This is a genomic window from Caballeronia sp. 11_S32, assembly GCF_056930355.1.
In genome coordinates this window covers 115344-173014 of the sequence record NZ_JBXOWH010000005.1, presented here as the reverse complement: position 1 = coordinate 173014, position 57671 = coordinate 115344, and the positions used below count along the sequence as shown (strand labels likewise).

52 protein-coding genes and 3 pseudogenes (2 of these 55 cut by a window edge) are annotated in these 57671 nt (G+C 62.5%); 34 read left to right on the top strand and 21 right to left on the bottom strand.

Translation table 11 applies throughout. The features are described 5' to 3' along the window. From AC1Z32_RS35450 to AC1Z32_RS35435, 4 genes are all read right to left on the bottom strand, one after another. Positions 1–1165, bottom strand: a protein-coding gene (locus AC1Z32_RS35450) for an IS3 family transposase (RefSeq protein ID WP_483482470.1) whose coding sequence is annotated in 2 segments (ribosomal slippage) — positions 1–694 and positions 694–1165 — 1365 coding nt in all (it extends 199 nt beyond the left edge of the window). Because the reading frame shifts where the segments join, the coding sequence is not laid out codon by codon here. Between the two features lie 354 nt (positions 1166–1519). After that, positions 1520–3541, bottom strand: a complete 2022-nt coding sequence (asnB, locus tag AC1Z32_RS35445) for an asparagine synthase (glutamine-hydrolyzing) (RefSeq protein WP_483483529.1) — start codon at positions 3539–3541, stop codon at positions 1520–1522. A 47-nt stretch (positions 3542–3588) separates the two neighbouring features. Further along, a complete protein-coding gene (locus tag AC1Z32_RS35440) occupies positions 3589–4722 on the bottom strand; it encodes a glycosyltransferase family 4 protein (protein WP_483483528.1) in 1134 nt (377 codons plus the stop codon). Between the two features lie 271 nt (positions 4723–4993). After that, positions 4994–6355 (bottom strand): glucosamine inositolphosphorylceramide transferase family protein, encoded by a 1362-nt coding sequence (locus AC1Z32_RS35435; RefSeq protein ID WP_483483527.1) that lies wholly within the window; start codon positions 6353–6355, stop codon positions 4994–4996. Between the two features lie 259 nt (positions 6356–6614). Here AC1Z32_RS35435 and AC1Z32_RS35430 point away from each other — a divergent pair, with 259 nt between their 5' ends. Continuing rightward, entirely contained in the window at positions 6615–6923 is a 309-nt protein-coding gene (locus tag AC1Z32_RS35430) for a hypothetical protein (RefSeq protein ID WP_483483526.1), read from the top strand. A gap of 415 nt (positions 6924–7338) precedes the next feature. Here AC1Z32_RS35430 and AC1Z32_RS35425 read toward each other — a convergent pair whose 3' ends face one another. From AC1Z32_RS35425 to AC1Z32_RS35410, 4 genes are all read right to left on the bottom strand, one after another. Further along, the gene (locus tag AC1Z32_RS35425) at positions 7339–7467 is read right to left on the bottom strand and encodes a hypothetical protein (RefSeq protein ID WP_483483525.1); all 129 of its coding nucleotides are present in this window, start codon (positions 7465–7467) and stop codon (positions 7339–7341) included. A 192-nt stretch (positions 7468–7659) separates the two neighbouring features. Next, positions 7660–8106 (bottom strand): NUDIX hydrolase, encoded by a 447-nt coding sequence (locus AC1Z32_RS35420; RefSeq protein WP_483483524.1) that lies wholly within the window; start codon positions 8104–8106, stop codon positions 7660–7662. A 370-nt stretch (positions 8107–8476) separates the two neighbouring features. Further along, positions 8477–10588 carry a phosphocholine-specific phospholipase C gene (locus tag AC1Z32_RS35415; RefSeq protein ID WP_483483523.1) on the bottom strand — a complete coding sequence of 704 codons (2112 nt, stop codon included), beginning with the start codon at positions 10586–10588 and terminating at the stop codon, positions 8477–8479. A 29-nt stretch (positions 10589–10617) separates the two neighbouring features. Beyond that, positions 10618–10809: a hypothetical protein gene (locus AC1Z32_RS35410; RefSeq protein WP_483483522.1), complete on the bottom strand. Its 192-nt coding sequence runs from the start codon at positions 10807–10809 to the stop codon at positions 10618–10620. 284 nt (positions 10810–11093) lie between these two features. Here AC1Z32_RS35410 and AC1Z32_RS35405 point away from each other — a divergent pair, with 284 nt between their 5' ends. Then, positions 11094–12299 carry a YbfB/YjiJ family MFS transporter gene (locus AC1Z32_RS35405; protein ID WP_483483521.1) on the top strand — a complete coding sequence of 402 codons (1206 nt, stop codon included), beginning with the start codon at positions 11094–11096 and terminating at the stop codon, positions 12297–12299. 46 nt (positions 12300–12345) lie between these two features. Here the strand turns inward: AC1Z32_RS35405 and AC1Z32_RS35400 are convergent, their stop codons facing one another. Next, positions 12346–13752, bottom strand: a complete 1407-nt coding sequence (locus AC1Z32_RS35400) for a replication initiation protein (protein WP_483483520.1) — start codon at positions 13750–13752, stop codon at positions 12346–12348. Between the two features lie 632 nt (positions 13753–14384). Here AC1Z32_RS35400 and AC1Z32_RS35395 point away from each other — a divergent pair. Together AC1Z32_RS35395 and AC1Z32_RS35390 are read left to right on the top strand one after the other, a co-directional pair. Beyond that, the gene (locus AC1Z32_RS35395) at positions 14385–15596 is read left to right on the top strand and encodes a ParA family protein (RefSeq protein ID WP_483483519.1); all 1212 of its coding nucleotides are present in this window, start codon (positions 14385–14387) and stop codon (positions 15594–15596) included. Next, the gene (locus tag AC1Z32_RS35390) at positions 15593–16570 is read left to right on the top strand and encodes a ParB/RepB/Spo0J family partition protein (RefSeq protein ID WP_483483518.1); all 978 of its coding nucleotides are present in this window, start codon (positions 15593–15595) and stop codon (positions 16568–16570) included. Before AC1Z32_RS35395 ends, AC1Z32_RS35390 begins: the two co-directional genes overlap by 4 nt. A 2027-nt stretch (positions 16571–18597) precedes the next feature. Here the strand turns inward: AC1Z32_RS35390 and AC1Z32_RS35385 are convergent. Beyond that, complete coding sequence (locus AC1Z32_RS35385) at positions 18598–19071, bottom strand: hypothetical protein (RefSeq protein WP_483483517.1); 474 nt, start codon at positions 19069–19071, stop codon at positions 18598–18600. 28 nt (positions 19072–19099) lie between these two features. Then, a complete protein-coding gene (locus tag AC1Z32_RS35380) occupies positions 19100–19567 on the bottom strand; it encodes a zinc-finger-containing protein (protein WP_483483516.1) in 468 nt (155 codons plus the stop codon). 386 nt (positions 19568–19953) lie between these two features. Between AC1Z32_RS35380 and AC1Z32_RS35375 the strand changes: the two genes are divergently transcribed. The 5 genes from AC1Z32_RS35375 to AC1Z32_RS35355 all read left to right on the top strand — a co-directional run bounded on the left by AC1Z32_RS35375 (position 19954) and on the right by AC1Z32_RS35355 (position 23533). After that, positions 19954–20214 (top strand): hypothetical protein, encoded by a 261-nt coding sequence (locus tag AC1Z32_RS35375; RefSeq protein ID WP_483483515.1) that lies wholly within the window; start codon positions 19954–19956, stop codon positions 20212–20214. A gap of 381 nt (positions 20215–20595) precedes the next feature. Next, complete coding sequence (locus tag AC1Z32_RS35370) at positions 20596–20994, top strand: hypothetical protein (RefSeq protein ID WP_483483514.1); 399 nt, start codon at positions 20596–20598, stop codon at positions 20992–20994. An 8-nt stretch (positions 20995–21002) separates the two neighbouring features. After that, the gene (locus AC1Z32_RS35365; RefSeq protein ID WP_483483513.1) at positions 21003–21344 is read left to right on the top strand and encodes a c-type cytochrome; all 342 of its coding nucleotides are present in this window, start codon (positions 21003–21005) and stop codon (positions 21342–21344) included. Between the two features lie 87 nt (positions 21345–21431). Continuing rightward, on the top strand, positions 21432–22493 hold the full coding sequence (locus AC1Z32_RS35360) for a catalase (RefSeq protein WP_483483512.1): 1062 nt from the start codon (positions 21432–21434) through the stop codon (positions 22491–22493). Positions 22494–22612: 119 nt separating this feature from the next. After that, entirely contained in the window at positions 22613–23533 is a 921-nt protein-coding gene (locus AC1Z32_RS35355) for an AEC family transporter (RefSeq protein WP_483483511.1), read from the top strand. A 6-nt stretch (positions 23534–23539) separates the two neighbouring features. Here AC1Z32_RS35355 and AC1Z32_RS35350 read toward each other — a convergent pair whose 3' ends face one another. Beyond that, positions 23540–24505 carry a LysR family transcriptional regulator gene (locus AC1Z32_RS35350; protein ID WP_483483510.1) on the bottom strand — a complete coding sequence of 322 codons (966 nt, stop codon included), beginning with the start codon at positions 24503–24505 and terminating at the stop codon, positions 23540–23542. 21 nt (positions 24506–24526) lie between these two features. Further along, entirely contained in the window at positions 24527–25372 is an 846-nt protein-coding gene (locus AC1Z32_RS35345) for a helix-turn-helix domain-containing protein (protein WP_483483509.1), read from the bottom strand. A gap of 265 nt (positions 25373–25637) precedes the next feature. On the opposite strand from AC1Z32_RS35345, the gene AC1Z32_RS35340 reads away from it, so the two are divergent. The 10 genes from AC1Z32_RS35340 (at position 25638) to AC1Z32_RS35295 (ending at position 34590) form a co-directional block, all read left to right on the top strand. After that, a complete protein-coding gene (locus tag AC1Z32_RS35340; protein ID WP_483483508.1) occupies positions 25638–26582 on the top strand; it encodes a transporter in 945 nt (314 codons plus the stop codon). Positions 26583–26609: 27 nt separating this feature from the next. After that, the gene (locus AC1Z32_RS35335; RefSeq protein ID WP_483483507.1) at positions 26610–28334 is read left to right on the top strand and encodes an FAD-dependent oxidoreductase; all 1725 of its coding nucleotides are present in this window, start codon (positions 26610–26612) and stop codon (positions 28332–28334) included. Between the two features lie 5 nt (positions 28335–28339). Continuing rightward, complete coding sequence (locus tag AC1Z32_RS35330; protein WP_483483506.1) at positions 28340–28708, top strand: c-type cytochrome; 369 nt, start codon at positions 28340–28342, stop codon at positions 28706–28708. Between the two features lie 22 nt (positions 28709–28730). Then, on the top strand, positions 28731–29177 hold the full coding sequence (locus tag AC1Z32_RS35325; protein ID WP_483483505.1) for a nuclear transport factor 2 family protein: 447 nt from the start codon (positions 28731–28733) through the stop codon (positions 29175–29177). 148 nt (positions 29178–29325) lie between these two features. Further along, the gene (locus tag AC1Z32_RS35320) at positions 29326–29817 is read left to right on the top strand and encodes a cupin domain-containing protein (RefSeq protein WP_483483504.1); all 492 of its coding nucleotides are present in this window, start codon (positions 29326–29328) and stop codon (positions 29815–29817) included. 25 nt (positions 29818–29842) lie between these two features. Further along, positions 29843–30838, top strand: a complete 996-nt coding sequence (locus tag AC1Z32_RS35315; RefSeq protein ID WP_483483503.1) for a hydroxyquinol 1,2-dioxygenase — start codon at positions 29843–29845, stop codon at positions 30836–30838. Positions 30839–30927: 89 nt separating this feature from the next. Next, on the top strand, positions 30928–32391 hold the full coding sequence (locus AC1Z32_RS35310; protein ID WP_483483502.1) for an aldehyde dehydrogenase family protein: 1464 nt from the start codon (positions 30928–30930) through the stop codon (positions 32389–32391). Positions 32392–32405: 14 nt separating this feature from the next. Then, positions 32406–33461 (top strand): maleylacetate reductase, encoded by a 1056-nt coding sequence (locus AC1Z32_RS35305; RefSeq protein WP_483483501.1) that lies wholly within the window; start codon positions 32406–32408, stop codon positions 33459–33461. After that, entirely contained in the window at positions 33458–34276 is an 819-nt protein-coding gene (locus tag AC1Z32_RS35300) for an intradiol ring-cleavage dioxygenase (protein WP_483483500.1), read from the top strand. The genes AC1Z32_RS35305 and AC1Z32_RS35300 overlap by 4 nt, the downstream gene beginning before the upstream one ends. Next, complete coding sequence (locus AC1Z32_RS35295) at positions 34273–34590, top strand: Rieske (2Fe-2S) protein (RefSeq protein WP_483483499.1); 318 nt, start codon at positions 34273–34275, stop codon at positions 34588–34590. Before AC1Z32_RS35300 ends, AC1Z32_RS35295 begins: the two co-directional genes overlap by 4 nt. Positions 34591–34611: 21 nt before the next feature. Here the strand turns inward: AC1Z32_RS35295 and AC1Z32_RS35290 are convergent, their stop codons facing one another. From AC1Z32_RS35290 to AC1Z32_RS35270, 5 genes are all read right to left on the bottom strand, one after another. Next, positions 34612–35850 carry a glycoside hydrolase family protein gene (locus tag AC1Z32_RS35290; RefSeq protein ID WP_483483498.1) on the bottom strand — a complete coding sequence of 413 codons (1239 nt, stop codon included), beginning with the start codon at positions 35848–35850 and terminating at the stop codon, positions 34612–34614. 379 nt (positions 35851–36229) lie between these two features. Beyond that, the gene (locus tag AC1Z32_RS35285; protein ID WP_483483497.1) at positions 36230–36973 is read right to left on the bottom strand and encodes a FadR/GntR family transcriptional regulator; all 744 of its coding nucleotides are present in this window, start codon (positions 36971–36973) and stop codon (positions 36230–36232) included. 19 nt (positions 36974–36992) lie between these two features. Beyond that, on the bottom strand, positions 36993–37769 hold the full coding sequence (locus AC1Z32_RS35280; RefSeq protein ID WP_483483496.1) for an ATP-binding cassette domain-containing protein: 777 nt from the start codon (positions 37767–37769) through the stop codon (positions 36993–36995). Then, positions 37769–38779, bottom strand: coding sequence for an ABC transporter permease (locus AC1Z32_RS35275; protein ID WP_483483495.1), 1011 nt, complete (start codon positions 38777–38779; stop codon positions 37769–37771). Before AC1Z32_RS35275 ends, AC1Z32_RS35280 begins: the two co-directional genes overlap by 1 nt. Then, positions 38779–39888: a substrate-binding domain-containing protein gene (locus AC1Z32_RS35270; protein WP_483483494.1), complete on the bottom strand. Its 1110-nt coding sequence runs from the start codon at positions 39886–39888 to the stop codon at positions 38779–38781. The genes AC1Z32_RS35275 and AC1Z32_RS35270 overlap by 1 nt, the downstream gene beginning before the upstream one ends. A gap of 331 nt (positions 39889–40219) precedes the next feature. Here AC1Z32_RS35270 and AC1Z32_RS35265 point away from each other — a divergent pair, with 331 nt between their 5' ends. After that, on the top strand, positions 40220–41968 hold the full coding sequence (locus tag AC1Z32_RS35265; protein WP_483483493.1) for an IlvD/Edd family dehydratase: 1749 nt from the start codon (positions 40220–40222) through the stop codon (positions 41966–41968). Positions 41969–41972: 4 nt separating this feature from the next. Here AC1Z32_RS35265 and AC1Z32_RS35260 read toward each other — a convergent pair whose 3' ends face one another. After that, complete coding sequence (locus AC1Z32_RS35260; protein WP_483483492.1) at positions 41973–42893, bottom strand: DMT family transporter; 921 nt, start codon at positions 42891–42893, stop codon at positions 41973–41975. 123 nt (positions 42894–43016) lie between these two features. Between AC1Z32_RS35260 and AC1Z32_RS35255 the strand changes: the two genes are divergently transcribed. The 6 genes from AC1Z32_RS35255 (at position 43017) to AC1Z32_RS35230 (ending at position 50772) form a co-directional block, all read left to right on the top strand. After that, the gene (locus tag AC1Z32_RS35255; protein WP_483483491.1) at positions 43017–43877 is read left to right on the top strand and encodes a class I SAM-dependent methyltransferase; all 861 of its coding nucleotides are present in this window, start codon (positions 43017–43019) and stop codon (positions 43875–43877) included. A 353-nt stretch (positions 43878–44230) separates the two neighbouring features. Beyond that, the gene (locus AC1Z32_RS35250; RefSeq protein WP_483483490.1) at positions 44231–45367 is read left to right on the top strand and encodes a hypothetical protein; all 1137 of its coding nucleotides are present in this window, start codon (positions 44231–44233) and stop codon (positions 45365–45367) included. Further along, the gene (locus AC1Z32_RS35245) at positions 45367–49680 is read left to right on the top strand and encodes an RHS repeat-associated core domain-containing protein (protein WP_483483489.1); all 4314 of its coding nucleotides are present in this window, start codon (positions 45367–45369) and stop codon (positions 49678–49680) included. Before AC1Z32_RS35250 ends, AC1Z32_RS35245 begins: the two co-directional genes overlap by 1 nt. 2 nt (positions 49681–49682) lie before the next feature. Beyond that, entirely contained in the window at positions 49683–50003 is a 321-nt protein-coding gene (locus tag AC1Z32_RS35240) for a hypothetical protein (protein ID WP_483483488.1), read from the top strand. Between the two features lie 245 nt (positions 50004–50248). Further along, positions 50249–50446, top strand: coding sequence for a ribonuclease domain-containing protein (locus AC1Z32_RS35235; protein ID WP_483484136.1), 198 nt, complete (start codon positions 50249–50251; stop codon positions 50444–50446). Continuing rightward, complete coding sequence (locus tag AC1Z32_RS35230) at positions 50437–50772, top strand: barstar family protein (RefSeq protein ID WP_483484135.1); 336 nt, start codon at positions 50437–50439, stop codon at positions 50770–50772. Before AC1Z32_RS35235 ends, AC1Z32_RS35230 begins: the two co-directional genes overlap by 10 nt. Positions 50773–50889: 117 nt before the next feature. On the opposite strand, the gene AC1Z32_RS35225 is transcribed toward AC1Z32_RS35230, so the two are convergent. Continuing rightward, positions 50890–51663 (bottom strand): DeoR/GlpR family DNA-binding transcription regulator, encoded by a 774-nt coding sequence (locus tag AC1Z32_RS35225; protein ID WP_483483487.1) that lies wholly within the window; start codon positions 51661–51663, stop codon positions 50890–50892. Between the two features lie 24 nt (positions 51664–51687). Between AC1Z32_RS35225 and AC1Z32_RS35220 the strand changes: the two genes are divergently transcribed. Both AC1Z32_RS35220 and AC1Z32_RS35215 read left to right on the top strand, forming a co-directional pair. Continuing rightward, positions 51688–51858: a hypothetical protein gene (locus AC1Z32_RS35220; protein ID WP_483483486.1), complete on the top strand. Its 171-nt coding sequence runs from the start codon at positions 51688–51690 to the stop codon at positions 51856–51858. A 22-nt stretch (positions 51859–51880) separates the two neighbouring features. Further along, positions 51881–52012 (top strand): annotated as a pseudogene (locus AC1Z32_RS35215) (hypothetical protein); the annotation flags it as partial. Positions 52013–52024: 12 nt separating this feature from the next. Here the strand turns inward: AC1Z32_RS35215 and AC1Z32_RS35210 are convergent. Further along, positions 52025–52261: pseudogene (locus AC1Z32_RS35210) on the bottom strand (FGGY family carbohydrate kinase); the annotation flags it as partial. Positions 52262–52264: 3 nt separating this feature from the next. Here AC1Z32_RS35210 and AC1Z32_RS35205 point away from each other — a divergent pair. The 6 genes and pseudogenes from AC1Z32_RS35205 to AC1Z32_RS35180 all read left to right on the top strand — a co-directional run. Beyond that, positions 52265–52858: pseudogene (locus tag AC1Z32_RS35205) on the top strand (FGGY-family carbohydrate kinase); the annotation flags it as partial. 1 nt (position 52859) lies between these two features. After that, a complete protein-coding gene (locus AC1Z32_RS35200; protein ID WP_483483485.1) occupies positions 52860–54422 on the top strand; it encodes a glycerol-3-phosphate dehydrogenase/oxidase in 1563 nt (520 codons plus the stop codon). Between the two features lie 272 nt (positions 54423–54694). After that, complete coding sequence (locus AC1Z32_RS35195; protein ID WP_483483484.1) at positions 54695–55093, top strand: VOC family protein; 399 nt, start codon at positions 54695–54697, stop codon at positions 55091–55093. Positions 55094–55166: 73 nt separating this feature from the next. Further along, complete coding sequence (locus AC1Z32_RS35190) at positions 55167–55811, top strand: twin-arginine translocation signal domain-containing protein (protein ID WP_483483483.1); 645 nt, start codon at positions 55167–55169, stop codon at positions 55809–55811. A gap of 35 nt (positions 55812–55846) precedes the next feature. Next, entirely contained in the window at positions 55847–57430 is a 1584-nt protein-coding gene (locus AC1Z32_RS35185) for a GMC family oxidoreductase (RefSeq protein WP_483483482.1), read from the top strand. 89 nt (positions 57431–57519) lie between these two features. Further along, positions 57520–57671: the beginning of a ribbon-helix-helix domain-containing protein gene (locus AC1Z32_RS35180; protein ID WP_483483481.1), read on the top strand. It continues 178 nt past the right edge of the window; the window shows 152 of its 330 coding nt (coding positions 1–152); the start codon lies at positions 57520–57522; its stop codon lies beyond the right edge, outside the window.

Genomic DNA, 57671 nt, shown 5'->3' with positions numbered 1-57671 from the left:
TTGCCCTTGCGCGACATGCTTTGCGTCAGGGCTCGTTGCGAGAGCAACGCCTGGTAAGCGCCCATCTGATAGTGCCAGCCTTGATCCGAGTGCACCAAGGGGCGATCATCGACTTCCAGCCTTCTGAACGCCTTTTTGATCATGTTGGCGACCATCGCGAATGCCGGACGAGTGGCCGTCTCGTAGGCGATGATCTCGCCGTTATACAGATCCAGCACCGGCGATAGATAAAGCTTTCGCTCGCCCACCCGGAATTCAGTGATATCGGTGACCCACTTCTGGTTCGGCCCCGCGGCATCGAACTGTCTTTGCAGCACGTTCGGCGCAACCCGTCCCACCGTCCCGCGGAAGGCCTGAAACTTCTTCGGGCGCACCAGCGACTTCAGTTTCATGAGGTGCATCAACCGCTGGACGGTCTTGTGATTCACAACCGTGCCCAAATGCCGGACTGCGTGAGTAATGCGTCGATAGCCATAACGCCCTTTGTGCTGCTCGAAGACAGAACGAATACGCGCCTTGAGCTGCGCGTGTTTGTCCGCCTTGCGTGAAGCCTTGCATTGGTAGTAGAACGTGCTGCGCGCCAGGCCGGCCACTTTCAGCAGGCCGTCGAGCGCAAACTCATGCCTCAACCCGGCCACTACTTGCGCTTTTTGCGCTGCGCTGTAGGGCTTTCCGAGCGGATCAAGGCATCGAGTTTTTTTAGGTACGCATTCTCCATGCGCAGATAGTTCAGCTCCTTCAGGAGCTCTTCCTTCGTGCGGGCCTCGTCGGGTTTGGACGAAACAGCTGGCGCAGATGACTTGGGTTGCTTCACGGAGCGTCCTCGGGGGCGCGGCTCAAGGGCCTGCATACCTCCCGAATCATACCGGCGCTTCCAGACATTAATCGCGCTCGGATTGCGGATATCGAAGATCGCGGCCGTCTCTCGGCACGACAGGGCCTTGGTGTGCATGAACTGCAGCACCTTCAGTTTGAATGGGCCGTCGTAGAAACTGTACTTCCTCTTAAGCGCCGCCTCGCCATGCGCCCGCCACGCCGCCACCCATTTACGCACCGTGCCATGGCCCACGCCATGTTGACGCCCCACCTCTGCGAAACCACCGCGCTCGCCTGACAAATAGTCTTGAACGACTCTGCGCTTGAGTCGTGCGCTGTACTTGCTCATGAAAAAACACCCCAAATCGTTGAACGGGTGTCCAACTTTTGGGGTGCAGTTCACGCGACCAGGGCCTTTGTCTTTTGCGTGTGTGGTTATGTGCGCCAATATGGGCTCTGCATTTACAGCGGGAGAAAGCGATCCGAATCCGGCGCGATACACGACAATGCGTCGGCGATGAATGAATGGCCTGGTTCACGATCGATCAAGGCCTTTTTGTATCTCGATGTGAGCAAGCCGCTTCGACGTGCATCGAGCATCGCGTGACGAATCGCCGCAAACGGCGCACGAGACAAGACAAAAGGCCCTGGTCTGATCGACCAGGGCCTTCGTTTTCCTGCTTGATTCGTAGCGTGCGGCGTCTCAGCTCGCCACGCCCGCGAGATCGGCCGTGCGGGACGTGAACAAAGGAATCGACGAAGCCTGCTGATGCTCCAGCCACAACTGGAACATCAGCACGTTCCACAGCTGCCGATGCCAGTTCTGCTCGCCCGACAGATGCTGCTGCCACTTCGCGCGCACGATATCCGCGTCGAAGAAGCCCTCGCGGCGCAGCCGCGACGCATCGAGCAAGGCTTCCGCCCAGTCGCGGAGTTCGCCGCGCAGCCAGTGCGTGATCGGCACGCCGAAGCCCTGCTTGGGCCGCTCGATCATTGCACGCGGCACATGCCGGTAGAGCACCTGGCGCAGCGCCCATTTGGTTTGCCCGTCGCGCACCTTCATCGATTGCGGCAGCCGCCATGCGAACTCCACGACGCGATGATCGAGGAACGGCACGCGCGTTTCGAGCGACACGCCCATCGCGGCGCGATCGACCTTCGTGAGGATGTCGTCGGGCAGATAGGTGATCATGTCGAGCGCCATCATGCGCTGGACGTCGTCGAGGCCGGTGAAGGCCGGCGCGTTGCCGGTCATCAGCGTGGGCGGCTGGCGGCCGCCGATCACGAGCGCCGCCGGGTCGTTCCATTGCGACATGAGATGCAGATACACCTCGTCGCGCGTCTTGCACGACAGCAGTTGCGCGCCCTTGTGCAGCTTGTCGCCGACCTTCACGCCGCGCAGCGACGACGGCAAAATCGGCTCCATGAACCCCGCCATGCTGTTCCAGCGCTTGGGCGAAATCCCGACGATGCCCGATGCCGCCAGCTTGCGCAGCGGCGCCGGCAGCACGGTCATCTTGTCCCACATGCCGGGCGCGGTCCGATAGCGCTGATAGCCGCAGAAGAGCTCGTCGCCGGCGTCGCCGGACAGCGAGACGGTCACGTGCTGCCTCGCCAGTTGCGATACGAGGAAGGTCGGCACCTGCGATGAATCGGCGAAAGGCTCGTCGTAAAGCTCGGGCAGGCGCGGGATCACGTCGAGCGCCTGGCGCGCCGTCACGTACAGCTCCGTGTGCTCGGTGCCGAGATGCGCGGAGACGGCCTTCGCGAGCTTCGCTTCATCGAAGTCGCTTTCGTTGAAGCCGATCGTGAACGTCTTGACCGGACGCGACGACTGCGTCTGCATCAGCGCGACGATCGTCGACGAATCCACGCCGCCCGACAGAAACGCGCCGAGCGGCACATCGGAAAGCATCTGCTGGCGGATCGCGTCCTTGAGCAGGTGCTCCAGCTCGTCTACGGCGTCTTCCGCGCTGCCCGCAAAACCGCGCGCGGCCCCGTTGACGGCCGCCTCGACGCCGGACCAGTACGACCAGACGCGCGGCTCGCGCCGCTCCATCGAGACGGACAGCATCTTGCCCGGCTCGAGCTTGTAGATACCCTCGAAAATCGAATACGGCGCGCTCACGCAGCCGTGGCGAATTTGCAGCGTGAGCGCGCCGCGATCGACGTTGTTCTCGAACGCGGGATGCTCGCGCAGCGCTTTCAGCTCGGAGCCGAACACGAACGCGGCTTCGTCGCCGTGGCCCTGCCAGCCGTAGTAGAGCGGCTTCTCGCCAATGCGGTCGCGGGCGAGCGTGAGCTGGCATTCCTGCCTGTCCCACACGGCGAACGCGAACATGCCGACCGCGCGCTCGATCGTCGCCTGGATGCCCCATGCGTCGAAGCCGGCCATCAGCGTTTCGGTGTCGGAGCTGCCGCGCCACTGGGGCGCGCGTTGCGCGTCCTCGAGCTGCTCGCGCAGATCGAAGTGGTTGTAGATCTCGCCATTGAAAACGATGACATAACGCCCGCTGGCCGACGCCATCGGCTGATGCCCCGCCGCCGAGAGATCCTGAATCGCCAGCCGGCGATGTCCCAGCGCGATGCCGCGCAGGTCATCGGTCCAGTCGCCCGCGTCGTCGGGTCCGCGATAGGCGATGGCGAGCGCCATCTTCCGGACCGTTGTCTTCGAGTCGCCGGGTCCGATGCCGCGACCACCCAGAAAGCCGACGATACCGCACATGTTCGTTCTCCTTCGAATGCGGCCAGAGGCCACGCTTTAAGCGATGCTCACTTTTCTGCGACGAGCCGCAGGTAGATATCTTCGAAACGCTCCCGCGCGCGCATCATCGTGAATTCGGCGTGAATGCGCGCCTTCGCCATCTGACCGAGACGCACGCGCTCGTCGGATGTCATGTCGACCACGCGGGACAGACCCGCCGCGAGTGCGTCGCTGTTTTCCTTTTCGACGACGACGCCCGTGTTCGCGACGAGCATGGCCGCATCGCCGACGTCGGTGACGACACATGGCAGCGCCATCGCCATCGCTTCGCCGACCACGTTCGGGAATCCCTCGGTGCGCGAGGACAGGCAAAACACGTCCATCGCCGACAGGCACGCGGGCACGTCGCGCCGCTCGCCGACCAGCACGAAGCGCGATGCGAATCCCGTCTGCGCGATCCAGTCGGCGAGCTCGCGATTGTTCGCATCGAGATCACGGCCGACCAGCATGAAGCGCACGTCGGGATGGCGCGCGGCCAGCATGCCCGCCGCGCGCACGAAATTCTGATGATCCTTCACCGGATGAAAGCGCCCCAGAACGCCGACGACGATCGTCCTGTCGTCGAATCCGCACTGCTCGCGGATCGCGCGGCGTTGCTCGGGCGTGGCCGAGAGACGCGCCACGTCGAAGCCGTTCGGCACCACCATCATGCGGCTCGCGTCATAACCGACGGAAACGTGCGCCCGGCGCGACGCCTCGGCCGCGCAGACGATCGTCTGCGGCACGTAGTAAGAGAGCCACGCGCAGATCTTGCGCAGCAGCACGGTGACGCGCGAGCCGCCCGATCTGACGTCGGTGGTCCGCACGCCCCACACGATGCGCTTGTGCGCCGCGAGACGCCCCGCCAGGCCGCCGAGGAAGTCGGCGTGATACATCCACGTCTGGATAATGTCGGGCCGCACCTCGCGGATCAGCTTCACGAGACACAGGAGCGCGCGCGGAAACCCGAGCGGCGAGCGCATGCCGAGGCTATGCACGTCGATGCCGCGCGCGGCGAGCTCCTCGCCGATCTTGCCGGTCGTGGTGAGCGAGCACACGACGTGACGAAACCGCGGATCTTCGATGTGCGACTCGATGAGGCGCTGAAGCATGCGTTCAGCGCCGTCCGCATTGAGCGCAACGATGACATGGAGAAGCTTCATGGTCCCGGCTGCCGTTTTTTTACGAAGGGCCCGTCCGCTGGCAACCGCGGCGCGCGTGGCGGGCGGCAATGCTCGTGCTGACGGGTGTGCTTTATGTTGATGAGCTGCCTTGCCGAAGGACTCGTGCGAGGCACGCGCGAGGCACTGCGCGATGCGGGTTTCGGTCTCCGGTGAACCATCAATGTATGTCGGCGCCGGCCGCACGCTCTGTGCGACGCGCCACACGCCGGATTCCTTGCCGGCGCGCGCCCGGCGCCGGGCGACCTGCGCTTCATGCGCGCCTCATCCCGGCGCGCCACGGACTCCACTTGCGAAGCTGCGTCTTCAGATCGATGACGGTAATCCCGCCAACCGCATTCCACGTATGCAGCCCCTGATGGCCGCGCGGCGGATTGCGCACGGACATCGTCCGTTCGGCATAGGTCGTGGTCGTGAGCTCGGTGATCTCGCGAAACGTCAGCGCCGCGCCGTATTCGCGCTCGCAGTTCTGGGCGGGGCGGATCAGGCGGTTCTGCGCGTCCTTGAAGAGATTGCCGGCCATCCGCGCGAGGCGGCAGTCGGAGACGACCGGATTCATCGGATGCGCGGTCCATTCGCCGAACGGGCTGTCCGAGTGGAAGATCGACAGCTCGTCCCAGTTCGATCCGCCGTCTTCGGTGATGCTCGTGAACATCCACCAGGTTTTGCCGTCGTGATGAAGCGTGGTGTCCGCCGCGACGACGTCGCGCATGATCACCTTGTGCAGCACCCATTCGGTCGGGAACGTGGCCGCCCGGTACATCTCGATCGTGCGGTTGCCGCAGGTCTCCGGAATCATGAAGATCTCGCCCTCATGCTCGAACAGAAACGGATACGACAGGTGATAGTTGCAATCGAGCACCACGCGCGGCGTTTCCTGCCACGACTGCGTGGCCGAATCGAACGCGATATGGCTGATCGTGCCGCGGTTGGTATCGTAGGGAAGACTTTCGAAGAACAGGTGATAGTCGCCGTTCTTGCCGCGCCACAGGAAGGGATCGGCATGGAACTGCGTCGGCATGCCGGGCAGCGTGATCCAGTTGCGGCCCGCGTCGCCCTCGATGCCGCTTTCGGCGCGCAGCTCGGGCGGCGAGTCGGTGCGCCGGTAAGCCAGCACCCAATGTCCGCGCTGCACGAGCAGCTTGAGCGGCTGGTTCAGCACCTTGCGGCCGAGATGCCGCAGCGCGAAGCATGCCGACGTGAAGGCCGAGAGGCGGGCCGGCTGTGCCTCGCTTCTGACGAGCGGAAAGTCATGCGGAGAAGCAGCGGCGTCCAGACGCTTCTGCGCCCGCTCGACGAGCACGGCCACACGCAGGAGACTCGTCTGAAGCGACTTCAGGAAGAAGAGCTTCTCCGGTATGGCCAAATACGACTCCGCGAGCAGGCGCATTTCGCCAGTATCGGGCGATTTCCATACGACCTGGAGATGCGGGGTCCGGCATTGCAGCAGCGCCTTCCACAGCGCTTCGATGTTCTCGTAACCGTCGTACAGCACGACGAGCGGCGCGCGGGCGGAAACGCCGGGCTCGAGCGCGTGGCCGGGCTCGTCGCGATAGAGACGCTTTTCGATGTTCGTCCACCACTGAAGCACGGAAGGAAATGTGGATTGCGCCATGTTTTTTCTCGTTGCAGCAGCAGATATTCAAGTCGGCTGAATTAGCCGTCCGTAGCTAAACGCTTAACTGTCTTTTTGCGCTATGGCTGGCGCTTTTGAAGCGAGCATCAGTCCATTCGACGCCACTGGCGGCGAGGAAAGACTAAGGTCTGGGGAAAATGCTTGCGGTGCGCTGTCGCACACTGTTCCCAGAGCTAATTAATGGAGGGGATTTGAACGGCTGTGCTGAAGCGCTTGGCCGGGGTGTCGGTCGGCGTGCGTGGCATGGGGCATCGCCGATCGTGAGGAAGACGTGATTGCAGTTGCTTTGGTGGTGCTGGCGAACCCTTGTGGATCAAGGCGCCTCGTCACGGCGCACAGCGACCTCGCGCCATTTGCGATACCACGTATGGCGCCTATGGGCAGGCCCGCTCTTTTGATCGGCCCCTTGGCCGGCCGAAGGCGAAAAAATAATATCGATCACCGCCAGCAAAGCCAGGCCGATTATTGCGAAAAAAACAATTGCGCCTATTACACCGACGACAGTCATGCTTCCTCCGCGCTCATCCGCGTTGAATCAAGCATTTGATAAACCACGCTGTGGAAAGTTTTGACGGAATGAGTTTCTATTTATTCCTAATTCTATCACATGGCGATCGGGCGATTTAATTCGACAACCAGTGAGTAAGATTTTCCAACGAAACTCACCAATGCAAATTGCTGAACAGATGGGGGAAACCGGCTCTGTTCGTCCCGTCGAGGGTCGCAGCGGCACAGTAGGTCAGCCTTTGAGGGAACTCCATGCCACGGAAGGAACGCGGGCGCGTGCAGAACACTTGCAGCAGGAAAGAGGCCGGTAAGGCAATTAAACTGCCCGCATCGGGATTTTGAAAGAAACCATTGCGCGAATCGAATAGTTTCGTCGGATCTTTGATTTTCGCTCGCAGCGGTCGCCCTATTCACCCGACAATTTATTCGTTACCCGCGAGACAAGGCCCGCGCTTTCACGCGAGCCGCTCTTTCTCCATCGGTCTGTCCGACGGCATCAAGAGTATGTCCGCCACCGCCAGCAACGAGAACCCCACCACGGCGACAAATCCGACAGTGCCGGCGAACATGCTGACGAGTTTCATGGTTTCCTCCGCCAAACGAGAGCGAGGCTTCGGCGCTCGTTGTACCGCCTAACGAGCGCCGACAGCCGTCACAGACGGTAGCATAGGCGCATCTTCGCCGAAAAATTATTCATTCTGCGGCGAAGATGCGCCTACGCGAGAAACGCAAACGTTAAACGATCGTCAGCGGTGACAACGGCGCCCGAGATTGCGCTAGCGGCCGCGCCTGCCGAAGCCCGCGCCCGCACCCGCTCTGACGCTGTCGCCCTGCCATGCGGACCTCGTCGTCTCGTAGCCCTGACCCATCGCGCGATTCAGGATCGCCCGCGTGCCCGGCGTGATGCTCACATGACCGACGCGCGACGGCTCCACCCACAGCAGCTCATCGAGTTTGCCTCCGGCTTCGGGTCGCGGATGCACGTCATCCGGTATCGCGATGCGAAAAACGTGATGCAAGTGATGCGCGGAAACCTGTTGAAACAGAAAGGCCGCCGCGCTCGCTTCGAGACCCGTATCTTCGTGCAGCGCTCGGATTGCCGCAACGATAGTCAATTCGTCATATCCCACAGTCCCACCCGGCAGCAGCCACGGACCGCCGCGTTCGCGAACCAAGAGTACTGACTGGTGACGAACCAGCAGTACAGTCGCTCGTTCTCTCATCCCCGTCTCCGGTATCGCACCCCGGTTCGTTATTGGATTGACGGCGCGATCCGGCGCTGCGGCGTGCCATTTTTATATATTCGCAGGCGCTCGGATGCTGGGTGAACCGGTGTGCACACTCGATCTTCACAGTCCTTGCCGCGCTGCGCAATGCGTGATGTCCCACGTACGTGGGTAATACCACACCCATTGCGGCCCAGAAGCAGCAAAAATTGCCGGCCGATGTCGGAACGCGCGGCTTCGGCGGAGTGAGTCTGTCCGGCTCCGTTCCGCTGGATTCGCGCAGAGAGAAAGATGCGATGAACCGCGCCGGCCGCGTGCTGGCACGCGGCCGGCGATGCCTACAGCGGAGCTTTCGCTGCGTGAAGCGTCATTCGCCGAGCGCGGGATCGCTCATGCTGCTGCGTCCGGTCTCGACGTGCCCCGCGAGACGTCGCAAGAATGCGCGATCCGTGTCGACCTTGATTTCGACGTCATACCAACCATGCGCGTCGCGCAGATCGAGATAGACCTGCGCGGTGTCGCCGCCGCGCACGCGCCGGCTGATGGTCGTCGACGGATCGTAGGCGTTGGTCACGCGGAACGTGCAGGCCGCCGTTCCGCGATTCACGAGCCTCAATTGCAGATTTCCGTTCGCGACGTCATAGCCTTCCGCGACTTCCGGCGCCGCCTGTTCGCGCGACCACCAGCCGTGCTGCGTGCCAGTCTTGCCTGCGATCCGCCGAAGGAAGCCGTTCGGGCCATGCACGACGAAATCGAAACTGCCGTCCGGATTCGCCGCGACGCGATCCGCGAGACGCTTGCGCGCCTCGACGGTGTACGTGCGCGGTGCGTCGGTGCTTGCATTGCGATAGAGCAGAAAGACGGCGCCCGCGCTGCCCGTGTTGACGAAGTCGAACGAGACGGCGTCCTTCGACGCATCCGCCCGCGTGCGCACGAAGAGCTCGTAAGGCAATGCGCGCGCGGCACGCACGCCGGCCTCCTGCTTTGGCATCGTCTGCGTGGCGGGCGGCACGGGCACGTAGTCCGGATGACGCAGCTTGTCGGCCGGAACGTACGCGCTCGTGCCCGGCAGCGTGGGCATCGCGCTGTTCGGATTGCGGAAATCGAATGCCGATGTCAGGTCGCCGCAGATCGCGCGGCGCCACGGCGAGATGTTCGGCTCGTCGAGACCGTGCGCGCGGCCGAAGCGCTTCTGGATGAAGCGGATCACCGAGGTATGGTCGAAGGTCTCGGAGCACACCCAGCCACCTTTCGACCATGGCGATACGACGAGCATCGGCACGCGCGCACCGAGACCATAGGGGCCGCTCGCGTACTCCGCGCTGCCCGGATAGATCTCCGCGCTCGTATCGACGGTCGAGAGGCCGTTCGTGTCCGAGGTCGGCGGGAACGGCGGAACAACATGATCGAAGAAGCCGTCGTTCTCGTCGTAGTTGATGAGGAGCGCGGTCTTGCTCCAGACATCCGGGTTCGATGTCAGCACTTGCAGCACCTGATCGATATACCAGGCGCCATAGTTCGCGGGCCAGTTCGGATGCTCGGAGAACGCCTCGGGCGCGACGATCCACGAGACTTGCGGCAGCGTGCCGGCCGCGACATCGCGCTTGAGGATCGCGAAGTAGTCGTCGCCGGCTGCAGCGTTCGTGCCGCGCCGCGCTTTTTCGTAGAGCGGACTGCCCGGCTGCGCGTTCTGATACTGCTTGAAGTAGAGCAGCGAGTTGTCGCCGTAGTTGCCGATGTAGGCGTCGTCGGTCCAGCCCCACGAGTTCTTCGCGTCGAGCCCGCTGCCCGTGTCCTGATAGATCTTCCAGGAGATGCCCGCGCGCTCCAGCACTTCGGGAAACGTCGACCAGCCGTAGCCGGCCTCCGCGTTGTCGACGACCGGGCCGCCGCCGGTGCCGTCGTTGCCGACATAGCCCGTCCACATGTAGTAGCGGTTCGGATCGGTCGATGTGTTGGTCGAGCAGTGATAGGCATCACAGATCGTGAAGGCATCGGCGAGCTGATAGTGGAACGGGATGTCGTCGCGTTGCAGGTACGCCATCGTCGTCGTGCCTTTGAACGGCACCCACTGGTCGTACAGGCCGCCGTGGAACGCGCCCTGCCCGTCTTTCCAGCCGTGCGGCAGGTCTTGCAGAAACTGCAGGCCGAGATTCGACGCGCCCGGATGAAACGGCAGCACTTCGCCCGCGCCCGCCGCGATCGGCTGGTTGAAGACCGGCTTGCCATTGGGCAGCGTCACGGCGCTCCTGTCGCCGAAGCCGCGCACGCCGCGCAAGGTGCCGAAGTAGTGATCGAACGAGCGATTCTCCTGCATGAGCACGACGATATGCTCGATATCCTCGATCGATCCATGACGGCTGTTCGCCGGAATCGCGAGCGCCTGGCGAATGCCGAGCGGCATCACGTTGAGCGCGGCGGTCGCACCTGCGGCCTCTACGGCCGCGCGCAGAAAGTCACGACGGTTCTTGTTTTTCATGCGTTTCGCGGGGAAGTGAGTAGGAAGGGTCAGTCCACCGTGTGAATCACCGGTGTCGCGAGCGGCTCCGACGCGCCCCGTGCCATGGCGGGCCGCGCGGCCTGATCGGATGCGCCGCCTGTGGCTTGCTTCGCCCAGTTCTGGAGCTCGCTCGTTGCGCTTGTTGCGGGTAGTGCGGACGGCTCGCTGCGCGCCGCGGCGACCGATGATGAGGCGTCCACGTCCGGCTTGCTACAAGCGCAAACGATTGCGCAACCGCAAAGGATGAATCGCGCCACGATGACGTGGCGGCCTGGAACAGTCGACATCGGGAATCTCCGGCTTCGGTCGTGCGGATCGACGCAGCGCTGCGAAGCTTAGCCACCGCTTGTGTAAGCAATGTGACCGGTCCGCGATACCATAGGCCGGCAGATCGACGACATATAAGGACGACAAGAGCGTGATAGAGCGTAACGATGCAGATGGAGACCCTTTCGAAACCAGCGCTGCTTCGTTCCGCGCGAACATGGACGAGACCAATCGCAGGCAAGCGCTCCTGCTCGCGGTGGCGTTGTCGCTCGGCAGCGCCATTGCGCTCGGGCTCGCGCGCTTCTCCTACGCGCTGCTTCTTCCGCCAATGCGGCTCGATCTCGCGTGGAACTTCGCGCAAGCCGGCGCGATGAACACGGCGAACGCCTTCGGCTATCTGCTCGGCGCGCTCGTCTTCTCCCGATTGTCGATGCGCTTCGCCGCGCGCTCGATGTTCGTCGCGGGCTGCGCGCTGACGGCGCTGTTGATGGCGGCGAGCGGAACGACGACCGATACCGATGCCCTGCTCATGCTGCGCGTCGCGACGGGCATCGGCAGCGCGCTCATCTTCGTGAGCGGCGGTGTGCTTGCGGCGCGGCTCGCGTCGCTGTCTCCGCGCGATGCGGGACTCGTGATCGGCCTCTATTACGGCGGCACGGGCTGGGGCATCGTGATTTCATCGATACTCGTTCCGCTCGCGGTGCTGCCCGTCGCGCACGGATGGCGTTTCGCGTGGTTCGCGCTCGCCGCGGCCTGCGCCGCGTTTTCGGGCATCGCCGTGTGGGCCACGCGGCGGATCGAAACCGCGCAGCCGCTTTCCTCCACGCGTCACGGCGCGCGCGCTTCCATCGGCCCCCTGCGACGGCGCCGCTTCGCGCTCGCGCTTGCCGGGTATGGCTGCTTCGGCATCGGCTATATCGGCTACATGACCTTCATCGTCGCGCTGCTTCGCAACGCGGGGATGAGCCCGGCCGTGGTGAGCGGCTTCTATATCCTTCTTGGCGTGGCGACGGTCGTCTCGGCGCGAATGTGGTCGGGGCTTCTGGATCGCATGCGCGGAGGACAGGCGCTCGCGATCCTCAACGCCCTGCTCGCGGCCGCGACCGTCATTCCCGCGATGATCGCGCATCCGCTCGCGGCGTTCGTTTCGGGTACGCTGTTCGGCGCGACGTTCCTCTCCGCGGTGGCCTCGACGACGGCCTTCGTGCGGCACAATTTGCCGGCGACTCAGTGGCCGGGCGGCATCAACGCCTTCACGATCGTGTTCGCGTTCGGGCAGATCGTCGGTCCGGTGGTGATCGGACGGGTGTCGGACAGCGCGGGGCTGACGCGCGGTCTCGTCTATTCCGCGCTGGTGCTGGCGGCGGGCGCGTTGCTCGCGGGCTGTCAGAAGCCGTTGAACGCGGTCGCGCAACCGGGATGATGGGAGTGAGCAGGATTCCGAACGAATTCGTATCGTTCGCCGAAGATCAGAGCGGGCTGCCTGCGCGCGCCTTTTTCATCTTCACGTAGACGTGAGAACAGAACGCGTCGGCGACCACGCGATTGACCGTCAGGATGTTATCCGCGCTCAGGCTCTCGCGTAAAAGCCCCTGCTTCTCGATGAGCCGCTGCGGAATCAGCTGGCTCACGAACGAGTGGCACAGATCCTTGCGCGCCGGCGCGTCGACTGACTCGAAGTAGTCGCGGCCCGCGCGGATCTCTTCGCTCATCTTGGCTTTCGCCGTATCGTTCTGAGCCTGGATGCTGGCTTCGAGATGCGCCTGCGCGCTGTCTCGCGAGCGACGCTCCTTTTTGTCGTCCTCGAGTTGCCGGGCCTTGATGGACGCCATCTTCCGGTCCGCTTCGCCGATCCGGTAATTGCCCTCGAGCGCCTTGAACAGATAGCCGCGCGGGCTGACCGTCACCTTGCCTTCGTTGAGCTTGAAACGCGTGTATTCGATCGCCTGCTCGAGCCGCTCGTCCGTCCAGATGTCGCGGCGCTTGGCGAGGCGCTCGAAGTCGGGCGTATCGAAGGCGAATTCGTTGTGCAGCATGAGATACATCGAATCCTGAATGCCGGCGCGCGCCGCATCAACGCCCTGCTTCTTCGTGAAGCGAAAGCGGATTTTCAGCTTCTCAGGCGCGACTCGCTCGGCATTGGGCTCCCAACTGACGTCGAAATCCGAGACTTCGTTGAGCTGGTCGATCGCGGGCTCGAGGAAGCGCTTCTTGAACTCCTTCACTTCCTTGCGCGACTCGCCGACCTTGCCCGGCCACTCCAGCACGTCTTCATACGGGAACCACTCGGTCACGCCGTGGCCTTGGCACGGAATGAGGCGGTCGTAAATGGCGCGGGCGAGAGACAGCGAAAAAGCCGTCGATGCGCGCAGACTCAACCAGTGCGCTTTGTACGGGCTGATCAGATACTTGATCACACGTCCGGCCAGCAGGATGCAAACGACATTGCGCTCAATGTAGCAGTCACCCAGCAGGCTGATCGTTCCCCACGAGTCCTTCTCCGTCAGTTCCTCGATCGAGGGCGCGGTCATTATTTCGACGCGCGCGCGCGCCGCGGCTCTCATCTGCGCGATGAGGTGACTGTGATTGCGGCTGTCGTAGCGCATCAGCCACTTGAAGTAGTTGATGTCGGCGCTGAACGTGTAGACCTTGTCGTCGATCAGTTCCTCGGGCGCCTTCGTCGCGACGATGAAGTACGCCGCATCCAGCACCCGCCGCGCGGCAATGCCAAGGCCGCCGACGCGCGTGAAGATGTTGTTGCGCAGGAAACCGATGTCCCTCGTCGATTCGCAGATGGCCGAGCCCTGTCCGGACATATCTTCGTAGATGTCCAGCGCCAACTGCTGCGGGGTGACAGTGAAATCTGGGTTTTCCATGCGTCCGATTCGGCTTCGATCCCCGGCACTCTATCAGGCGAGCAAGGGGTGTCAACACAAAAACCACCCCGGCTCTTTGACACGTTATCCGCACAAAAACCGTCCCGGCCGCGCAGGACGATCACAATTACCGCCCCGGTCGCCACAATTTCCGCCCCTTCCTGCCCAATTTGCGCCTGGCCACTCACAAAAACCACCCCGCGCTTCACAAAAAGCGTCCCTATCCACAGGGTTGGCGCTTGATTTAAAAGGAAAAATGGTGGCTCTGTTTGTTAGTGGGTGGGTCTAGGTTTACAAAAAACAAAACGAACCAGATTGAAAGTTTACGGGCGAAACGCCGCCTCACGCTCGCTAAGTGCTTGAAAAAACAAGGGAAAGCGGTCTTGCACAAAAAGCACCCCTGGGGCGGTTTTTGTGCGTGCACGAGTCATCGAACGGCGACGGAAGCGGATAATGGACGGGAGACGGAGAAAACCGCGGTTCTGTGGTTCTAGAGGCCGAAAAAACGCTTCAAAATCAAGGAAATGCGTGCTGACCATTGGCCGAGCGGTTAAATGTCCGCGCAATGCACCCTTGTTTACGCGTATTCGTGTATTCTGCGCTTCAGCGTCAATACAAGGAGAAAGCGCAGAATGGCAAACGTAGGCACCCTACCTATGGAAGACCGGAAGGTCACGCTTCGCGAAGTGGCAGAGTTCGCGGATAACCTGGAACCCTTTTCGGACAACCTTCGGGAGCAGATCCTCGCTCCTCGCCCGCGCAAGCTCGCGCCGTTTTATACGATCAGTGAGCTGGCCGAGATGTGCAATCTGACGCGGCAGCAGATTCAGTATCTGGTGACCAAGGGCGAGGGAGGCCTACCTGCAGGCACATTGAATGGCAGTGGTCGCAGCCGGACGTTTACTTTGCCTGAGGTTCGGATGTGGGTGAAGTTGGCGTCGGACATTTATCAGACGCGTCTGGACGACGGCGAAAGCACCTTCCGGGGCAAGGTGCTGACGACTGCTCAATTGAAAGGCGGGTCGGCGAAGACCACGACGACCGTTTGCCTGGCGCAAGCACTGACGCTCCTTGGCCGCAAGGTGCTGCTCATCGATCTCGATCCGCAAGCCTCAGCATCGGAGTTGTGCGGCCTCTATGCCGAGAAGGAAATCTCCGGTGACGATACGGTGTTGCCGTACATCTACGACCAGAATGTAGAAGGTGGCTTGGGCGCGAGCGTGCAGTCGACGTATTGGGACGGACTCGACATCATCCCGGGTCACACATTCTTATATGGAGCGGAGTTTCTGTTGCCCGCTCGTCAGAAGACGATTCAGGGATATCGATTCTGGGCCGTCTTGCGTGAGGGGCTCGAACCCCTGCGTTCGCAATACGACTACATCTTGATCGATACGTCGCCGTCGCTGTCCTATATGAATCTCAATGCGCTGCTTGCAGCAGACGCATTGGTCATGCCGATGATTCCCGAGAATCTCGACTTCATTAGTTCGTTGGCGTTTTGGCGGCTGTTTTCGGATGTCGCGGAAGACTTCCTCCCCTACGAGGAGGACAAGGTATACGACTTCATCTCCATCTTGCTGTCGAAGGTCGATTACGGGAAGACGTCCTCGGCGCCGGTAGTCCGTCAGTGGGCGCAAAGTGCGTATGGCCGGTGGCTCGATCCTTTTGAGATTCCTTCGAGTTCGGTGATGAGTGGCGGGGCACTTTCTTTCTCGACTGCGCTCGATGTCGTCAGTACACACTCCACGGCGAAATCGCTTCAACGAGTGCGACAGCCCATGATGCAATATGCCAAGTGGCTGGATGATATGTTCGTCAAATCGTGGAAGGAGTCGGCATGAGCAATAACATTAGAGAGCAACTGATGGCCAAGACGGCCAACTTGCCCAAGCCGGCTGATTTTAAAGGTGAGAACAAGAAGGACAAGACGAACCGCGGGCCGCAGACGATGCCGGGGATCACGAGTGCGTTGGCAGCGGCTCAGCTACGAATCCAGGAACTCGAGTCTAGAGGCGTGGAGACGGAAATTTCCGTCGACGGCATTGTGCCGAATCCATGGCAACCGCGTCGCCAATTCAGCGAGAGCAAGCTCTCCGAGTTGGCGCGATCGATCGGCGAGGTGGGATTGCTCCAGGCGGTGACAGTTCGCCGCCTCGGAGACGGGTTTCAACTCGTCGCGGGGGAACGTCGCTGGCGGGCGCATAAACTCATCAATAAGCCGACGATTCGCGCTGTGGTGATCGAATGCACCGATCAGGATATGGCGGCGTTGGCTTTGATGGAAAACGTGACGCGCGACGATCTTTCCGATTACGAGATCGCGATTGCTATTCGTCGAGCCGAAGCGGAGTTTCCAAATCGTACTCGTCTTGCCGAAGCGATGGGCATCACGCGTAGCGACCTCTATCGGTTTCTTGCGTACGACGCCCTTCCGGATTTTGTGAAGCGGGATCTTGATTTGAATCCGTCGGTGCTGGGTGCGTCGTCGGCGCAGGATATTGCCAACGCGCTGAAAAAGTCCGGCGAGCAGGGACTCAAAGCGCTTCAAGAACTTTGGCCACAGGTTCTATCGGGTGATCTCGTACAGACCAAGGTCGCGGCGAGCTTAAGCGCTCAGGCGAGCCGCGGAGAATCCGCGACTGATTCCGGAGGCCGCAGTATTTTGAAGATATTCGCAGGAAAGGTGCAGGCGGGAAGCATCACGAAGGACGTCAAGGGATTGACGTTCAAGTTCAAGGCCGGCGTGATGACTGAGGAACAAGAGAATCAACTGCGAGAGCATATAGGAAAGATGTTTTCGATACAGTCTGAGTGACCGCGAGGAAAGCCCGCTTCGGCGGGTTTTTTTATGTCCTTCGCTGGAGCCTCGTGATTCTCCTGCGGGGCAGTGTCCGAATCCGGACACCTGCGTGGTATGAAGGGAGGAGACGTTTGAGGCGCATCGGCGCGCGTCGTGCCGCATGGAGTCCTTGGTTGATACGGGATTGTTTGCGCCGCGGGATCTTCTACTTTGCGCAGGTTGCAGTCTGTACGCGAGGTATGCGTAAGCGAACACGTCTAGGCGCCCACCATTTCGGCAGGATCTCCTGGACATCATCAAATCCGGCTTGCGCCGCGCGCATCTCTCTCGGCGTTCTTTCACTAGTTCAGACTGTCCGAATTCGGACACGACAATCGACGAAGGCCCGCCTCCGCAAAGGGAGAGCCCTTCGGTCCGTACGCAGAGTGGCGGCCCAGAGAGGTGTCCGAATTCGGACACTTGGTCGGCGCTGCCCATGTCAGGAGCGATCAGAAATTGCCCCGAGCGCGGGCAATTCAAACCTTGCACGGTTTATAAGAGAACCCGCAGGTTCCGACCTCGCGCCGGTCTTCGCCTGCCTTCAGATATGCATCGCCAATTCACGATCACAAACTGTCCGAATTCGGACAGTTCACTCGATCGACGCGCAACCCTCCGACACACGGCTGAATTCAAACACGCGCAAAGTGGCTTCCAAGCGAGGTGTTCGAATTCGGACACTCGATCGGTGTATCCCGGTTCACGTCGGCCAGAGTTTTTCAGTCCGGGCGCAAGCTCGCCTGAACGATACAGCGCTATATAAAGCGGTGTTACACCAACCGAGCGCGCGGAATTCGCCCGCTATTGGATGTGGATCTCCGAACGATTTATGAGCGGGCAGCCGCAGAGTCGTGAAATGCGAGGAAGCAAACTATGATGGCGCAACAGTTAAGGCGCGACTCAAAGCAGATCCACATTCGATATCTGCCGCTGGCCCGTTTCACTCGAGTCGAAGTTTAGGCACATGAGGAGATTGAGACGGTCGCGGAGTTTGTGAACATCCACCCCGTCGAGCACGAGCAGTGGAGGAAATCTGGGACCTCTGAAGGAAGAATGTGCGCATATCGTCGGCGCCGCTGCTGCTTCCCTTGGCTTGGTTCCGAAACCAGTATTCGGGTTTAGACGCGACCACTTTTACGCGTCCACGCCTGCGCGAACGCACAAGCATGGGTGGGCAACATGGAACTCTCCGTACTCGGCTGAGATCGCCATCGCTTCGATCGAACGTCAATAAAGCGCCTGTATGGCTTCACGTTGGATAGCTGTCAAAACAACCCGTATTTGGGTCGAACCATAGCTTCGCGTGGTTCGAGCACAGCACAGCACTGCACGACCGGGCCGGCAATCTGGCTCTTAAAACCGGCATAAAAATCTGACAAGCGCTGAGCGCTCATGAGTCGAGCGCCAATAGGCAGCAATCCATCTCGAATGCCCGTGAAACAATTATGAACGATTCTATGTATAGAAAATATCGTTTATAATCAATATGTTATGTTGACAAACAAAACTTGTTTCACGAAATGAGGTGCGCATAAGACTCAATCGCCCATCAACCTCGAGCAAGTTGGCCATTCGCGGGGACAAGCGATACAACACTTTCTGTGTTGTATCGAACAATACGATTCTCGTATTAGCCTGCAGACGCCTGAAATACCCCTAGGGCGTAGGCCATCGAACGAATCGCCCGTGAAGAAGTGCCGGCACAAGCGTTCCCACGCGGCGAAGACACAATCAAGCTGCGGCGCAGGACTAGCGGGCGCTATAGGCGCGCAGTTGAGCCAGACGCGTCCCCCGTGCCGGCTGATCAATCAATAGGCGGCCAAACCGCAGACGACAAACTCTACGCCCTTCGGCTCCGAAGAGGACCTTCGGGCCGTCACCGATGCACCGAAAAGTTCACTACAGACATGCCGGTATGACAAACAGCCGGCGGAAGCCATGCAGGCGGAGTTTCCAACCCGCCCAGCATCTCCGCCCCCGCATCCAAATAACGACCGTCCCCATCAGACCGCCCCCGACCCCCTCGCATGCATCGGCTGATAAACCTCCCCGCCCTTGAAGCGCTCGAGCCGCTCGCTGGCGACCGACAGTGCGCCGAGCGATGCGCGCCGCAACTGATGATCGTAGAGCGACACGATCGCCGAGAGCCGGTCGAAGTCTTCCGCCGCGAGTGCCCAGCAACCGGACGTCCGCCCGGTGTCGAACACGGCGCTCATCGTCCGGTCCGCGCGAATCAGCTCGTCGTGCGAGAAGTCGCCGTGTCCGGCTTCGGCAAGGAACTTGGCGAGATACATCGCCTCGGTGATGTGCTGCGCGGGCGCGATGTCCGGCGAGCCCGAACGCAACGCCGCCAGCGACATATGCGCCGCGAGCGCGAGTTCGTCCGCCACCGCGCGCGGGATAGGAAGCAGTTGCGCCTTGCTGAACCGCGCGCGCGTCGCCTGAGGCGAGCGCTGAAATGGAATAGTGCGTGACATACGAGGATCGATGGTTGACCTTTTCAGGTTAACGTTCATCGATCGCCGAATCTGAAGGGTGATGCCCGCGTTCCTGCTCGAAATGTTCGACGACCGCGATCGCCCGTTCGCATTCGTCCGCGTCGAGCGTGTGGATGCTGCACTTGTCCGGCTCGACGCCGATCGACTGCGCGAGCCACTTCATTCCCTTGGACCGCGCCTCGAAGACATTGCAGCCGTCGCGCCGGACCTTCGCCTGCACGAGCGGCTCGAGCACCGCATGCAGCTTCACTTTCAGATCGCGCAGGCGGGCATCGGCGAGCCGGCCGAGCGGAACGTTGCGCGTGCTGCGCGGAAAGATGCCGATCCACGCCTGGCAGTTCGCGCACATCCACAGCGGCCCGTGATCGTCGCGGTAAGGATAGGCTTCGTCGCCCGCGCGCGCGAGGGACGCGGGGGCGCCGCAGTAATCGCAATTCGGATGGGGTAGAGGTTTGACAGGTCGGCCGACACGCATTGCCAGAAACTCCCGGGCGGGAAAACCAATATAGCAAAACCGCCGGACCGGCTCGGAAACGTGCTGCCGCACAAGCTCCATGTAAGGCCCGATGTCATAGCCTGCTTAAGCAAGCGCGTTGGCAACATGTCTGTCACGGGCTCAGGCGGTGGTGCCGGCCGATCGGGAATTTACTTTCCGCGTGCGCGGTATACCGTGGGAGTGCGTACTGCCGCTACGCGCTTTCGAAGCCTACAGGCTTCACGCTTCCACAGATCTCCGTTCAATCAGAAGCCCGGAAGGCAATCGTCCTTTACGCCGGCAACCGGGTCTTTGCATGCGCGCTCGCAGGCCACGTCGCGGGCGCACAGTTCTCCATTCGGTTACTTGATTCAAGAGGTGATGCAATGAGAGCAACTTTTGTATTGGCAGCAACGGCTGCAAGCTTGTTCGCGATGAGCGCCGTCGCGCAGGCGCAAGACACGCAGATGTCGCCGGCACAGGGCGGCGCCGCGCAGCAAAGCGCGCAGGGCGCGACAACGAACGATTCAAGCTACGGCGGAGCGATGTCGACGAGCAAGTCCGGCAGCCCCTCGCGCGACGGCACGACCAGCACGAATCAGCTCTGCACGCCGGGCCTCAGCTGCAATATATATAGTGGTCAGTGAGTCAGCTCGACGGTAGGGCCCTGCCGAAAGGCATCGGTCTCATTCTTCGTCCAGTCGATCGCCCGCCATCACGCAGTCCCACGATGGCGGGGTGATGTCCCTCCGAATGCGTGGTTTTCCCCGGCGAACGTTCGGCCGATAGTAACGCTCATCACAAGACGGCCTCTTCGGCCACGCGTGGCGGTGGCTCCACACGACAAGCACACATCTGCGGCAACAGGCTACAACGCGCGGCATGCGCGACGCTCCTGATTCGGTGGCGAAATCATATCGCTGGCGCTCGCGGATCTCTCGGCCTCACATTCGTCGAGGCTACGTTCGTCTTCTCTGCATGAGCACATCTGGACAGCCGCATCACGCGGCCAGCAAGGAGGTACCGAAATGAGATCCCATCAAACGAAGCGCGCGATGTTCGTGGCGATTGCCCTTCTGACGTTCGGCGCGGCACGCGATACGACGCTCGCCGCGAACGCGACGGAAAGCGCCGACGCACGCCCGATCGACGGCGGATCGCTCACGTTGAACGTTCAGACGCCCGCGGGCGGAACGTCGCGCCTGACCTATGTCGATACCGACGGCTGGCGCCTCGACGAACGCGATGCACGACTCAAGCCCGCGGAGGGGCGCATCACGCCCGCGTCGACGGAACCGCAAAAGGAAGCGTCCGCCGGCGAGCGGCCGATGACCGTCTTCATCGACGGCCCCACGGGCTTTACCTACGTATGGACGCGCGATCAGGGATGGAAGTACGTCGGCCGGCTCTCCGACCGCAAGCGCTGAGCAAGTTCGTGATACGCCAGTCGCGCTCCTGCCTGGTCGCGGCGCTGCTCGGCGTGTCGCTCGCCGCGCATGCGCAGGCGCCCGACCCCGCCGATGCGTCGCTCGCCGATGCGCGGCGCGCGGTGCGCGTCGCCGACTGCGCGCGCTGTCACGGCAAGGATTACGACGGACTGGCCGCCCCGTCGATCGTCGGCTTTGCGCGCACGCAAAGCCGCGAGCGTTTCATCGCCGCGGTGCTCGACGGCAATCCGCCGATGGGCATGCCCGCCTACCGTGGCATTCCGTCGATCGAGAGCCGCATCGACGCGATATACGACTACTTCGCGGGCACGATGCCGCGTCGCGAGTGAGTGTGATCGATGAATCTCTTTACATCTCGACCAAAGCAACCAGACTTCAATAGCGCGCATGTCAGTAAGCGCGAACGGAGATTAATCATGAACTCCACTCAATCAGTGAGCGACGGCACCGGCTGGACCGACAAGCTCGACGACGCGACCACGCTCGCGATGCTCGTCAGGGAGATCGGAGCGCAACAGACGAAGCTTGCGGCGAGCCGCCATACGGGCCTGAACGGACAGGCCGATCGCGCGCAGCATCAGAAGCAGTTGCTCGGTGCGTTCGGGACGCTTCGCATTGCAGACGACATTCCCGACATCGCGCGATTCGGCCCGTTCGCAAAGCGCGGCGCCGAGGCCGAACCGATGTCGTATCGCGTCGCATGCCGCATTTCCAACGGACAGCCGTGCCCGCAGGCCGACACGGCATCCGATGTGCGCGGCATCGCGATCAAGTTCTTCACGGACGAGGGCGCCGAAACCGATCTGCTGATGACGAACGAAGGCGGGCGCTCGCATGCGCGCAACGCGGTCCAGTTCATGGCGGTCGCGGATATCATCGTCGCGCTGCTCGCCGAGGGGCCGGTGAGCGGCATCGCGCAGGGCTTGCGCGAAATGATGATGGCCAAGCTCGGGCCCGTCGAGGCCGCGCGCATCCTGGCGATCCTCTTCAAGGAAACCAGGGCGCATCATGTCGAAAGCGTGACGACGGAAGACTACTGGGGATCGGTCGTGCAACTGGGCCGCGCGGCGATCAAGTACTCGCTTCATCCGCATCCTTCGACGTCCCCGGGTACGAGAGCCGAACGCCACGGCGACAATTATCTGCGCGCGGACATATTCAACCGTCTGGAGCAAGGCCCGGTGAAGTGGCGGCTCGGCCTGCAATTCTTCGTCGATGAAGAAGCGACGCCGGTCAATGATGCATCGGTCGCGTGGAAATCGGATGTGGTGACGATTGGCGAGCTCGAAATCGATGCGCCGCCATCGCGCGAGGATGAGACCCGCATCGACCAGCTCGCGTTCAATCCGGGCAACGGCTTCGCGCCGCTGGGCATCACGCACGCGCGCAAGGATGTCTATGCCGCGAGCGCCGCGAATCGCAAGGGCCGCGGCGTGCTGTCGAGCGAGGAAGCGCGCATGTTGCTGAGCGCGCGCTGAACGCCGCCATCGCGCGACTGCGCAATATTGCGCGTCGCGCGACGCTTTTCTCCGATAATGGAACGCATTCAGGAACAGGCAACTGCGCCTTTCGCGTTCCATCGACATCGGAGCCCGCCATGCATCTCGCCGGCATGATCCTTCCGATCTTCGCCATCATCCTGACCGGATGGGTGGCGCGCGTCTCGGGCTACATGCCGCACGCGCTGGCGCCGTCGCTGATGCGCTTCGCGTACTACGTCGCGATGCCCGCGCTGGTGTTCCTGACCATCGCCGACGAATCCCTGCGCGCGCTGCTCGAATGGGGTTTTCTCGCGGCGTTCGGCGGCGGCTCGATGATCTGCTTCGCGCTCATGCTGCTGGCCGTGCGCATCGTGCGTCGCGAAGGTCTCGGCCCGAGCGCGATGCTCGCCGCCGCCGTCTCGATGACCAACACCGGTTTCGTCGCGCTGCCGATCCTGAAGACGCTGTACGGCAAGCCCGGCGTGCTCGCGGCAGCCGTGGCGACGGTGTTCATCGGCGCGGTCATGTTTCCGGTGCTCGTCGTGCTGCTGGAAATCAGCCGATACGACACGTCGCGCAAAATGGACATGGCTGCGCTGATTCGCCAGATCGCGACGAACCCCGTCATTCTCGCGACGATCTGCGGATTGCTGTGGTCGGTCATCGGCCTGACGCTGCCGGCGCCGGTCGCATCCTTTCTGACGATTCTCGGCGAAGCGCTCACGCCGTGCGCGCTCTTTGCGATCGGTCTCGATCTGACGCTGAGCGAATTGCGCGGGCGCCTGAATCTCTACGCGCTTCTGGCGGCGCTCAAGCTCGTGATCGTGCCGCTCGTCGTGTACGTGCTGTGCCTCGCGACGGGACTGAGCCGCACCGCGACCATCGCGGCGGTCGTCTGCGCCGCCGTGCCGACGGCGAAAAGCGCGTACGTGCTCGCGTCCGAGTACGACATCGAGAAAACCGTGGTCGGCGCAGTCATCTCGATGACCACGCTTTTCTCGATCGTCACCTTGCTCGCGTGGCTCTATATTCTCTGACGCGCTTTACGAGTCGCCGAGTTCCTCGTCGACATTGCGCTCTTCGTCGTCGGGCGGCGAAATGCCGAGCGCCTTGTCCCACTGCGGCTCGCGCAGATAGCGCTCGCGCAGGAAATCGACGAACGCCTTCACCTTGCTCGTCGATCGATGCGAAGTCGGATACACCGCCGACAGCCACAGCGGCGGCGCCGCGTATTCGGGCAGCACACGCACGAGGCGTCGTTCGAGCAGATCGCTCGCGGCGACCATCGTCGGCAGATAGACGACACCCGCGCCCGCGCGCGCGAATTCGAGCAGCAGGTGCACGCTGTTCGTCTTCAACACGGGGTTGAGCGCGATTTCATAACACTCGTTGCCTCTCATGAGCGGCCAGTTGTCGCCCCACGGATAGTGCGCGTAACGCGCGAAATCGTGGCGCAGCAGATCGAGCGGCGTCTCGATGGCGGGCTCGTCCTTGAGATACGCGGGCGTCGCGCACAGCACGCCGCGCACCGGAAAGAGCTTGCGCTCGACGAGCAGATTCGAAGCGGGCGGATAGATTTGCAACGCGAGATCGAAGCCTTCCTGAACGGGATCGATCACGCGATCGTTCACCGTCACGACGAACTCGATGCGCGGATGCGCCTCTCGGAACGCGATCAGCGCCTGCGAGAAGTGACCGAGCGCGAAGCCCGGAAGCACATGGACGTTGAGCGTGCCCGACAGCGATTGCGTTTCCGCGCTGGCGCGCCCGGACAACTCGCGCACCTTCGAGACGAGCAGCAGGCAATCGCGATAGTAGGATTCGCCGACTTCGGAGAGACGCACCGCACGCGTCGAGCGATGAAACAGCGCGACGCCGAAATGCTCCTCGAGCTGCTTCACGCGCGACGTGACGACCGATTTCGCCACGCCGAGCTGCCGCGCCGCGCTCGCGAAGCTCTGCGCTTCGGCTGCGCGAACGAAGGCTTCCATCGACATGAAGAGATCCATGCTGTCTCCTGTTTCCCGGCGCTACGCCGCGCTCTTGCGGTAGCGCAGCGGCGTCGTGCCGAGCCGCCCGGAAAAGAGCGCCGTCATATGCTGCTGCGATGAAAACCCGCATGCGGCGGCGACATCCACGAGCGGCGCGTGACCTGAGCGCAGCATCCGCGCGGCGGCGTCGATGCGCTTTTCCAGCACATAGCGATAGAGCGAATGCCCGGTGCGCGCCTTCACGCCGTCGAAGACGACGCGCACGGGCAGATCGAGTTCGGTGGCGATATCGGCGCAGGAAAGACTCTGGTCGATGTTATCCGCAACATACGCTTCGAGCATCGCGAAGCCGGCATCGGTGAGCGCGGACTTGCGCTCGCGCGCGGCGCGTTCGAGATGCCGCGTCGTTTCTATCCACGCGAGCGTGGCAACGCATTGCATTTCCCACGGATCGATCCGCCGCGTGTCGGCGTGCGCCTTTTGCCGCGCATAGCGCACGAGATGCCGGATCGAGTCGGCGCCGAGATTGCTGCGGCTGCCCGCGCGGCGCAACGGTTCCGCGCTCTGCTCGCCGATGCGATTCACGAAGGCATCCGCATAACGAAACGCGATGAAGCCGTGCCGCACGTCGTGCGCGTCGATGCGCATGCTTTCGCCGCGCGGATGATAGGCGGCCGTTTCCGCGCGAAACGTGAAGGGCGCGGCGGGGCCGTCGTCGTAGCGCGTGTCGGAGACGATCGTGCCGAGCAGAAGGCAGATCATGTCCGACGAATTGCTCAACTCCAGCGAATAGGGGCGCGGGCCCGAGATGCAGTACTCGAGTCCGGGCACGCCCGAGACCGCGCTGAAGCGATCGATGCGGGCGGCCACGGCAGGGGCGCTCATGGTCGTGTCTCCGTTTTAATCGCGGCTTGCCGATGAACGCCGCTGTTCACGCGAGTATAGATGCGCCCGCGAAGCGCCTGCACGCGCGATGGGTCGCCATTCGCGAACGCCGCGTGCGCGCTTTGCGTCCCGGTGTTAACCCGTATCGAACTCGCGGCCTTCGTTAGCGGTTCGCCCGGAATCTGTAATCCGCGAAACCTGAAAGACCGGCGCGTGGCGTCTTCGTAACGTTCGCTCATACGACACGAACGACCCGGAGACGACGATGCAAACGCGGCACCCGAGATCAACGATACGAAGACGCCACGCATGCGCGCTCGCCATGCTCGGCGCAACCTGCGCGATGACGCCAGCGGCCGACGCGCTCGCCGCGGGCATTCCCTTCGCGACCGACCGCCCGCAAACCTGGCAGTTCAGCAGCGACTTCGAAGGCACCTATGATTCCTTCGGCCAGAACCTCGAATGGAATCACGACAGCCGCGCATTCGATTCGCAGGGCAATCAGGTCGCGGGCCCGGGCACCAACACCTTCGTCGGGTTATCGACGTTCATTCACTACTGGAAAGTGCCGTCGCTGCCGCATATGGGCTTCAACGCGAGCATCACGCTGCCCGCGATCCGCACACAAGGCTCGCAATACGCGGCGAGCGGCATTGGCGATCCGCTCGTCGGCGGGCTCGTCTGGTATAACCCCGCGCCCGCGACGACGCTCGGCTTTCAGGCCTACGTGCAGGTGCCGATCGGGCAGGACGCAGTATCGACGAATACGTGGTCCTTCTGGCCGTCCGTCTTCTATGACGACTGGTACGGACACCTGAACGTCGATCTGCTCATGGGCGGCATCGTGCGCGGACGCACGCTGCGCTCGGGCCACGACGATCTGAGCCCGGGCAACACCTTCCATCTGAACCTGCGTGTCGGCTACAGCATCTCGCCGCCCGACAGCCCGTTCGCGATTCCCTTCGTCGGTCTCGACTACCAGACGAGCGGCGGCACGTTCGATCAGACCGCCGCGATGCCCGTGGCGAACAGCGCGAGCCGCGAAACGACCGTGGGCATCGGCGTGCTGTTCCAGTTCAAGCCGAACAGCCTGCCGTTCCTGCACCAGAAGATGTACGACCAGCTTTCCATCCAGTACCAGCACTCGGTTTCGGGCCGCAACACGACGCTCACGAACGGAATCCTCGTGCAGGCGTGGCACTACTGGTGATAGGCGATGAATCTCAAGGAGACGAACATGAACGATATGCAAAGACCACCCGCCGCGTCACGGCGCAACTTCATCAAGGCCGCGGGAGCGGGAACGGCCGCCGCCGCATTCGGCGCGGTGTCGCTCTCCGCGCGCGCCGCGAGCGAGATCAAGTTCGACGCGGAATACGACATTGTCGTGTGCGGCGGCGGTGGCGGCGGTTTGCCCGCAGCGCTCTTTTCGCGCTGGCTGGGCAATCGCGTCGTGATACTGGAAAAGGCGGGCAGTGTCGGCGGCACCGCCGCGAAGGCTGCGTTCTGGTACTGGGTGCCGAACAACGAGCCGATGCGCCGCGCGGGCATTGCCGATCCGAAGCCCGATTACATGCGCTATGTCGCGCGTCTTTCTCGGCCCGAGCAATACGATCCGTCACTGCCCAAGCTCGGCCTTTCCGACTGGGAATACGAGATGTGCGAGGCGATCTACGACAGCGCATCGCCGGCGGCGGAACTGCTCGCGAGCAAGGGCGCGCTGCCTTACCGGCATGAGGCGGCGGTGCCGGATTACTGGGCCGAACTGCCCGAAGACAAGGCGCCGCGCGGCCGTGTGCTGTTTCCGAAGGACGGCCTGCCGAGCATGTCCGATGGCGGACGCGTCGCGATCCGCACGATGAGCGCGGCGGCACGGCGCGACGGCATCGACGTGAAGACGGGTTATCGCGTGCAGAAGGTGCTCGTCGATGAAGCGGGCGCGGTGATCGGCGTCGAATCGCTGACTGAAGAGGACACGGTCTTCCGCGTGCGCGCGAAAAAGGCGGTCATCTTCGCGACCGGCGGCTTCACGCACGATCCCGAGTTGCGCAAGAACTTCCTGCACGGCGCGGTGTACGGCGGCTGCGCTGCGCCGACCAACGAAGGCGATTTCGTGCGCATCTCGAGCGCGCTCGACGTGCAATTGCGCAACATGAATTACTCGTGGATGGCGCCGATATCGCTCGACAAAGCGATCGCGAAAGATGGTTCGCTCTCCGGTATCTTCACGCCGACGGGCGATTCGATGATCTACGTGAACAAGTACGGCAAGCGCGTCGTCAACGAGAAGCTCGCCTACAACGAAGTCTGCGCGACGTTCTCCGAATGGGACGGCGCGAAGGGCGAGTATCCGAATCTCGCGCTCATTGCGATCTGGGACCAGCAAGCGCAGGACCATTGCGCAAGCGATGACTACGGCAGCTTCATCGTACCGAAGGGATCGAACGACCGGCACGTGCTGCGCGGCAATACGCTTGCCGAGCTTGAAAGCGCCATTCGCGAACGCATGGCGAAGTACAAGAGCGCGCTCGGCAGCGCGGATCTCTCCAGCGACTTCGTGCGCAACCTGGACGCGAGCATCAAACGCTTCAACGGCTTCGCGAAGACGGGCGTCGATCAGGACTTTCATCGCGGTGAGCGCATCGTCGAGAAGCTGTTCAACGGGCCTGTATCGAAGAAGGCGGATCAGAAGAACGAGACGATGTACCCGCTGTCCGCGAAAGGGCCGTATTACGCGGCGCTCATCGTCGCCGGAAATCTCGATACCAAGGGCGGGCCGAAAACCAACTCGCACGCGCAGGTGCTCAATACGCGCGGCGAGCCGATCAAGGGCTTGTACGGCGTCGGCAATTGCGTCGCGTCGGCATCGGCGCGGGCTTATTGGGCGGGTGGCGGAACGCTCGGGCCGATCATCGCGTTTGCTTATCGCGCCGCGCAATCCGCTAATAGAGGTCAATCATGATTCGGATGGCTAATTTAATCGCCATGCTCGCTTTCGTGAGCGCCACGGCGCATGCGCAACAAGATCCGGTCGCGCTAGGCAAGAAGCTCACGACCAACAACTGCGCCGTGTGTCACACCTTCGGCAAGGGCGAACCGAACGGACAAGGGCCGAATCTCTTCGGGATCGTAGGCAGGCCGCTGGCGTCCGAGTCGGGCTTCAAGTATTCGGCGGGCATGAAGGCGGCGGCATCGGGCAAGGTCTGGGACGAAAAGCTGCTCGATGCCTGGCTCACCGATACGCAATCTGTCGCGCCCGGCAACGCGATGACCTATTTCGAAGGCGATGAAGCGCGGCGTCAAAAGATCATCGCTTATCTGCGCACGCTGCATTGAACTCACATCAGGAGACGAAAGCATGAACCCCATCACCATGACCGACGAACAGCGCAAGACCATTGCGCTCGAGTATCTGCGCAGGCTCGATCGCGGCGCACCGTTCTTCGATCTGTTCGACGACAACGCCGAGGTCTATTTCCCGAAGTGGGGCATCGCGACGGGCCGCGCAGCCTTCGAACAGCTTTTTGCGGACCTGGGCTCGATCGTCGCGAAGTTCAAGCACGACCTTGCGTATCTGAACGTGATCCAGCAGGGCGATACGGTGGTCGTCGAAGGCACGAGCTACGGCACGACGAAGAGCGGTGTCGACTGGCGCGCGGGCGTCACGCATGCGGGCCGCTGGACCGATGTGTTCGAAATCCGCGACTTCAAGATTCAGCGCTGCTTCATCTATCTCGATCCCGACTACGAGGGCGCGGATACGCAGCGCTATCCGTGGCTGGCGGACAAGCACGCACAACAGTAAGTAGTTTCCCTAGGGCGGCGATCGAGCACGCATCGTTCGGCAAACACGAACCTCGATTCATTGCCTCGCGCGCTCCGCAGCCCTAATCTTGATTCCAGCGCGGCACTGAAATTCGCCGCGAAGGATCGACGAAGACATGGAGACAGACATGCAACAGACCGTTCTCGGCAGCCTCGAAAACTATCGCAAAGGCTCGATCGAAATCATCAAGGGCAAGGCTTCGCATTACGTGATGTCCAACGTGTTCGAAGTCGCGAGCCATGCCGCGCCGTATGAAAAAGTAGTCGTGGGCAAGAACCTCAAGTACGTGATCGAGACGCTGCGCGCGGAAGGCGTGTCGTCGTGGTTCAGCGCGTCGCACGATGAATTCGTGGTCGCGCTCGATGGAGAAATCGACGTGCACTTCATCAAGCCGTCGGATGGCGCGCTCGTCAGCGAAGATATCGAGGGCACGGTGAAGCTCGAAGGCGAGCCCTCGGGCCAGAAGATGGGCTTCGTGCGTTTGCGTCGCGGTCATCAGGCATTGCTGCCCGCGGGCGCGGCGTATCGCTTCGAAGCGAGAAAGACCGGCGTGCTGCTCGTGCAGACGATTCTCGGCGCGCAATCCGTCGAGAAGTGGGCCGATATCTGCATTCAGTAACCGACATCTTTCGGAGCACAACATCATGGATCAAACCGTTTTCTTGCAAAGCGTCGTCGCGACCGACCCCGATGCCAACACCGGCTATCGCACCTTCAAACTCGGCGATTTCGAGTTCAGCCGCGACGCATATTTCGTCACGGTGAAGTGGCCCGCGCAAGGGCAGACGCGCTCGCATCAGATGCACGCCGACGACTTCCTGCGCGCGATGATGCGCGATGTCGCGTGGGGCTTTTTCTACGGCTGGGTCAACTTCGACGAAGTGATCGGCACGCGCAATCACTACGGCAAGGTCGACATGTACGCTGGCGCCTATAACGCGAGCTTTCGCGAGGCGGGTGTCGATTACACGCAGCAGTTCGAGACCCCGGTCATCATGGCGACCTTCAAGGCGATTCTGAAGGACTGGGTCAACGAAGGCTTCGATCCGTTCGCCGCGCCCGAAGAAACGGGGTCGGCATTCGGCGCGAAGCACGGTGACAATATCGCGGCGATCGACCGCACGCGCATCGCGACGAAGCGCATGCCGGGCCTCGAAGGCGATTCGCCCTTGCGCGACGACTTCCCGGTGAATCGCCAGTTCGCGGATGTGTCGCAGGACGAGCCGGAGATTCACGCCGAACCGGGCTTCGAAGGGCAATTGCATGCGTTCAGTCTCTTCAAGTATCTGTCGCGCTCGGATGTGACGTGGAATCCTTCGGTCACGTCCGTCTGCAAGCAAAGCCTGTTCTGCCCGACGACCGAGGAATTCGTGCTGCCGGTATTTCATGGCAATGACCGCGTCGAATGGTTCCTGCAACTGTCGGATCAGATCATCTGGGATGTCGCCGATAAAGACACGGGCGAACCACGCGCGCGCATCACGATGAATGCGGGTGATATCGCCGCGATGCCCGCCGACATTCGTCACAAGGGCTATTCGCAGAAGCGCTCGATGCTGCTCGTCTGGGAGAACGCGACGCCGGATCTGCCCAAGCGCTACGAAAGCGGCGAGCTTCCGCCGTATCCGGTCGCGCTTTAAATCCCCTACGCTCTTCCGCTTCACGACGGCGCCTTGAAAAAAGGCGCCGCGGGGAACGCTTCGTCTTCAATCTTCGACACGAGCAAGACATGCAAACGCAACTCTTCATCGATGGCCGCTTCGTGCCTGCCCTTTCCGGCGAAACGCTCGCGACCCTGAATCCGCACGATAACAGCGTGATCGCGCAAGTCTCGATGGCTGGCCGCGAGGACATCGATCGCGCGGTTCAGGCCGCGAAAAAGGCATTCCCGGCGTGGAGCGCGATGGCGGCCGCCGATCGCGGACGCCTGTTGCTCAAGCTCGCCGATGCGATCGAAGCCAACGCCGATGCGCTCGCGCGTCTCGAATCGATGGACACGGGCCACCCGATCCGCGATACGCGCAATCTCGACGTGCCGCGCACGGCCGCGACATTCCGCTATTTCGGCGGCATGGCGGACAAGTTCGAAGGCTCGGTGATTCCGGTCGAAGCGGGCTTTCTCAACTATCTGACGCGCGAGCCGGTTGGCATCGTCGGGCAAGTGGTGCCGTGGAATTTCCCGCTGATGTTCACGAGCTGGAAGATGGCGCCCGCGCTCGCGGCGGGCAATTGCGTCGTGATGAAGCCTGCTGAACTGACGCCCTTGTCGAGCCTCGCCATCGCCGAACTGATGGCCGAAGTCGGGTTTCCCGCGGGCGTCGTGAACGTGCTGCCGGGTTTGGGACACGTCGCGGGCCAATACATCGCGGAGCATCCGGAGATCGGCAAGGTCGCGTTCACCGGATCGACGGCGGTCGGCCGCAAGATCGTGCAGGCATCGAGCGGCAATCTGAAGAAAGTGCAGCTCGAACTCGGCGGCAAAGGCGCGAACGTCGTGTTCGGCGACGCCAATCTCGATGCCGTCGTGCAAGGCTCTGCATTCGGCATCTTTCATAACCAGGGGCAGGCGTGTATCGCGGCATCGCGTCTCATCGTGCACGAGTCCATCGCTGATGAACTGCTCGAGCGCTTCACGTCGCTCGCGCGCTCGATCCGCATCGGCGATCCGCTGGATCCGTCGACGGAAATGGGGCCGCTCACGTCGCAGATGCATCGCGACCGCGTGCTGTCGTATGTCGATGTCGCGCGCGAGCAGGGCGGACGCGTGCTCGCGGGCGGCAAGGCGCCGGATGCATCGGCGCTCGCGAACGGCTGCTATGTCGAGCCGACCATCGTGCAGGCGAAGCCGACGGATCGCGTGGCGCAGGAAGAAGTGTTCGGCCCGTTCGTCACGGTCAGCACGTTCGGCTCGGATGCAGAAGCGCTCGCCATCGCGAACGGCACCGAATACGGCCTCGGCGCGGGACTGTGGACGCGCGACCTGCAACGCGCGCATCTCTTCGCGCGGCAACTGAAAAGCGGCATGGTGTGGATCAACTGCTACAAGCGCGTGAGCCCCGGATCGCCCTTCGGCGGCGTCGGCGCGAGCGGATACGGACGCGAGATGGGCTTCGAAGTGATGCGCGAATATACTCAGGCCAAGTCGGTGTGGGTGAATGTCGACGCCAATATTCCGCCTTACTATCCGCGCTGAGCGCATCGGGAATCATGCAATCGTTCATCTATCAGGGCATGCCTTCGCGTGTGGTGTTCGGCGCGGGCAGCATCGAACATATCGAACGCGAGATCGAGCTTCTGGGCGCGCAGCGCGCGCTCATTCTTTCGACGCCGCCGCAGCGCGATCAGGCCGAAGCGCTCGCCGAACGCATCGGTTGTCGCGCGGCGGGCGTGTTCGCCAAAGCGGTGATGCATGTGCCCGTCGAGACCGCGCGCGAGGCACGCGAGTATGCGCGGCGCATTGGCGCGGACTGCGCGATTGCCATCGGCGGCGGCTCGACAACGGGACTGGGCAAGGCGATCGCGTTGACATCGTCGCTGCCGATACTCGCCGTGCCGACCACCTATGCCGGCTCGGAGATGACGCCCATCTACGGTCTCACCGAAGCGGGCCTGAAGAAGACCGGCCGCGATATGCGCGTGCTGCCGAAAACGGTTATTTACGATCCGGAGCTCACGGTATCGCTGCCCGCGTCGCTTTCCGTGACGAGCGGCATCAACGCGATCGCGCACGCGGCCGAAGGGCTCTACGCGCAGGACGCGAATCCCGTGGTGAGCCTGATGGCGGAAGAGGGCATTCGCGCGCTCGCAGAAGGCATCGGCAAGGTGGTCGCGAAGCCCGACGATCTCGATGCGCGCGGCGACTGTCTCTATGGCGCGTGGCTGTGCGGCGCGGTGCTCGGGAGCGTTGGCATGTCGCTGCATCACAAGCTGTGCCACACGCTCGGCGGCACGTTCAATTTGCCGCACGCGGAAACGCATACGATCGTGCTGCCGCACGCGCTCGCCTATAACCGGGATGCGACGCCCGACGCGATGAAGCGCATCGCCCGCGCGTTCGGCTCCGACGATGCCGCCCAAGGCGCATTCGAGCTCGCGCGCGCGAACGGCGCGCCGACCGCGCTGAAGGACATCGGCATGAAGGAAAGCGATATCGATATCGCGGTCGATGTCGCATTGAAGAGCCCGTACTGGAATCCGCGGCCGGTCGAACGCGCGCCATTGCGTGCGTTGCTGGAAGCGGCCTATGAAGGACGACGACCATGAACGAGTCACTCACGCACAACGTCACCGAAGCCTTTGGCCATTGCGCCGATGCGCGCACGAAGGAAATCGTCACCGCGCTCGTGCGGCATCTGCACGCGTTCGCGCGCGAAGTGAATCTCACGAACGATGAATGGCGACGCGGTATCGAATTCCTCACCGCGACCGGCAAGAAGTGCGACGGCATACGGCAGGAATTCATTCTGTTGTCGGATACGCTGGGGCTGTCCATCGTCCTCGACGACATCAACCAGCATCACGACGAAGCCGCGACCGAAAGCAGCCTGCTCGGGCCGTTCTATCGCGATGGCGTGAAGGAATCGGCGTTCGGCGCGAACATCGCGCAGAGCGAAGGCGAGCCGGTGTTCTTTCATGGCGCCGTCCGCGATGTGAGCGGCAAGCCTGTCGCGGGCGCGCTGATCGAAGTCTGGCAGACCGCGCCGAACGGCATGTACGAAGGGCAGGACCCGGAGCAGCCGGAAGGCAATCTGCGCGGCCGGTTCCGCACGAACGCGGACGGCGAATACGCGTTTCATTCGATCAAGCCGACGAGCTATCCGATCCCCACCGATGGCCCTGTCGGCAAGATGCTCGTCGCGACGGGCCGTCATCCGATGCGGCCCGCGCATATCCACTTTCGTATCGATGCGCCGGGCCATGAGCCGCTGACGACCGCGCTGTATTCATCGGACGATCCCTATGTGAGCTCCGATGCGGTGTTCGGCGTGAAGCCTTCGCTCGTCATCGATTACGTGCCGAAGGCAAGCGGCTACGACGTGGCGCGCGATTTCACGCTGATCGCGAAGGGGCGTGCGTGAACGCGATCTGCACGCTCGATGACGTGCCCGACGGCGGCGGCCTCGAAGCGGCGCCATCGGTTCTCGTGCTGCGGCGCGGCCGCGATGCGTGGGCGTATCGCAATGTATGTCCGCACTTCTCGATTCCGCTCAACTACGAGCCGGACGCCTTCTGGACCTACGGAGGCGGACTGCTGATGTGTGCGCATCACAGCGCGATGTTTCGCTTCGAGGACGGCGTTTGCGTCGATGGACCTTGTCTCGGCGCGAGCCTCCGACGCATTCCGATCCGCATCGAAAACGGCAGGGTGGTGATCGAGGAAGACATTGCCTGAGCATCTCCCCGCCGTTGCCGCTTACATCGGATGCGCCGCGACGAAGCTCTTGAACGCGCTGTATGCGGGCTTCGGCGTGAGGCCGTCGAATTTCAGAAGGCCGAATGCGCCTTCGCCGTGGACGGGATCGTCGTCGTAAAGCTCGTAAGCCTGAATCGACTCGATGTCATACGTCGATGCGAGCGCGACGAACTGCGCCATCATCGTGTTGCCGACGAGATACGCCGCGATCTGCTGATCGGTGCCGTAGTTCGGGCGCACGCCGAACTCGTTGATCCAGATCGGCTTGCCGAGCGCGTGGAGCGCGGCGAGGACGTTATGACATCCGGTGCCGCCGCACGCATTCGTGATGTCGCCCTGTTCCGAGTACCAGTGCCACGCGGTGATGTCCCAGTCGACGACCGGATGACCGATGCTGCTGTCCGGCTCCATGCCCGCCGCGAGCATCTGCGCGAAGCCGTAATGCAGCCACGTTCCGCCGCCCATGATGATCTTGCCCGACGTATCGACGGACTTGATGCCCGCGATCATGCCGCGAATCACGCCGCGCAAGATCCTGAACTTCATGAGATCGTATTGCTGCGGATAGACGCCGTCGACATTGCCGGTGAGTATCTCCGATTCCATCTCGTTCGTGACCTCGTAATACGGATAGCGCCGCGAGGTCGCGGTCTGTTGCCCGAGCGCGAAGCCGGCGTTATAGCCGTCGGTTTCGTCGTTGAACGTGTCGATGTTCATGAGCATCACCGGATACACGGTGACGCCGCCGGCCGCCATTGTCTGCGCGATGCCCGCGAGCTTGTTGGCGGTGCCCGCGCTATACACCTCATTGCGATAGAGCTTCGCGCCGAGATCCTGCAATTGCGAAAGCTGCAGGACGGGACTGGAGATGTCGTAGGCGCCGCCTTCGTTGTTGTGGCCGTTCACGCCGTAGAAGAGCCGCGCAGGCTGAGACGGGGCGATCGTGCCGGCGGCGGGCGTGGACGCGCCGCTTGCCGGTGCGGAGTTGCCGGCGTTGATGACCGGGCTGTTCGCACTGTTCGCACTGTTCGACGGTACGCTCACAAGGCCGGTGTCGGAAGAAGCGGGGCTCGTCGTCGTCTTCGAAGTTCCGTTGTCGGACGTGGGAGAAGTCGTCGTCGTAACGGACACGGCGGAAGCGGATGCGCTGCCGTTACGCGCGGCGTCGGTGGACGATCCGCTGCTCGCTCCGTCACTGCCACCGCCACCGCCGCCGCATGCCGCAAGCAAGACGCTCATCGAGGCCGCAAGCATGGCGGCCTTGAAGGAACGCGAAAGTTGGAAAGCCGGCTTGCCGGCGCGACTCAGGTTCATCATGTCGATGCGCACTACTAAATGGCTAAATTTTCAAGTCCACGAAGTAGGCGCACGTTCCGCGAGTCACCCGAGGAAGACGGGCGGACCGATGACGGACCTTCATCCCGCGAAAAGCGCAAGGACGTGTGGAATGCTCGTCGAAAGAACCCCGTGAGCCGTGCAGAGGACGGTGCCGCCGGAGGCAAGGGGTGAAGAGAAGACCGCGTGGAAGCCGGTCTCAATAGGGTTTACGGCAGGGAGGGGCGGGACTTGAGCGCTTCTTGCGCGAGCAAACGTTACCAGTGGGGCGATTCGGGAATTCTTACCCCGAAAGCGGCCGATCCGGCTCCAGCGCGGCGCCGCCGAGGATCGAGTTGGCGTCGGCGCGCGCGTTGTCGAGCTGCACGACACTCGCCTGACGCGCCGCGAGCGCGTCGCGGTTCGCGATCGCCGTGAAGATCGCCTTGTGACGCGGCAGCGACAGCGCGTGCGTGTTCGGATGACGGCTCGTGAGCTTGATCGATTCGGTAAGTGCGAGCGACAGCATGTTGCCGATATACGCGAGCATGTCGTTGTGCGTCGCCGTCATGATCGCGCGATGAAACGCCAGATCGGGGTCGAGCAGATCGGCGGCGGTTTTCGCGCTTTCCATGCGTTCATAGGCGGCGCCGATGCGCGCGATGTCCTCGTCGCTGGCGGAGATGGCCGCGAGCGCGGCGGCGGCGGGCTCGATGATCTGGCGCACCGTCATCAGCGAGCGGAAGAACTCGCCTTCGGGAAGATGGCTGATGGTCCACACGAGCACATCGGGGTCGAGCATGTGCCATTCGTCGCGCGCGCGCACGACGCTGCCCACGCGCGGCTTCGACACGACGAGCCCCTTCGCGGCGAGCACGCGCGTCGCTTCGCGCAGCACCGGACGGCTCACGCCATAGGTTTCGCAGAGCGTGGGTTCGGCGGGCAGACGCTCGCCCGGCCTGATGCCGCCGCTCACGATCCGCATGCCGAGCTCCTGCACGATGCGTCCGTGCATGCTCTTGCGTTGCCTGGGGTTGCGGTAATCCATGATGCGGCTCGAACGACGTCTAGTTTGCGGTCGTCGCGCGCATCGCCCGATATTCCCGCCTCACGATATCCATCAACTCCGCGACCGACGTATTCGCGCTGCGCTGCTCGTACGTCACGCGGCCGCGCTGCATCAACATGATGCGATCCGCGATATCGAGCGTTTGCGCATAGTTGTGCATGATCATGATGATCGAGAGCCCGCCTTTCTCCTTCAGGCGCATCACGAGATCGATGATGAGCGCGGCCTCGCGCGCGCCCATCGCGGCGAGCGGTTCGTCGAGCAGCAGGATCTTCGCATTCGAATGCACCGCGCGCGCGACCGCGATGGCCTGACGCTGCCCGCCCGATAAACGCTCGACGGGAAGATCGACCGAAGGCACGTGCACGCCGATATCGTCGAGACATTGCGCGGCGCGCTCGCGCATCTGCTTGTGATCGACGAGCCGCAATAGGCGGGCGGGCCCGCGCCGCACGATCTCGCGATTGAGAAACATGTTGTGATAGATCGACAGCGAATTCGCGAGCGCGAGATCCTGATACACGCATTCGATGCCGAGCGCGCGCGCATGATCGACCGACTTGAGGAGCGTCTCCTCGCCGTGCACGCGCAGCGTGCCGCTCGTCTGCTGATGAAAGCCCGTGAGGATTTTCACGAGCGTCGATTTGCCCGCGCCGTTGTCGCCGAGAATGCCGAGAATCTCGCCTTTGCCGAGCGTGAGCGAGACGCCATCGAGCGCGGTCACGGCGCCGAAACGCTTCACGAGGTTGTCGCCGCGTAGAGCGAGATCGTTCATCACCGTGCTCCCCGGCGGCGAATGCGCCCAACATGGATATTGAAGATCATCGCGGCGAGAATCGCGGCGCCGAGAATGATATTGAACGTGAACGCGTTGATGCCAATGAGCGTGAAGCCGTCGCTCAGAATGCCGAGCACCGCCGCGCCGAGCAAGCCGCCGACGATCGTGCCCGAGCCGCCCGTCAACGGCGTGCCGCCGATCACGGCGGCGGCGACGGCGAGGAACATGATCTGGTTACCGCCCGCTTGCGGATCGATCGACGTGATGCGAAAGCTTTCGAGTATGCCGGTGAAGCCCGCGAGCACGGCGGCGAGAACGAAGTTGCCGAGCCGCAGCCGGTTCACGTGGATGCCCGCTTCACTCGCGCCGAGCGGGTTCGCGCCCGCCGCCTGCGTATGCAGGCCCCAGCGCGTGTGCCGTAACAGCACGTGCATCACGAACGCGATCGCCACCGTCCAGATGATTTCACTGTAGCCCCAGGAGCCCATCACCGCCGCGAACCCGGGCGAGCCGGGCGTCGCGGCGGGTGTGCCGCGCGAGACGGTCAGCGTGATGCCGTTGATGAGAAAGAGCGTGCCGAGCGTCGTCACGAAGGACGGCAGACGCAAGTACACCGTCACCGCCCCGTTCACGAAGCCGATGATCGCGGCGGCGACGAGTCCCGCGACCACTGCGAGCCACATCGGCGCGCCCGCATCGTTCGCGAACACCATCATGAACGGCGCGAACGCGAACACCATGCCCGCCGACAGATCGATATCGCCACCGATCATCAGCATGATCTCGCCGAACGCGATGATCGCGACCGGCGCGACGTACTGAGAGAGATTGACGAGGCTCGCGTTGCTGAGCAGGAAGTCGTGATTGACGAACTGAAAGTACGCCGCGAGCAGCACGGCGACGAGCAGGATGCGCAACTCCGGCGCCCAGTGCGACACCCACGCGCCGCGCGGATTGTCGATCCGCGCGGGCGCCGCTGCTTTACGAGGTTCGTTCACCGTGTTCATCAGGACTTGATCGCGCCTTTCATCGGCACGATTTGCGGCTTGGTGGTCTTGCCTTCATAACGCGTCGATGTATTGAGGTAGGGCTCGACGGTCTCCTTCGTCACGAACTTGAGACCCGTGTTGATGTTCGCCGGCCCGACGAGCCCGCCCGACGCGAGAAACACGAACGCCTCCATCACCGTGTAGAAGCCCTGCACGTACGGCTGCTGGTCTATGGTGAAATCGAGGAAACCTTCGTGAATGAGCTGGATGGTCTGCGGCAGCAGATCGAAGCCGCCTCCGTGCACGCCCTTGGACGGCAGGTTCGATTCCTTCATTACCTGCGCGACGCCCTGCGTGCTGCCCGCATCGACGGCGAACATGCCTTTCAGGTCCTGATGGCCGAGATAGAACGACTTGATCTTCGAAAGCTCTTCGTTGACGGTCGCGCCGGTCGCCACGGTCTGAATGTCGATCTTCTTGCCCGACTTCTTGATCGCATCGCTCGCGCCGTCGAGACGCGGCTGGATGTTCAACTGCCCCGGCGTCGCGATGAAAAGCGCGACCATGCCGCTGTCGATCAGGCTCGCGATGCGCTCGCCCATCTGATAGCCCGACAGATACAAATCCTGGCCGATATACGCGAGCCGCGGATTGCTCTTGCCGCGCGGCGCGTCCGCGTTGTAAGCGAATACCGGGATGCCCGCGTCGAGCGCGGCCTGAATCGGCTTGTCGAACGCGTTCGGATCGACTATCGGCACGGCGATCGCATCGGCTTTCGCGGCGATCGCGGAGTTCACCGCGCGCACCATTTCGCCCGCATCGGACGTGGCCGAGCCGGTCCATTGATAGTCCATGCCGAACATCGCGCACGCGTCCTGAATGCCGTATTGCGTCGGCACGAAGAACGGATTCGTCGTTACGTGATTGACGAAGACGATCTTCCATTTCTTGTGCTGCGGAAACGCCGCTTCGGCCGCCTGCGCGGTCGAGATCAGGCCGCCTCCGCCCGCCACGCCGCCCAGGAGCGACAGTGCGGCGCCCAGCCCCGCGCCCTGCATGAGGCCGCGCCGGCCCGAACTGATGAGGCTGCCGCCGTCTTTTGCATCGTCATCCCGATTCTGCGCCATGTCTTCCTCCGGTCTCTTCTTCGTTGGTCGATGGGGTCGACTCGTCGTCGATCACGTTCAGATACTGGGTTTTCACGGCACGTCATTCTCACGCGGCTTTCCTGAACGAAAGAAGCAGGCGCGACAGATGACGATGCGAGCAGTGTGCGAGAGGGGCGATTCGAAAGCGCGGCGTTTTGAACTAGTAATTGGGATATGCGAAGTCCGCGCGTCGACTTCAATAGACAAACTATATGCATGACGTTTTGACGTTTCGATTAGCGTTTTCCCGGTACGTGCCCTCCATATAGTCATGCTATTTATAGGTTTTTCTCACACAGTGAGCAAAGCCATGAGCGCTCCTGAATCCAAACGCAAGCTTCGTTCGGCTGCATGGTTCGGCACCGCCGACAAGAACGGCTTCATGTATCGAAGCTGGATGAAGAATCAGGGCATTCCGGACCATGAGTTCGCGGGCAAGCCGGTCATCGGCATATGTAATACGTGGTCCGAACTAACGCCGTGCAATTCGCACTTCCGCAAGCTCGCCGAGCACGTGAAGCGCGGCGTGTTCGAAGCGGGCGGATTTCCGGTGGAGTTCCCTGTGTTCTCGAACGGCGAGTCGAACCTGCGGCCCACCGCGATGTTCACGCGCAATCTCGCGAGCATGGACGTCGAGGAAGCGATACGCGGCAATCCCGTCGATGCGGTCGTGCTGCTCGTCGGTTGCGACAAGACCACGCCCGCGCTCCTGATGGGCGCGGCGAGCTGCGATGTGCCGGCGATTGTCGTCTCCGGCGGTCCGATGCTGAACGGCAAGCACGAAGGGCGCGACATCGGCTCGGGCACGGTCGTGTGGCAACTGAGCGAGCAGGTGAAGGCGGGCAAGATCTCGATACATGAGTTCATGTCGGCGGAAGCGGGCATGTCGCGCTCGACGGGCACCTGCAACACGATGGGCACCGCATCGACGATGGCGTGCATGGCCGAATCGCTCGGCGTCACGCTGCCGCACAATGCGGCGATTCCCGCCGTCGATTCGCGCCGTTACGTGCTCGCGCATCTGTCGGGCATGCGCATCGTCGAGATGGCGCTGGAAGACCTGCGTCTATCGAAGCTGCTCACGCGCGAGGCGTTCGAGAATGCGATCCGCACCAACGCGGCGATCGGCGGCTCGACCAATGCGGCGATCCATCTGAAGGCGATCGCGGGGCGCATTGGCGTGAAGCTCGAACTCGACGACTGGACGCGCATCGGACGTGGCACGCCGACGCTCGTCGACCTGCAACCTTCCGGGCGCTTCCTGATGGAAGAGTTTTACTACGCAGGCGGCTTGCCCGCGGTGCTGCGGCGTCTCGGCGAAGCGAACCTGATCCCGCATCCGGATGCGCTCACCGCCAACGGCCGCACGCTCTGGGACAACGTGAAGGACGCGCCGCTTTATAACGACGAAGTGATCCGCCCGATCGAGAAGCCGCTCGTCGCGGATGGCGGATTGTGCGTGCTTCGCGGCAATCTCGCGCCCAGCGGCGCGGTGCTGAAGCCGTCGGCGGCGACGGCGGCGCTTTTGAAGCATCGCGGCCGCGCGGTCGTCTTCGAGAACTTCGACGACTACAAGCAACGCATCGGCGATCCCGATCTCGATGTCACGAAGGACTCCGTGCTCGTGATGAAGAACTGCGGGCCGAAAGGTTATCCGGGCATGGCGGAAGTCGGCAACATGGGCCTGCCGCCGAAGCTGCTCGCGCAAGGCGTGACGGACATGGTGCGCGTGTCGGATGCGCGCATGAGCGGCACGGCGTATGGCACCGTCGTGCTGCATGTCGCGCCCGAGGCGCGCGCGGGCGGGCCGCTTGCGATCGTGCGCGATGGCGACTGGATCGAGCTCGATTGCGACAAGGGCTTGCTGCGCATCGATATCGGCGACGATGAAATTCGCGCGCGCCTCGATGCATGGGCCGAGGCGCGCACCGAGATTCCCGAGGATCGCACTGGCTATCGCAAGCTCTATGTCGAGCACGTTCTGCAAGCCGATGAAGGATGCGACTTCGACTTTCTCGTCGGCTGCCGCGGCGCGGACGTGCCAAAGCATTCGCATTGACGCATCATTTGCGCGGCGTCCACGTGGCGATCGCGACGCCGAGCACCGCGACGCCCATCGCCCACCATGCGGCTGCCGGCAGCACTTCGCCAAGGAACACGTAGGACAGCACGGCGGCCGCGGGCGGCACGAAGAAGAACAGCGACGCCACTTGCGACACCTTCCCCGCGCGCGTCATGGCGAGCAGCAGCGTGATGGCGATCAGCGAATTGCCGATGACAAGATACGCGAGCGTCGCGATGAGCGTCGGCGTCCATTGCACTTGCGTGTGCTCGAAGAGCAGCGCCATCGGCGCGCAGAACACGAAGCCGACACTGTATTGCACGAGATTCGATGTCAGCGGGTCTTGCGCCGTGCCCAGACGCTTTTCATAGAGCATCGCGCCCGTGATGCCGATGAGCGCGCCGATCGCGAGCAACACCGGCCCGAGCGACTCGGCATGCAGCGGCCCGCGCGCGACGATCACGCCCGCCGCGCCCGCGAGACCCAGCAGCAGGCCGGTCCAGCGCCGCGCGCCGATCCGCTCGCCGATGAACTTCGGCGCGAGCACGCCGACGAGAATCGGCTGCAGGGAGACGATCAACGCGAGCACGGACGTGGCGATGCCCGCGGTCATCGACAGATAGCTGAGCCCGAAGTACATCACCTGCACGAGAAAGCCGACGACGACGAGATGAAGCCATGCGCGCGCATTGCGCGGCCATTGCGGGCGCTTGACCACGCACACGGCAAGCAGCACGCCGACGCTCAATGCGAAGCGTATCGACAGAAACGTGAGCGGCGATGCGTAGTGCAGCCCGGTCTTCGCTATCGGAAACCCTGCGGACCAGAGCAGCAGAAACACGAAAGGGCCGCCGGTCGTGAGCCAGCGTCGTTCGCTTTTGCCTTCTTGTTCGTTGCGGTCGATGTGCGGCGCTTGCGCCATGTTCGCGTCCTCGTGCTCGTTTGCCTGTTCGTTGGCTTGTGCAGCGAAAGTACCTGATTGTAGTGTTCGGGACGAGCTTGACGAAGTGTGAGACATTGCCGGATTTAGCCTGGACATTGATTCATGAACGACAAGACGAATGCAGTACCCGACAGCACGGCCGCGCGTGTCGCGATGTGGCGCGCGTTGCACGTCGAAGCCGATGCATCGCCGCATGTGCTGGAAGACAGCATTGGTCTCCAGTTGCTCGCGCCCGAGGCGAACTGGCGCGAGCGCGGTGACATGGACCCGCAGTTCACGCGGCCGTTTCGTGCATCGATCGTTGCGCGGGCGCGCTTCATCGAAGATCTCGTCGTGGAGCAGCTCGATCGCGGCGTGGCGCAATATGTCATCCTCGGCGCGGGTCTCGACAGCTTCGCGCAACGCAGGCCGGAGATCGCATCGCGCCTGACGATCTTCGAAGTCGATCCGCCGGGGCCGCAGGCATGGAAGCGCCGGCGTCTCATCGAGCTCGGGTATGGCGTGCCGGACTGGCTGCGCTTCGTGCCGGTGGATTTCGAAGCAGGCGAATCATGGCGCGAGAAACTCGTGATGAATGGCTTCGATGAAAGCAAGCCCGCGATCGTGGTCTCGACAGGTGTCAGCATGTATCTCACGAAGGAAGCGAACGCGGCCACGTTGCGCGAAGTCGCGCGCTTTGCGTCGGGATCGATCTTCGCGATGACGTTTCTGCTTCCGCTCGAACTCGCGGACCCTGAAGTGCGTCCCGGACTGGAGGTGGCGGAGAAGGGCGCGCGTGCGAGCGGCACGCCGTTCATCAGCTTTTTCAGGCCCGCGGAGATTCAGGCGCTGGCGCTCGATGCGGGCTTCAAGGAAGCGCGCCATGTTTCGGCGGCGGATCTGACGCAACGCTACTTCGCCGATCGCACCGATGGGCTGCGTCCGCCGGGGAATGCGGAAGAATTGCTCGTGGCGACCACGTGAGCCTGCGATGCCTTAGATCGATCTGCTGCGGTGCTGGAGATACTGTGTCGCATTCGACGTTGACGATTGTCGAGCCGCGGCGATAGCCCTTGAGTCTTTCAGAACTTAATCATTCCATGACGCGCGTATGACCGGCAAGCTCTTGAGCCTTCATCTTGCAAGGCGTCAGGAGCGATATGCAGTCGTGGCATCCCAGCAATCCGGTCGAACGTCGCCTGATGGCGGTGCATGATGATTGGCTGCGCTTTCGCAGCGATTCACGGGCCAACTTACTTTTCTGGCGAGTGAATGAGGCTGATCAGCGCATCCTCGCTGCTTACATTCAAAGACAACACAAGTTGTCGAACGCGGTGTTGCAACTGACATCTCGCTTCGATGACGCGGATCAATATCCTTTAGCACTTGCGCAAGAGATCGCTGCCTTCTACCCGGCCGCACGCGAAACGCGCATCGCGCCGGATGTCCAAGGCCAAACCCCGACAGCCGATCTGCTCGCGCTGACCGCCAGTCTGATGCGCCATCATCCGGACGTGTTGCCGGAACTGGTGCTGATCCTCGAACCTGAATCCATTCGCAAGCCCGCGCAGTTCGAGCGCTGGCTCGATCAGTTGCTCGGCATGATCGAGTGCGATGCATGGCAAGCCGAACGTCTGCGCATCGTGCTCATCGGCACCGAAACGGAGCCGCTGCCGTGGCTGGCGAAGCAGCGTCCTCATCAAGTGAGCGTGCTGCATGCGCGCTATCACATGGAATCGTTGCCGCGTGAACTCGTGGCCGAATCCGATGAGCGCGGCCCCGAAGCCGATTTCCGGCGCTTGTTCGTCGCGCTCAACGACACCATCACGAACGGCACGCCCGCGCGACTGGAAACGCTGCGCACGCAAGCGCTCGCCGTCACGCAACGGCATGCATGGTTCGATCAGAGCGTGGTCGTGCACCTGCTGGCGGGCGCGGCCTATCTGAATTGGAATGACTCTGCGCGCGCCCTATCCGCCTATGAAGCCGCCACGCAAGCCGGTCGACAAGCGCTACAGGTGGAACATCCCGCAGGCACCAAGCTCGTCATAAACGGTCTGTTCGGCGAAGCCTCCGTTCACTGGATGCAAGGCGACTTTCGCCGCGCAGCCGAACGCTATACCGAAGCCGCGCAACTGGCCGAGACCGATCAGGATGGCCTGCTCGCCGTCGAAGGCTGGCGCATGTGCAGCGAATGCTTCGCGCAACTGAGCCGGGCCGAGCCGACGATCGACGCGGGCCTGCGCGCACTCGATGCAGGCGCGTGGATTCCCTCGCCGATGCGTGCCAATTGCAACCTGCAAATGGTCGCGCAACGCATGCTGGGGCATGTGGGCATCCTGCATCGGCGGCGAAGCGAACTGACCTCACGTCTGACCGCACTCTATGGCGACGACTGGCCCGACACGATCAAACCCTTACCTGCCGAAGAAGTGACGCAGCGCTTCGCTGACGAGCAAAGGCGTCACGCGTAATGGCCCTGCTCGCGGTAAATCACCTCACGCCGGTCATCGGCATCGATGTTCACCTGATCCAGACGCCCGCCGGCATCACGCTGCCCTTGCCGCATCCGCATGTCGGGATGGTGCTCGATCCCGCGGAGTATCTGAGCCTGTTGCCCGAGGGCGTCGGCAGCATGGTCTCGATGGGCATGATGGCGATGGGCGCGGCCTCCATCATCAAGATGGGCATGCGCAGCCTTGGCGCCGCAGCGGTGGGCGCAGGCGCGATGGCTGTCTCGATGGCCGCGGGCGGCGGTGGCGGTCCCATCTATGTGAACGGCCTGATGCGCACCACCGCCGGCACGCAAACCCTGCATCTGCCCGGCCTGCATTTTCCGATTGGCGGCGTGTTCACGGGCCCGGACGCGCCCAAGCCCTCCGGCGACAGCGAATCGTTTCTCGGCAGCCTCAGCGTACGCGCCAACGGCGATCCGATGACCTACGCGTTGCTGCCCGCCCTGAGCTGCTGGTTCGCGGGCATGCTCTCACTCTCGCATAACAGCGCGCACACGAAGCGCAAATCGGCTTCACTGCCAACTTCGCTGATGCTGCCGATTCCCGCATCGCGTCCGGTATTGGTCGGCGGCGCGCCGGTGCCGAGCATCGCCGCGCTCGCGGGCATGGCCATGCGCCACGCAAACGCCCATGCGATGTCGAAGCCGCCGAAGTTCTGCAAGGTATCGAAGGCGATTCAGGATCGCCTCGGCAATGGCAAGTGGGGCAAGTTTCTCAAAGGCGTCTGTCAGCGCGCCTTTGGCGAACCCGTCGATGGCGTGACCGGTGAAGTCATCGTTGAGCAGCACGATTTCACGGTCAGCGGACGCTTGCCGTTGGTATGGAATCGCTTCTACGCGAGCCATGACATGCAGGCGGGACTAGCCGGACATGGCTGGCGCACGCCCGCCGACATCCGGCTCGATCTGTTCGAACACGATGATGCACTCGGTGGCATCGTCCGCTTTCCCGATACGCTGGTCGCCTTCGATCAGATACCGCTCGATGAAGGATGGCTGGCGCGCATCGTCGAAGGAATCGGCGGGCATGCGCTGTATCGTGACGGCGAACGGTTTGTCGTGCGCACGCGTGAGGGAATCGAATATCGCTTTCCGTTGCCCGCGCATTGGCGGCAGCGCGCGCAGGCCGCCGACCCGCAACGTCCGCTCGCGCTGTGGCTCGAACGGTTCAGCGATCTGAACGGCAACGCGTGGCGCGTTCAGTGGCAGGCGAGCGACTATTACCGCGCATCTCGCGAGCCGCTGCTGCGGTTCATCGAGTATGCGGGCGAGCAACCGACGGGCCGAGTCGTGCATTGCACAGTCGGCAGCATCGAAGGCCGTCTGGGCGAGATCACGTTGCACGACGGTCAAGGTCAACAGTATCCGCTCGTGCGTTATGTGCAGAACCACGAGGGCGGTCTGGCCGTGGTTCACGATGCGCTCGATGTGCCGTACTGCTTCGAGTACGCGGGCAGTCACGTGATGGTGCGTCACACGGACCGTAACGGGCTGTCGTTCTACTACAACCACACGCGGCATGAGGATGGCGTTTGGCGCGTCGATCATGCGTGGGGCGATGGCGGGCTGTACGACTATCGTTTCGAGTATGACCTGACGCATCACGAAACCCGCATCACCGATTCGCTCGGCGGCGTGACGCTTCTACAAGCCGATGAACGCGGTCTGCCCGTGATGCTGATCGATCCGCTGGGCGGCACGTCGAGTTTCCATTACGACGGACTGGGTCGCACCATTTCGGCCGTCGATCCGGCACGCAACAGGACAACGTGGACCTACGATGTCTTCGGCAACGTCGTGTCGCAGACACTGCCGGATCGAAGCGAAGTCTCGACCGAATACGACGACGATCAGCGGCCCCTGGTGATCACCGATCCTGCAGGCGGCCAGTGGCGGCAGGCGTGGGATGCGCGCGGCAATCTGATCGGGCAGACGACGCCTGCGGGCATCGTCACCGAATTCGGTTATGACGCGCGCGGTCAGCTCGTGCAGGTGCGCGATGCGGCGCAGCAACGCACCACGCTCGACTATGACGCGTTGGGCTATCTCGTTGGCGTGACCGATTTGCTGGGACGTGCCACTCGCCTGAAGCACAATACGCGCGGCGATCTGATCGAGCGCCGCGCACCCGGCGAGGAATCGGCCATTTATCGCTGGGATGCGAAGAGTCGGCTCGTGAGCTGCATACTACCCGGCGCGCGCGACGTGCGCTGCGCCTACGACGCCGAAGACAACCTCACCGAATACACGGACGAAGCCGGCCACGTCACGCGTTTCACCTACTACGGCCAAGGCCACCTGGCGAGCCGGACTGAGGCGGACGGCAGCGTCACCCGCTACCGATACGACACCGAAGAGCGGCTGATCGGCGTGACGAATGCGCTCGGACAGACATGGCATCTGAAACGCGATGCGGCTGGACGACTCGTTGAAGAAGTGGGCTATGACGGACGCTCGCGCCGCTATGCGTACAACCCGGCGGGCCATCTCACACGCAGCATCGATCCGTTGGGCAACGTGCTGGCGGTGACGTGCGATCCGCTCGGACGTATCACGAGCCGCACCGTCGAAGGCACCGGCGAAAGCGAAGCGTTCGCCTATAACAAGCGCGGCCAGCTGACCGAGGCGCGCAACATGCACAGCACGGTCGAGCGCGCTTACGACGCCGATGGACGCCTGACGGCCGAGACGCAACAGCACGACGACGCCACCGGCACGCTGGCATATGCCTATGACGCAGTGGGCCGTCTGAGCGAACAGAAGCGCACGCTGCGCGCCGACGGCAGCGCCTTCGAGCAGACGCTCGCGTATGCCTACGACGCGCTGGGCCAGCCGCAAACGCTCACGATCGACGATCACGAACCGATCCGCTTCACGCGGGACATCGCCGGGCGCTTGAGGGGTACGCAGTTCACCGACCACCTCGAACACGCATACGAATACGATCGCGCGGGCCGCTTGAGCCGTCACGCGACGCGTCGTGCGGGCCATCGCGATGATGAGACCAGTTTCCGCTATGACGTGAGCGGCAATCTGATCGAGCGCAGTGACAGCCGTTTGGGCGCGGATCGGTTCCGCTACGATCCGTTGGGGCGGATCATCGCGCATACCGATCCGCTCGGGCGCCTGAAGCGCTTGACCTACGATGCGCATGGGGATCGCTTCAAGCTTATCCACGACCATGCGCAAGGGCGCGAGTTGCAGCACGCGGAGGGTGCGCACTGGTGGCTGGATGCGGCGGGGCAACTCATCGAGCGGCATGATCGCGAACTTGGCGTGCAGCGGTTCACGTGGGACGCATTCGGGCGTCTGAGCCGATTCGAGAACACGTCCAACGAGCAGTGGACTTACCGTTATGACGCGTTGGGGCGGCGTATCGGCAAACAGGCCGGCGAGGTGAGGATCGAAGGTAAGCGGCACCGTCAGGAAGGCGCACGGACGTGGTTCCTGTGGGATGGCGATGCGATGGCCGGTGAGGTGCGGCAGGCATCGCATGAGCAACGCAGCGCGCGGTTCTATGCTTATCACTCGGGCAGCTTCGAGCCACTGGCGATGCAGATCGCCACGTCAGAGGGTAACGAGACCGCGAAGCGCCTGTACTACTACCAGAACGATCCAAACGGCGCGCCGGTGCGACTGCGCGATCAAAACGGCGACATCGTGTGGGAAGTACACTATGGCGTCACGGGCGGGATTGACCATGCTGAGGCGCACGGGATCGAACAGCCGATTCGGCTGCAGGGGCAGTATCACGACTATGAGTCGAACCTGCACTACAACCGGCATCGGTACTTCGATCCGCAAACTGGAAACTTCATCAGCCAAGACCCGATTGGACTCGCCGGAGGCCTCAATCCGTATCAGTTTGCGCCGAATACGCTTGGCTGGGCTGATCCTCTTGGGCTTGCTTGCGGTGACGCAGTTAGAGACCTTCCTTCACTGAAAGGAAAGTCAGTAGGGGAAATAGAAAAAATATTGAAGGATGCTGGATTTGAGCGGACAAACCCGGCAAATCCGAGGAATCAGCGTTGGAAGCATGGCGATGGTTCAGAGGTCCAGATCCATGCCTATGGAAATAAGAATGCTGGACCGCATAAGGCTGTCAATAATGCCCATGTACACAAATCCGTGGGAAAACATGGGGAGCCAGGAACTAGTGAACTTGCGGATGATGGTGTGACGGTTGTATCACAATACTCAGACGCGGCCCATATAGGGATTCGAAATCCAAAAGATTTTCCAGCCGTTTCAGGGAGAAATCATGGAGATTAGCCATGTCTGCTGAATTCATTTTGAATTTTTCTGATGTGCATTGGTACGCTCAAAATAAAAATGAGATCGAATCTAAAATTCAATCTCTTCCCACATTCCTTGATAAGAAGGATCTTGCATATCGCATGTGTGGTATTGAGGAAGATAGTCGCGGGCGATGGGAGTATGACGTTCGAATATTTTTTAAAGCGACATTTATTTTTTTTGAAATTAGCGCTCATCCTGCAAGTATTGAAATGGATTTGAGGTCGCTATTTAATTGGGTGCGATCTCAAACGAAAATACTTATTTCCGATGAGGATGGAGAGGAATCTAGATGGTAAAAACATAGATTGATGTTGAATGAATTCATTCAACAGTATTTGTTGCCCGTCTGTGCTCAATATTGTCGCTTGCTGATCGAATGAAACACGGAGCCGCTGGTGCGGCCCCGTGTTTCATTCAGCGGTAATAATCATTTGCGCCGAAAGTATTCTGATGGGCTGATCCGCTCGGACTGAAATGTACGCATCACGCCAAGACTCCGCAAGAGGCATTTGCGGCTATTAAGGATAAATAGGGCCATCAGATTGATTTTAGAAATTCACCAGACGATCAACGTCTTAATAATCGAGGTGGTCTATACGAAGAGTGGACAGTCAGAACGCCTGGCGTAGGAAACCGCGGCGAATGTCGTATTGTTGTAGACAAGAGCATCGCCAAAGCGTATTACAGTCACGACCACTGCCAATCTTTTATGGAAGTAGATTTGGCGGGTTGGAAATAAGGAATGCTATTAAATTATGTTTGGATTTTTCCGGGGTCGACTCGGCGGATGATTTTCACGTAAAGATGAAAGAGTTGTTCGGCCTCCCGGATTTTTGTGGAAATAATTTCAATGCTTTGGTGGATTGTCTTACTAGCTTGAGGATCCCGGAAGACGGAATGACATCAATTCATCTTTGCCCAGACGAAAGCTTAATTCTAGAAATCAATGAATTTGATAGAATTCCTGGCGATTTGATCCATGATTTCATTTTATCTATAAAAGATGTGAATAAACGGTGCGTTATGTTTGGGGAGGAGCCTTCAATATTTTTATGCATATGCTGATTTTAGAAATGGAGCTTGCTGAGGCTCTTGTTCAGTAGCGACGCGTTGACGCGCTGCCGTGATCGGAATTTTGCTTTGTCGACCTCGGCTGACGCTCTTCGCCTCCAACTCCGCGCCCTACCCCGCCACCCGCACCGCAACATCAGCCGCGGCAAGACCCTCAGCCATCCACTCCGGCGGCGCCGCATCGGTAAAAAGCGCATCGATCTGACTGAGATGCCCGAGCTTCACGAGCGCGGCGCGGCCGAACTTCGAATGATCCGCGACCAGAAACACGGTGCGCGACTGCTCGATGATCGCCTGCGCCACGCGCACTTCGGCGATATCGAAATCCCTGAGCGTGCCGTCCTCCTCGATGCTCGAAATGCCGATGATCCCGAAGTCCACCTTGAACATCCGGATGAAGTCGACGGCCTGCTCGCCCACGACGCCCTTGTCCCGCGCGCGCACCTTGCCGCCCGCGACCATCAGCTCCGCATCCGACTCGTCCGCGAGAATGGCCGCCACGTTCAGGTTGTTCGTGATGACGCGCAGCCCCGCGTGCTGACGCAACGCGCGCGCGACCTCCTCCGTCGTCGTGCCCAGATTGATGAAGAGCGTCGCGTGATTCGGAATCTCGGACGCGACGAGCTTCGCGATACGCCGCTTCTCGTCGAGAAACATCTGTTGCCGCGCGGCATAGGCGGCGTTCTCGGAACTCGTCAGCGCGCTCGCGCCGCCGTGGTAGCGGCGCAGCAGGTTCTGATCGGACAGCCAGTTGACGTCGCGCCGAATGGTCTGCGGCGTGACCTGGAACTGCGCGGCGAGATCGTCGATGGTCGCGAAGCCGTCGCGGGCGACGCGGTCGAGCAGCGCCCGCTGCCTGCCGTTGAGTGCGTGGTCGGATGTCATCGAGTTGAGCGAAATCGCAAAAAAATGAAAAAATTGCCGATGCGCGCAGTGTACGACGAAAACATGCCCCCGACCGACGCCGCCGCCTTTCATGCAGCCACTGCAGGCGGCATCGCCGCCATCTTTGCGCCATCGGCACGCGGTGTTAGGATGATTGAAAACGAATATCGAGATTCGTTTTCGAACATAACTTGAACCGGCTGTCCGGAGTGGCGGCATGAGCCAGCGACGTTTTATCCTTGCCCTCGACCAGGAAACGACCAGCTCCCGCGCGATGCTCTTCACCCGTTCGGGCAGCGTGATCGCCAGCGCGCAGCGGGGGTTCGCGCAGCATTATCCGTCGCCCGGCTGGGTCGAACAGGTAGGTGTTCTTCACGAGCCCCGGCTCGAAGCATCCCTGGCCGAAGGTCGCGGCCTGCTGATCGCCGGCGACGCCCGTAAACGGTATCGCGGCGCCGAAGAGCGCGGCATCCGTATGCGCGATCGCCCCGCTCGACGGCACGACTTCCGGCAGCACGGCGCGCGGGATATCGAAGAGCGCGAGCAGTTCGTCGTCCCACTCGCAGGCGCGAATGTCGAAGAGCGCGGTGCGCGCGGCCGCGCGATCATTCAATGGCTGCGCGACGGCCTCGGCATCATCGAAAGCGCGGCGCAGATCAACGCGCTCGCCGCGCAATGCGAATCCAGCGAAGGCGTGGTGCTCGCGCCCGCATTTGCCGGGCCGGGCGCGCCGTATTGGGACCCGTACGCGCGCGGCACGCTGCTCGGCATGACGCGCGGCACGAACCGCGCGCATATCGCGAGGGCCGCGCTCGAAGCCATCGCGCTGCAGATGGTCGATGCGCTCGATGCGATGGAAGCCGATGCGGGCGTCGCCGTGAGCGAGCTTCGCACCGACGGCATTGCGTCGCAGAGCGATCTGCTGATGCAGATCCAGGCCGACCTGCTCGATCGGCCCGTCGTGCGCCCGCTGGTCACGGAAACGACCGCGCTCGGCGCGGCGTGTCTCGCGGGGCTCGGAGCGGGCTTCTGGTCGAGCCGTGACGAAATCACGGGCGCATGGCCACCCGCGCGGCGCTTCGAACTGGCGACGCCGCGTGACGAACGCGAAGCCCACATCGAGCGATGGCATCGCGCGATCGATCGCACCCGCGCGTGGGAACGCCCCGCCGATCACGCTGTCTGCACGGACTGACATGCAAACGAGAACACCACCTCACCGAGCGGCGCTGCTGCGCGAAGTCGATCAGACGCCGCTCTTCGATGTCGTCGTGATCGGCGGCGGCGCGAGCGGCCTCGGCACGGCCGTCGATGCCGCGTCGCGCGGCTATCGAACCCTGCTGCTGGAGGCCCGCGACTTCGCGAAGGGCACGTCGAGCAAGGCGACCAAGCTCGTGCACGGCGGCGTGCGCTATCTCGCGCAGGGCAATATCCCGCTCGTTCGCGAGGCGCTGCGCGAGCGCGGCCTGCTCGCGCGCAACGCGTCGCATCTGGTGCGTGCGCTCGGCTTCATCGTCCCGGCCTACAAGTTGGGCGACAAGCTGATGTACGGCGCGGGGCTCAAGTTATATGACTGGCTCGCGGGTTCGCTGAACCTGAGCGCGAGCCGCAGCCTCGGCCTGGCGGAAACGCGGGCGAGGTCGCCGATGCTCGCCGAGAGCCTGCACGGGCACGCATTGCGCGGCGGCACGCTCTATTTCGACGGCCAGTTCGACGACGCGCGCCTCGCCATCGCGCTGATGCGCACGCTGTTCGATCTCGGCGGCGTCGCGCTGAACAATGCCGTCGTGCGCGGCGTCGGGCTCGATCGCGCAACGGGACATCATCGGCTCATGGTGGAAGACGCCGAAACCGGCGACCGCTTCACGGTGAGCGCGCGCTGCGTCGTCAATGCGACGGGCGTCTGGGTCGATTCGATCCGCGCGATGGCCGAGCCGGGCGCCCGCCCGATCGTCGCGCCGAGCCAGGGCGTGCATCTGACTTTGCCGGGCCGCTTCCTGCGCAGCGAAAGCGCGATTCTCGTGCCGAAGACGGCGGACGGCCGCGTGCTCTTCGTGGTGCCGTGGCACGGGCATACGATCGTCGGCACGACGGACACGCCGCGCGACGACCTGCCGCTCGACCCGCGCGCGAGCGACGAGGATATCGACTTCATCCTCGCGACGGCCGCGGATTATCTGTCCGTCAAGCCGACGCGCGACGATGTCCTGAGCGTATGGGCCGGCCTTCGTCCGCTCGTGAAGAGCGACGGCAGCGCATCGACCGCGTCGCTGTCGCGCGAGCATACGATCGAAATGAATCCGACCGGCATGATCACCGTGACGGGCGGCAAGTGGACGACGTACCGGCTGATGGCGCAGCAGGTGATCGATCTCGCCGTGACGAAGCGGCTGCTGCCCGCTGCGCCGTGCCGCACGGCTTCGTTGCCGCTGCATGGATCGACGGCCGAGCAACACGGCCATTACGGTTCGGATGCCCCGCTCATCGAACGGTTGCCGGGCGCGGAGAACGTGCTCGTGCGTGCGAGCGGGCTCACCGAGGCGCAGACGCGCTTCGCGGTGCGGGCCGAGCTCGCGCGCTGTGTGGAAGATGTGCTGGCGCGGCGCAATCGCGCGCTGTTTCTGGACGCCGCCGCCGCACGCGGCGCCGCGCCGGAGGTCGCGCGGATCATCGCGGAGGAACTCGGGAAATCCGCGCAGTGGCAATCTGAAGAGGCCGCGCGCTTCGACGCGTTCGCGAGAACCTGGATGCTGCGATAGCGCCGGCAGGGCGCGAACCGCGCTTCGCCGGCCGCAACCGCATCAGAACGCGTGCCGGATGCCGACCATCGCGACGAACTGCGAAGGCCCCGACGGTGGCGTTCCGTTCCGCGAATCGCCAACCAAATAATTTCGTTCTCGCGTCTGAATGTTCGTTTTCGCGCATCGGCGCGCCGGGAGGACGTGCCCTAAGGACAACTCCTAGGATTTAACCGGCCATTACCCTTTGCGCGCGCGGCTTCCTACACTTCTCTCAAAAGGAGGAGGCGCCCATGTCAAAGCTCATTCACACGATGATTCGCGTGCAGGACCTGCAACGCTCGCTCGATTTCTATCGGAAGGCATTCGACCTCGGCGTCGCGCATCGGCTGGACTTTCCGGACTTCACGCTCGCGTATCTGCGCAACGACGAAACGCATGCCGAGCTCGAGCTCACCTGGAACAAGGGGCGCACCGAGCCGTATACGCATGGCGACGGCTACGGCCACGTCGCGGTGAGCGTGCCCGATGTGAAGGCCGAGCGCGAGCGTCTGATCGGCCTCGGCCTCACGCCCAACGATGTGCGCGAGTTCAAGAACGACGACGGCTCGCTGATCGCGCGTTACTTCTTCATTCAGGACCCCGACGGCTACAAGATCGAAGTCCTCGAACGTCACGGACATTACGAGTAAGCACGGCGGCACAAGGCGGCACCACGCCGGACCACATAAATAAGCTGTTGCAGCACCCCACAAGGAGAGAGACATGCGAGACACGATCATTCCGATCGTCGCGCAGCGGCGCGCGCACGATGATGGACATCATCACGACCATGATGAAATCGCCGCCGCCCCGCCCGGGATCGCGCTGACGCGGCGTGAATTCCTGCGCGGCTCCGGCGTGCTCGTCGGCACGATCGCCGCTACGTCGATCTTCGCGAGCCTCGCGCCGAGCCGCGTCTGGGCGCTCGAAATGCAGGGCTTGAGCACGCATCAGGGCGAAGTGCTGCTGCAGGTCACGCGGCAGATCTATCCGCATGCGACGCTCGATGACGCCGTCTATGCGCTCGTCGTGAAGGATCTCGACGCCAAGGCGAAAGCCGATCCCGCGGTGCGTCAGCAACTCGCCGATGGCGTCGCGCAGCTCGATGCCAAAGCCGGCTCCGACTGGACCAAGCGCGGCGCGAACGACAAGGCACAGGACGTGGCCGCGCTCGCGGGCACGCCGTTCTTCAGCACGGTCCGCAGCACCGCGGTGGTTTCGCTGTACAGCAACCCGATGGCCTACGCGCACTTCGGCTATGGCGCGTCGAAGGGCGATGGCGGTTATCTGCATCAGGGCTTCAACAATCTCTCATGGCTGCCCGATCCGCCCGCGAGCGCGAGCGGCCCAATCCCGACCGACAGTTGAAGAGCGTGCCTATCAAGCGACAAGCGGAGACCGACATGGATCAGGGTAACAAGGTGCAGTTCAAGCACAGCGACGGCAATGTCGTCGTCATCATCGGATCGGGTGCGGGCGGCGGCACGCTCGCGAATGAGCTCGCGCAAAAGGGCATCGACGTGGTCGTGCTCGAAGCGGGCAAGCTGCATACGCAGGGGGATTTCTCCACCTCCGAGTGGGAGTCCTTCAAGATGCTTTCATGGCTGGACAATCGCACGACATCCGGCACGTGGCGCGTCGCGAAGGACTTTCCCAATCTGCCGACGTGGATCTGCAAGACGGTCGGCGGCACAACCGTGCACTGGGCGGGCGCGAGCCTGCGCATTCAGCCGCACGAGTTCAAGGCGAAGACCACCTACGGCGAGATCCAGGGCGCGAGCCTGCTCGACTGGCCGCTCACGCGCGCGGAGCTCGACCCGTACTACGACCGCGCCGAAAAGAAGATGGGCGTGACGCGCACGAACGGCCTGCCGGGCCTGCCGGGCAACAACAACTTCAAGGTGATGTCGGCGGGCGCGGCGAAGGTCGGCTACAAGGAGTGCAACACCGGCCACATGGCGATCAACAGCACCGTGCGTGACAACCGCACGCACTGCTTCCAGCGCGGCTTCTGCTTCCAGGGCTGCCGCACGGGCGCGAAGTGGTCGACGCTCTATACCGAACTGCCGCGCGCGCAGGCGACGGGCCACATGGAGCTGCGCACCGGGGCGCACGTCGTGAAGATCGAGCACGATGCGCGCGGCAAGGCGACGGGTGTCGTGTATTACGACGCGGACGGCAAGCTGCAGCGGCAGCGGGCGCGCATCGTCGCGGTGGCGGGCAATGCGATCGAGACGCCGCGCCTGTTGCTGAACTCACAGTCGAGCAAGTTCCCGGACGGCCTCGCGAACGGCTCTGGCCAGGTGGGCCGCAACTACATGCGGCACACGACCGGCTCCGTCTACGGTGTGTTCAACGACAAGGTCGAGATGTTCAAGGGCACGACGATGGCCGGTCTCATCGAGGACGAAGCGGTGTTCGAGCCGAAGCGCGGCTTCGCGGGCGGCTACCATCTGGAGACGCTCTCGCTCGGGCTTCCCTTCTATGCGGCGTTCCTCGATCCGGGTGGCTGGGGGCCGAACTTCGCCCAGGCGATGGACGAATATGCCTACACGGCGGGCATGTGGATCGTCGGCGAGGACATGCCGCGCGAGTCGAACCGCGTGACGCTCAATACGAACGTGAAGGATCAGTACGGCCTGCCGGTGCCGAACGTGCACTTCGACGATCACCCGAACGACGAAGCGATGCGTCAGCACGCGTACAAGCAGGGCAGCGCGGTGTATGAGGCGGCGGGCGCGAAGTCGACGTATAACGTGCCGCCGTATCCGTCGACGCACAATCTCGGCACCGCGCGCATGAGCGCGAAAGCCGACGACGGCGTTTGCAATCCGCACGGCCAGACGCACGAAGTGGCGAATCTGTTCATCTCCGATGGCAGCCAGTTCACGACGGGCGCCGCGGAAAACCCGACGCTCACGATCGTCACGCTCGCGATTCGCCAGGCGGATTACATCGCGAATCAGATGAAGCAGCGCAGGGTTTGACGCGATTGCCGGTAGAAACGCGGGGGAGTAGCTTGTTGAGTTGGCCGTCGTGCGCGAGCATGACGGCCGGTTTTCCGGAGGCTATCGTCATGTGTCGGGTGTACATCAACGCGGATCCGATCCTCTATGAATCACGCACGCGGTCGCTGCGCATTCATGGCGTGATCACCACGGTGCGGCTGGAAAATCTCTTCTGGGACGTGCTGCAGGAAATCGCCGGGCGCGAGAACCTGACGACGAG

Coding starts and splice junctions, on each gene's coding strand:
- asnB (WP_483483529.1), bottom strand. CDS start 3,541: ATGTGCGGTATCGTCGGCTTTCTGGGTGGTCGCGGCATCGGACCCGGC.
- AC1Z32_RS35440 (WP_483483528.1), bottom strand. CDS start 4,722: ATGAAGCTTCTCCATGTCATCGTTGCGCTCAATGCGGACGGCGCTGAA.
- AC1Z32_RS35435 (WP_483483527.1), bottom strand. CDS start 6,355: ATGGCGCAATCCACATTTCCTTCCGTGCTTCAGTGGTGGACGAACATC.
- AC1Z32_RS35425 (WP_483483525.1), bottom strand. CDS start 7,467: ATGAAACTCGTCAGCATGTTCGCCGGCACTGTCGGATTTGTCGCCGTG.
- AC1Z32_RS35420 (WP_483483524.1), bottom strand. CDS start 8,106: ATGAGAGAACGAGCGACTGTACTGCTGGTTCGTCACCAGTCAGTACTC.
- AC1Z32_RS35415 (WP_483483523.1), bottom strand. CDS start 10,588: ATGAAAAACAAGAACCGTCGTGACTTTCTGCGCGCGGCCGTAGAGGCC.
- AC1Z32_RS35405 (WP_483483521.1), top strand. CDS start 11,094: ATGGACGAGACCAATCGCAGGCAAGCGCTCCTGCTCGCGGTGGCGTTG.
- AC1Z32_RS35400 (WP_483483520.1), bottom strand. CDS start 13,752: ATGGAAAACCCAGATTTCACTGTCACCCCGCAGCAGTTGGCGCTGGAC.
- AC1Z32_RS35395 (WP_483483519.1), top strand. CDS start 14,385: ATGGCAAACGTAGGCACCCTACCTATGGAAGACCGGAAGGTCACGCTT.
- AC1Z32_RS35390 (WP_483483518.1), top strand. CDS start 15,593: ATGAGCAATAACATTAGAGAGCAACTGATGGCCAAGACGGCCAACTTG.
- AC1Z32_RS35385 (WP_483483517.1), bottom strand. CDS start 19,071: ATGTCACGCACTATTCCATTTCAGCGCTCGCCTCAGGCGACGCGCGCG.
- AC1Z32_RS35380 (WP_483483516.1), bottom strand. CDS start 19,567: ATGCGTGTCGGCCGACCTGTCAAACCTCTACCCCATCCGAATTGCGAT.
- AC1Z32_RS35375 (WP_483483515.1), top strand. CDS start 19,954: ATGAGAGCAACTTTTGTATTGGCAGCAACGGCTGCAAGCTTGTTCGCG.
- AC1Z32_RS35370 (WP_483483514.1), top strand. CDS start 20,596: ATGAGATCCCATCAAACGAAGCGCGCGATGTTCGTGGCGATTGCCCTT.
- AC1Z32_RS35360 (WP_483483512.1), top strand. CDS start 21,432: ATGAACTCCACTCAATCAGTGAGCGACGGCACCGGCTGGACCGACAAG.
- AC1Z32_RS35355 (WP_483483511.1), top strand. CDS start 22,613: ATGCATCTCGCCGGCATGATCCTTCCGATCTTCGCCATCATCCTGACC.
- AC1Z32_RS35350 (WP_483483510.1), bottom strand. CDS start 24,505: ATGGATCTCTTCATGTCGATGGAAGCCTTCGTTCGCGCAGCCGAAGCG.
- AC1Z32_RS35345 (WP_483483509.1), bottom strand. CDS start 25,372: ATGAGCGCCCCTGCCGTGGCCGCCCGCATCGATCGCTTCAGCGCGGTC.
- AC1Z32_RS35340 (WP_483483508.1), top strand. CDS start 25,638: ATGCAAACGCGGCACCCGAGATCAACGATACGAAGACGCCACGCATGC.
- AC1Z32_RS35335 (WP_483483507.1), top strand. CDS start 26,610: ATGAACGATATGCAAAGACCACCCGCCGCGTCACGGCGCAACTTCATC.
- AC1Z32_RS35330 (WP_483483506.1), top strand. CDS start 28,340: ATGGCTAATTTAATCGCCATGCTCGCTTTCGTGAGCGCCACGGCGCAT.
- AC1Z32_RS35325 (WP_483483505.1), top strand. CDS start 28,731: ATGAACCCCATCACCATGACCGACGAACAGCGCAAGACCATTGCGCTC.
- AC1Z32_RS35320 (WP_483483504.1), top strand. CDS start 29,326: ATGCAACAGACCGTTCTCGGCAGCCTCGAAAACTATCGCAAAGGCTCG.
- AC1Z32_RS35315 (WP_483483503.1), top strand. CDS start 29,843: ATGGATCAAACCGTTTTCTTGCAAAGCGTCGTCGCGACCGACCCCGAT.
- AC1Z32_RS35310 (WP_483483502.1), top strand. CDS start 30,928: ATGCAAACGCAACTCTTCATCGATGGCCGCTTCGTGCCTGCCCTTTCC.
- AC1Z32_RS35305 (WP_483483501.1), top strand. CDS start 32,406: ATGCAATCGTTCATCTATCAGGGCATGCCTTCGCGTGTGGTGTTCGGC.
- AC1Z32_RS35300 (WP_483483500.1), top strand. CDS start 33,458: ATGAACGAGTCACTCACGCACAACGTCACCGAAGCCTTTGGCCATTGC.
- AC1Z32_RS35290 (WP_483483498.1), bottom strand. CDS start 35,850: ATGAGCGTCTTGCTTGCGGCATGCGGCGGCGGTGGCGGTGGCAGTGAC.
- AC1Z32_RS35285 (WP_483483497.1), bottom strand. CDS start 36,973: ATGGATTACCGCAACCCCAGGCAACGCAAGAGCATGCACGGACGCATC.
- AC1Z32_RS35280 (WP_483483496.1), bottom strand. CDS start 37,769: ATGAACGATCTCGCTCTACGCGGCGACAACCTCGTGAAGCGTTTCGGC.
- AC1Z32_RS35275 (WP_483483495.1), bottom strand. CDS start 38,779: ATGAACACGGTGAACGAACCTCGTAAAGCAGCGGCGCCCGCGCGGATC.
- AC1Z32_RS35270 (WP_483483494.1), bottom strand. CDS start 39,888: ATGGCGCAGAATCGGGATGACGATGCAAAAGACGGCGGCAGCCTCATC.
- AC1Z32_RS35265 (WP_483483493.1), top strand. CDS start 40,220: ATGAGCGCTCCTGAATCCAAACGCAAGCTTCGTTCGGCTGCATGGTTC.
- AC1Z32_RS35260 (WP_483483492.1), bottom strand. CDS start 42,893: ATGGCGCAAGCGCCGCACATCGACCGCAACGAACAAGAAGGCAAAAGC.
- AC1Z32_RS35255 (WP_483483491.1), top strand. CDS start 43,017: ATGAACGACAAGACGAATGCAGTACCCGACAGCACGGCCGCGCGTGTC.
- AC1Z32_RS35245 (WP_483483489.1), top strand. CDS start 45,367: ATGGCCCTGCTCGCGGTAAATCACCTCACGCCGGTCATCGGCATCGAT.
- AC1Z32_RS35240 (WP_483483488.1), top strand. CDS start 49,683: ATGTCTGCTGAATTCATTTTGAATTTTTCTGATGTGCATTGGTACGCT.
- AC1Z32_RS35225 (WP_483483487.1), bottom strand. CDS start 51,663: ATGACATCCGACCACGCACTCAACGGCAGGCAGCGGGCGCTGCTCGAC.
- AC1Z32_RS35220 (WP_483483486.1), top strand. CDS start 51,688: ATGAAAAAATTGCCGATGCGCGCAGTGTACGACGAAAACATGCCCCCG.
- AC1Z32_RS35200 (WP_483483485.1), top strand. CDS start 52,860: ATGCAAACGAGAACACCACCTCACCGAGCGGCGCTGCTGCGCGAAGTC.
- AC1Z32_RS35195 (WP_483483484.1), top strand. CDS start 54,695: ATGTCAAAGCTCATTCACACGATGATTCGCGTGCAGGACCTGCAACGC.
- AC1Z32_RS35190 (WP_483483483.1), top strand. CDS start 55,167: ATGCGAGACACGATCATTCCGATCGTCGCGCAGCGGCGCGCGCACGAT.
- AC1Z32_RS35185 (WP_483483482.1), top strand. CDS start 55,847: ATGGATCAGGGTAACAAGGTGCAGTTCAAGCACAGCGACGGCAATGTC.